The sequence below is a fragment of the Veillonella sp. 27098_8_77 genome (assembly GCF_041431535.1).
Classification (GTDB): Bacteria; Bacillota; Negativicutes; order Veillonellales; family Veillonellaceae; genus Veillonella.
The window spans coordinates 57,672-115,342 of record NZ_JAPVXW010000006.1; the positions used below are offsets into that span (position 1 = coordinate 57,672).

Annotated in this window: 49 protein-coding genes, 1 tRNA gene, 2 other RNA genes and 1 other annotated feature (1 of these 53 only partly in view); of the genes, 51 read left to right on the plus strand and 1 reads right to left on the minus strand. The window is 39.4% G+C overall.

Annotation, left to right across the window (positions count from 1 at the left end; translation table 11 throughout):
* The 41 genes from hisS to O3617_RS05310 form a co-directional block, all read left to right on the plus strand.
* Positions 1-1,088: the 3' portion of a histidine--tRNA ligase gene (gene hisS, locus O3617_RS05110; RefSeq protein WP_371449025.1), read on the plus strand. Its footprint begins 184 nt before the window's first position; 1,088 of the gene's 1,272 nt are visible here — the last part of the coding sequence; the start codon falls outside the window, past its left edge; it ends in the stop codon at positions 1,086-1,088.
* 8 nt (positions 1,089-1,096) lie between these two features.
* On the plus strand, positions 1,097-2,899 hold the full coding sequence (gene aspS / locus O3617_RS05115) for an aspartate--tRNA ligase (RefSeq protein ID WP_371449027.1): 1,803 nt from the start codon (positions 1,097-1,099) through the stop codon (positions 2,897-2,899).
* 100 nt (positions 2,900-2,999) lie between these two features.
* Positions 3,000-3,172, plus strand: a non-coding RNA gene (gene ssrS / locus O3617_RS05120) — 6S RNA.
* Between the two features lie 29 nt (positions 3,173-3,201).
* The gene (locus O3617_RS05125; RefSeq protein ID WP_371449028.1) at positions 3,202-4,506 is read left to right on the plus strand and encodes a replication-associated recombination protein A; all 1,305 of its coding nucleotides are present in this window, start codon (positions 3,202-3,204) and stop codon (positions 4,504-4,506) included.
* A gap of 76 nt (positions 4,507-4,582) precedes the next feature.
* Complete coding sequence (locus O3617_RS05130) at positions 4,583-7,276, plus strand: DNA translocase FtsK 4TM domain-containing protein (RefSeq protein ID WP_371449030.1); 2,694 nt, start codon at positions 4,583-4,585, stop codon at positions 7,274-7,276.
* A 13-nt stretch (positions 7,277-7,289) separates the two neighbouring features.
* Positions 7,290-7,742, plus strand: coding sequence for a helix-turn-helix domain-containing protein (locus O3617_RS05135; protein ID WP_371449032.1), 453 nt, complete (start codon positions 7,290-7,292; stop codon positions 7,740-7,742).
* A 34-nt stretch (positions 7,743-7,776) separates the two neighbouring features.
* A complete protein-coding gene (locus O3617_RS05140; RefSeq protein WP_371449034.1) occupies positions 7,777-9,705 on the plus strand; it encodes a YgiQ family radical SAM protein in 1,929 nt (642 codons plus the stop codon).
* Entirely contained in the window at positions 9,702-10,742 is a 1,041-nt protein-coding gene (locus O3617_RS05145) for an ABC transporter substrate-binding protein (protein ID WP_371449036.1), read from the plus strand. The genes O3617_RS05140 and O3617_RS05145 overlap by 4 nt, the downstream gene beginning before the upstream one ends.
* A gap of 61 nt (positions 10,743-10,803) precedes the next feature.
* Positions 10,804-12,153, plus strand: coding sequence for a 30S ribosomal protein S12 methylthiotransferase RimO (gene rimO, locus O3617_RS05150; RefSeq protein WP_371449038.1), 1,350 nt, complete (start codon positions 10,804-10,806; stop codon positions 12,151-12,153).
* A 56-nt stretch (positions 12,154-12,209) separates the two neighbouring features.
* Positions 12,210-13,460 carry a competence/damage-inducible protein A gene (locus tag O3617_RS05155; RefSeq protein ID WP_371449039.1) on the plus strand — a complete coding sequence of 417 codons (1,251 nt, stop codon included), beginning with the start codon at positions 12,210-12,212 and terminating at the stop codon, positions 13,458-13,460.
* Positions 13,460-14,503: a recombinase RecA gene (gene recA, locus O3617_RS05160; protein WP_371449040.1), complete on the plus strand. Its 1,044-nt coding sequence runs from the start codon at positions 13,460-13,462 to the stop codon at positions 14,501-14,503. Before O3617_RS05155 ends, recA begins: the two co-directional genes overlap by 1 nt.
* Positions 14,504-14,559: 56 nt before the next feature.
* Positions 14,560-15,012, plus strand: coding sequence for a regulatory protein RecX (locus O3617_RS05165; RefSeq protein WP_371449041.1), 453 nt, complete (start codon positions 14,560-14,562; stop codon positions 15,010-15,012).
* Between the two features lie 92 nt (positions 15,013-15,104).
* The gene (rny, locus tag O3617_RS05170) at positions 15,105-16,682 is read left to right on the plus strand and encodes a ribonuclease Y (RefSeq protein WP_371449042.1); all 1,578 of its coding nucleotides are present in this window, start codon (positions 15,105-15,107) and stop codon (positions 16,680-16,682) included.
* Between the two features lie 168 nt (positions 16,683-16,850).
* Positions 16,851-18,608: a DNA primase gene (gene dnaG, locus O3617_RS05175; protein WP_371449043.1), complete on the plus strand. Its 1,758-nt coding sequence runs from the start codon at positions 16,851-16,853 to the stop codon at positions 18,606-18,608.
* Between the two features lie 21 nt (positions 18,609-18,629).
* Positions 18,630-19,799, plus strand: coding sequence for an RNA polymerase sigma factor RpoD (rpoD, locus tag O3617_RS05180; RefSeq protein WP_371449044.1), 1,170 nt, complete (start codon positions 18,630-18,632; stop codon positions 19,797-19,799).
* 108 nt (positions 19,800-19,907) lie between these two features.
* Entirely contained in the window at positions 19,908-20,246 is a 339-nt protein-coding gene (queD, locus tag O3617_RS05185; protein WP_270523569.1) for a 6-carboxytetrahydropterin synthase QueD, read from the plus strand.
* Positions 20,221-20,883 carry a radical SAM protein gene (locus O3617_RS05190; protein ID WP_371449045.1) on the plus strand — a complete coding sequence of 221 codons (663 nt, stop codon included), beginning with the start codon at positions 20,221-20,223 and terminating at the stop codon, positions 20,881-20,883. Before queD ends, O3617_RS05190 begins: the two co-directional genes overlap by 26 nt.
* A 1-nt stretch (position 20,884) precedes the next feature.
* Entirely contained in the window at positions 20,885-21,448 is a 564-nt protein-coding gene (folE, locus tag O3617_RS05195) for a GTP cyclohydrolase I (RefSeq protein ID WP_371449046.1), read from the plus strand.
* Positions 21,449-21,853: 405 nt separating this feature from the next.
* A tRNA-Ile gene (locus tag O3617_RS05200) sits at positions 21,854-21,928 on the plus strand.
* 119 nt (positions 21,929-22,047) lie between these two features.
* Complete coding sequence (locus tag O3617_RS05205) at positions 22,048-22,788, plus strand: tRNA (adenine(22)-N(1))-methyltransferase TrmK (protein ID WP_371449047.1); 741 nt, start codon at positions 22,048-22,050, stop codon at positions 22,786-22,788.
* Positions 22,789-22,809: 21 nt separating this feature from the next.
* On the plus strand, positions 22,810-23,916 hold the full coding sequence (locus tag O3617_RS05210) for a Nif3-like dinuclear metal center hexameric protein (RefSeq protein WP_371449048.1): 1,107 nt from the start codon (positions 22,810-22,812) through the stop codon (positions 23,914-23,916).
* Between the two features lie 65 nt (positions 23,917-23,981).
* An RNA gene (gene rnpB, locus O3617_RS05215) (RNase P RNA component class A) lies at positions 23,982-24,338 on the plus strand.
* Between the two features lie 38 nt (positions 24,339-24,376).
* Positions 24,377-24,715, plus strand: coding sequence for a co-chaperone YbbN (locus O3617_RS05220; RefSeq protein WP_118353705.1), 339 nt, complete (start codon positions 24,377-24,379; stop codon positions 24,713-24,715).
* Between the two features lie 211 nt (positions 24,716-24,926).
* The gene (locus O3617_RS05225) at positions 24,927-26,066 is read left to right on the plus strand and encodes a hydrogenase small subunit (protein WP_301833947.1); all 1,140 of its coding nucleotides are present in this window, start codon (positions 24,927-24,929) and stop codon (positions 26,064-26,066) included.
* Positions 26,066-27,967 carry a nickel-dependent hydrogenase large subunit gene (locus tag O3617_RS05230; RefSeq protein WP_371449049.1) on the plus strand — a complete coding sequence of 634 codons (1,902 nt, stop codon included), beginning with the start codon at positions 26,066-26,068 and terminating at the stop codon, positions 27,965-27,967. The genes O3617_RS05225 and O3617_RS05230 overlap by 1 nt, the downstream gene beginning before the upstream one ends.
* Before the next feature lie 14 nt (positions 27,968-27,981).
* Complete coding sequence (gene cybH, locus O3617_RS05235; RefSeq protein WP_005382643.1) at positions 27,982-28,788, plus strand: Ni/Fe-hydrogenase, b-type cytochrome subunit; 807 nt, start codon at positions 27,982-27,984, stop codon at positions 28,786-28,788.
* On the plus strand, positions 28,781-29,356 hold the full coding sequence (locus tag O3617_RS05240; RefSeq protein WP_302942568.1) for a HyaD/HybD family hydrogenase maturation endopeptidase: 576 nt from the start codon (positions 28,781-28,783) through the stop codon (positions 29,354-29,356). The genes cybH and O3617_RS05240 overlap by 8 nt, the downstream gene beginning before the upstream one ends.
* Before the next feature lie 58 nt (positions 29,357-29,414).
* The gene (locus tag O3617_RS05245) at positions 29,415-29,792 is read left to right on the plus strand and encodes a hydrogenase expression/formation C-terminal domain-containing protein (protein WP_118353709.1); all 378 of its coding nucleotides are present in this window, start codon (positions 29,415-29,417) and stop codon (positions 29,790-29,792) included.
* 245 nt (positions 29,793-30,037) lie between these two features.
* Complete coding sequence (locus O3617_RS05250; RefSeq protein ID WP_371449050.1) at positions 30,038-31,048, plus strand: glycosyltransferase family 2 protein; 1,011 nt, start codon at positions 30,038-30,040, stop codon at positions 31,046-31,048.
* Between the two features lie 83 nt (positions 31,049-31,131).
* Positions 31,132-31,926 carry an NlpC/P60 family protein gene (locus O3617_RS05255; protein WP_016475778.1) on the plus strand — a complete coding sequence of 265 codons (795 nt, stop codon included), beginning with the start codon at positions 31,132-31,134 and terminating at the stop codon, positions 31,924-31,926.
* 238 nt (positions 31,927-32,164) lie between these two features.
* Positions 32,165-34,783 carry an alanine--tRNA ligase gene (gene alaS, locus O3617_RS05260; protein ID WP_371449051.1) on the plus strand — a complete coding sequence of 873 codons (2,619 nt, stop codon included), beginning with the start codon at positions 32,165-32,167 and terminating at the stop codon, positions 34,781-34,783.
* Positions 34,784-34,882: 99 nt separating this feature from the next.
* Positions 34,883-35,143: an IreB family regulatory phosphoprotein gene (locus O3617_RS05265; RefSeq protein ID WP_005376219.1), complete on the plus strand. Its 261-nt coding sequence runs from the start codon at positions 34,883-34,885 to the stop codon at positions 35,141-35,143.
* The gene (gene ruvX / locus O3617_RS05270; protein WP_371449052.1) at positions 35,143-35,565 is read left to right on the plus strand and encodes a Holliday junction resolvase RuvX; all 423 of its coding nucleotides are present in this window, start codon (positions 35,143-35,145) and stop codon (positions 35,563-35,565) included. The genes O3617_RS05265 and ruvX overlap by 1 nt, the downstream gene beginning before the upstream one ends.
* A gap of 65 nt (positions 35,566-35,630) precedes the next feature.
* Complete coding sequence (locus O3617_RS05275) at positions 35,631-35,921, plus strand: DUF1292 domain-containing protein (RefSeq protein ID WP_371449053.1); 291 nt, start codon at positions 35,631-35,633, stop codon at positions 35,919-35,921.
* Positions 35,922-36,113: 192 nt separating this feature from the next.
* Entirely contained in the window at positions 36,114-37,526 is a 1,413-nt protein-coding gene (mltG, locus tag O3617_RS05280) for an endolytic transglycosylase MltG (protein ID WP_371449054.1), read from the plus strand.
* A gap of 99 nt (positions 37,527-37,625) precedes the next feature.
* On the plus strand, positions 37,626-38,231 hold the full coding sequence (locus O3617_RS05285) for an O-methyltransferase (protein ID WP_227068446.1): 606 nt from the start codon (positions 37,626-37,628) through the stop codon (positions 38,229-38,231).
* Positions 38,231-39,472, plus strand: coding sequence for a U32 family peptidase (locus O3617_RS05290; RefSeq protein ID WP_371449055.1), 1,242 nt, complete (start codon positions 38,231-38,233; stop codon positions 39,470-39,472). The genes O3617_RS05285 and O3617_RS05290 overlap by 1 nt, the downstream gene beginning before the upstream one ends.
* A 76-nt stretch (positions 39,473-39,548) precedes the next feature.
* Positions 39,549-39,803: a DUF4911 domain-containing protein gene (locus O3617_RS05295; RefSeq protein WP_371449071.1), complete on the plus strand. Its 255-nt coding sequence runs from the start codon at positions 39,549-39,551 to the stop codon at positions 39,801-39,803.
* A 46-nt stretch (positions 39,804-39,849) separates the two neighbouring features.
* Positions 39,850-40,842, plus strand: a complete 993-nt coding sequence (locus tag O3617_RS05300; RefSeq protein WP_371449056.1) for a hypothetical protein — start codon at positions 39,850-39,852, stop codon at positions 40,840-40,842.
* Between the two features lie 249 nt (positions 40,843-41,091).
* Positions 41,092-41,322, plus strand: a binding site (T-box leader).
* A 73-nt stretch (positions 41,323-41,395) separates the two neighbouring features.
* On the plus strand, positions 41,396-43,306 hold the full coding sequence (thrS, locus tag O3617_RS05305; protein WP_371449057.1) for a threonine--tRNA ligase: 1,911 nt from the start codon (positions 41,396-41,398) through the stop codon (positions 43,304-43,306).
* A 158-nt stretch (positions 43,307-43,464) separates the two neighbouring features.
* Positions 43,465-43,986 carry a MarR family winged helix-turn-helix transcriptional regulator gene (locus O3617_RS05310; protein ID WP_371449058.1) on the plus strand — a complete coding sequence of 174 codons (522 nt, stop codon included), beginning with the start codon at positions 43,465-43,467 and terminating at the stop codon, positions 43,984-43,986.
* Between the two features lie 182 nt (positions 43,987-44,168).
* Here O3617_RS05310 and O3617_RS05315 read toward each other — a convergent pair whose 3' ends face one another.
* Entirely contained in the window at positions 44,169-45,683 is a 1,515-nt protein-coding gene (locus O3617_RS05315) for a DASS family sodium-coupled anion symporter (RefSeq protein WP_371449059.1), read from the minus strand.
* A gap of 402 nt (positions 45,684-46,085) precedes the next feature.
* On the opposite strand from O3617_RS05315, the gene infC reads away from it, so the two are divergent.
* The 10 genes from infC (at position 46,086) to O3617_RS05365 (ending at position 57,211) form a co-directional block, all read left to right on the plus strand.
* Positions 46,086-46,640 carry a translation initiation factor IF-3 gene (gene infC / locus O3617_RS05320; RefSeq protein ID WP_005376236.1) on the plus strand — a complete coding sequence of 185 codons (555 nt, stop codon included), beginning with the start codon at positions 46,086-46,088 and terminating at the stop codon, positions 46,638-46,640.
* A gap of 21 nt (positions 46,641-46,661) precedes the next feature.
* The gene (rpmI, locus tag O3617_RS05325; protein WP_005376016.1) at positions 46,662-46,859 is read left to right on the plus strand and encodes a 50S ribosomal protein L35; all 198 of its coding nucleotides are present in this window, start codon (positions 46,662-46,664) and stop codon (positions 46,857-46,859) included.
* A 46-nt stretch (positions 46,860-46,905) separates the two neighbouring features.
* Complete coding sequence (gene rplT, locus O3617_RS05330; RefSeq protein ID WP_005376311.1) at positions 46,906-47,256, plus strand: 50S ribosomal protein L20; 351 nt, start codon at positions 46,906-46,908, stop codon at positions 47,254-47,256.
* 177 nt (positions 47,257-47,433) lie between these two features.
* Complete coding sequence (locus tag O3617_RS05335; RefSeq protein WP_371449060.1) at positions 47,434-48,075, plus strand: PdaC/SigV domain-containing protein; 642 nt, start codon at positions 47,434-47,436, stop codon at positions 48,073-48,075.
* An 80-nt stretch (positions 48,076-48,155) separates the two neighbouring features.
* Positions 48,156-48,638 carry a hypothetical protein gene (locus O3617_RS05340; protein ID WP_371449061.1) on the plus strand — a complete coding sequence of 161 codons (483 nt, stop codon included), beginning with the start codon at positions 48,156-48,158 and terminating at the stop codon, positions 48,636-48,638.
* A gap of 403 nt (positions 48,639-49,041) precedes the next feature.
* Complete coding sequence (locus O3617_RS05345) at positions 49,042-50,379, plus strand: hypothetical protein (protein ID WP_371449062.1); 1,338 nt, start codon at positions 49,042-49,044, stop codon at positions 50,377-50,379.
* Positions 50,380-50,625: 246 nt separating this feature from the next.
* Positions 50,626-51,465 carry a BRO family protein gene (locus O3617_RS05350; protein ID WP_371449063.1) on the plus strand — a complete coding sequence of 280 codons (840 nt, stop codon included), beginning with the start codon at positions 50,626-50,628 and terminating at the stop codon, positions 51,463-51,465.
* Between the two features lie 13 nt (positions 51,466-51,478).
* Positions 51,479-51,829, plus strand: a complete 351-nt coding sequence (locus O3617_RS05355; RefSeq protein WP_371449064.1) for a hypothetical protein — start codon at positions 51,479-51,481, stop codon at positions 51,827-51,829.
* A 220-nt stretch (positions 51,830-52,049) separates the two neighbouring features.
* On the plus strand, positions 52,050-53,948 hold the full coding sequence (locus O3617_RS05360) for an Eco57I restriction-modification methylase domain-containing protein (protein WP_371449065.1): 1,899 nt from the start codon (positions 52,050-52,052) through the stop codon (positions 53,946-53,948).
* Entirely contained in the window at positions 53,948-57,211 is a 3,264-nt protein-coding gene (locus O3617_RS05365; RefSeq protein ID WP_371449066.1) for a DEAD/DEAH box helicase family protein, read from the plus strand. Before O3617_RS05360 ends, O3617_RS05365 begins: the two co-directional genes overlap by 1 nt.
* The last annotated feature ends 460 nt before the right edge of the window (positions 57,212-57,671 follow it).

The window sequence follows — 57,671 nt, forward strand, 5'->3', positions numbered from 1 at the left end:
CGAAGGAAATGTATACCTTCTCCACTGGCGACGATAAGGAACAAAGCTATACATTGCGCCCTGAAAATACGGCTTCTGCCGTACGGGCATACCTTGAAAATAAGGTGTATGGTAAAGAAAATTTAACAAAATGGTTCTATATGGGTTCCATGTTCCGCCACGATAAACCACAAGCTGGTCGCTATCGTGAATTCCATCAATTTGGTGCAGAAGTACTAGGTTCTCCATCACCTGTAGTAGATAGCGAAGTTATCTGTATGATTGTACAATTGCTAAAGGATTTTGGCCTTAAGGATCTCAATGTAGAAGTAAACTCTGTAGGCTGTCCAAATTGTCGTCCTACATATCGTCAAAAATTGATCGAGTTCTTCGAACCTAAAAAAGATCAACTTTGTGAAGATTGCCAAGAACGATTATACAAAAATCCATTGCGTTTATTGGACTGCAAGAATGAGACGTGTAAAGCATTGTCCGTAGGTGCACCTGAAATTCATGAACATCTATGCGAAGAATGTAATACCCATTTTGAAGAACTTAAAACATTACTTGATGCGGCAGATATCCAATATAATCTAAATCCTCGTTTGGTTCGTGGACTCGATTACTACACAAAAACAGCCTTTGAAGTGCAATACACTCCATTAGGAGCCCAAAGTGCAGTTGCTGGCGGCGGCCGTTATGATGGTCTTGTAGAGGAACTCGATGGTCCTCATACACCAGCTATTGGTTTTGCAATGGGTATGGAACGATTGTTATTGGCTTTAGAAAAACAAAACTTGTTGCCTGAACCGACAATCGAACCAGCAGTATTTGTAGTAGCCCTTGGAGAGGCTGCAAAATTAGAAGCTTTCAAGATTTGTCAAACGTTACGTGGCGCATATATCACTGCGGAAATGGATGGCCAAGGTAAAAGTATGAAGGCTCAATTAAAATATGCTAACAAAATTCATGCAAAATATGTTATCATAGTGGGTGATGATGAATTGGCTAAGCAAGAGGCCATCATTCGTTTTATGGAAACAAGTGAACAAGAAACAGTACCATTAGCGTCTGTTTCTGAACGTATATCTTCTTTGGTGAAAGGATGACAAGTAGAATGGAAACAATGAAAGGCTTACACCGTACGCACGGATGTGGCACTATTTCTGAAGCAGAAGTAGGTAAAGAGGTTGTATTATGTGGTTGGGTTGAACGTCGTCGCGACCACGGCGGTTTGATCTTCTTGGACTTGCGAGATCGCTCTGGCATCGTTCAAGTTGTAGCGTCCCCAGATCATAATGTGGAATCTTTCCACAAGGCTGAAGATGTTCGTAATGAATATGTGCTTTGTGTACGCGGTAAAATTACAAAACGCGATGAAGAAGCAATCAATCCGAACTTGCCTACAGGCGCTTATGAAATGTATTGTGAAGAACTTCGCGTATTGAATTCTGCGAAGACACCTCCATTCTACATTCAAGATAATATCGATGTAGATGAAAACATCCGCTTGAAATATCGTTACCTTGACTTACGTCGTCCAGAAATGCAACGCAACTTGATTTTACGTCATAAGGTAACAAAGGCTATGCGCGATTTCTTCGATAGCCGCGATTTCCTTGAAATCGAAACACCTATGCTTACAAAATCCACACCAGAAGGCGCGCGTGACTATTTAGTACCTTCTCGTGTGAATGCAGGCACATTCTATGCATTGCCTCAATCTCCACAAATTTTCAAACAAATTTTGATGGTAGCAGGCTATGAAAAATATTTCCAAATCGTACGTTGCTTCCGCGATGAAGATTTGCGTGCAGATCGTCAACCAGAATTCACTCAACTTGACTTGGAAATGAGCTTCGTTGACGAAGAAGACATTTACGCATTATTGGAACAAATGGTTGCAGATGTGTTCAAAAAGACATTGGGCAAAGAAATTCCATTGCCGATGCCTCGCATTACATGGGATGAAGCGATGGATAAATATGGTTCTGATAAACCAGATCTTCGCTTTGACATGGCTTTCACAGATGTAACTGAACTCGTAAAAGATACTGAATTCAAAGTATTCCGTTCTGTTATCGACAATGGCGGTATCGTAAAAGGTATCGTAGTACCTGGTGATGCAGGTATTCCTCGTCGTGAACTCGATGATTTGGTAGCATATGTAAATCGCTACGGCGCTAAAGGTTTGGCTTGGGCGTGCTTCAATGAAGACGGTTCCATTAAATCTCAAATCATGAAGTTCTTAGGTGAAGACACAATCCGCAATATCGGTGAAAAAATGGGCGCTAAAGGTGGCGACCTCGTATTGATGATCGCTGATAAACCTGCAACTGTTGCTCGTGCACTTGGTGAATTGCGCCTTGAAATGGCTCGTCGTATGAACATGATTGACGAAGATAAATTGGCTTTCACATGGGTAACAGATTTCCCTATGTTCGAATACAATGAAGATGAAAAACGCTACGTTGCAATGCATCATCCGTTCACAATGCCTCGCCACGAAGATCTTGATAAATTACAATCCAATCCTGGCAGCGTAAAAGCAATCGCTTACGATATGGTATTGAACGGCGTTGAAATCGGTGGCGGTTCATTGCGTATTTATCAATCTGATGTACAAGAAAAAGTATTTAAAGCAATCGGTTTATCCGAAGAAGAAGCTAAATCTAAATTCGGTTTTATGCTTGATGCATTTAAATACGGTGCGCCACCTCATGCAGGTTGTGCATTTGGTCTTGATCGTCTCGTTATGTTGATGGCTAAACGTCAATCCATCCGCGACGTTATCGCATTCCCTAAAACACAATCCGCTTCTGATATCATGAGCCAAGCACCATCTGAAGTAGAACCTAAACAATTAAAAGAATTACACATAAAACCAGATGTAGAGGAAGAAGAACAATCCTTAGTATAATCGCTAGCAAACGTATTATAAAAGGACCGCAAGAATTGCTAAAATTTTAAAAGTCAAGTCTTGTAAATGATAAATCTTTCTGCTACTATTTATGTATAAGATATCCCTGCCATGTGCGTGTGATATCGCAGTTTTGAGCCAACACATTTTCTTCGGGAGTCCGGAACTCTCGTCTGAACGTTACGCCCTCACGGGACAACTGAAGGATGAGGAGGACACCCACCTGCTCTTGCAGGATCAAAACGCGGTACATTACGGCATGGTGGGGCTTTTTTGCATGTAAAAATATGAATGGAGGTAGCATGGATAGTTTATTTGATGCATTACCTACGAATAAATATGAACCACTACCGGTGCGCATGAGACCGACAGAACTTGATCATCTATATGGTCAAGAACAGGCGGTAGGCAAGGGGACATTCCTTCGTGCGATGGTGGAAAAGGATACAATACCATCCATGTTGTTTTACGGGCCTTGTGGGACTGGTAAAACGACATTAGCCGGTATCATTGCTAAGATGAGCAACAGCCATTTTGTCAATTTAAATGCGACAAATGCTGGTATCGGTGAATTGCGAAATATCATAGAGGATGCGAGGAAACGCGTTCGTTCTTTACAACAACGAACCATTTTATTTCTCGATGAAATACATCGCTTTAATAAGAGTCAACAAGATGTACTGTTACCCTGCGTTGAAGATGGTACGATTATTCTTATTGGAGCAACTACAGAAAATCCATTTTTTGAAGTTAATCGACCATTATTATCTAGGTTACGACTTATTACACTAGAGGCCTTAACACCTAAGGCGATTAGTCAAATTTTAAAACGGGCTCTTACGGATAGCGAAGTAGGCTTAGGGGATCGTAATTTACAGGTAAAGGATGAGTTACTTCAGGATATAGGCATTTTTGTTAATGGCGATGGACGCATGGCTCTCAATATTTTAGAGCAAGCTGCGGCCATGGTACACGATGGCGAAGAAATTACCTTAGAAATTCTAGAGAAGGTCGTAGGCCGACGCATTTATACATATGATAAAAAAGGGGATAGTCACTACGATACGATTTCTGCATTTATTAAAAGCATGCGTGGATCCGATGTGCAGGCTACACTCCATTATTTGGCGCGTATGATTGAGGCCGGTGAAGATCCAAATTTTATTGCTCGTCGTATTGTGATTTGTGCGGCCGAGGATGTGGGCTTAGCCGATCCACAAGCATTAATATTGGCTAATGCAGCTGCACAATCTGCTCATATGGTAGGATTTCCAGAGGCGCGCATCATTTTATCTGAAGCAGCATGCTATGTGGCGTTAGCACCTAAGAGTAATTCTGCCTATCTAGGCATTGATGCGGCTATTTCAGATGTGCGACATAAGGATTGTGGGCAAGTGCCTGACCATTTGCGAGATAGCCACTACAGTGGGGCTAGTAAACTAGGACATGGGCTAACCTATAAATATGCTCATAATTATCCAAATGGATACGTTAAACAACAATACCTACCGGATCCTCTCGTTAAGGCTGAGTATTATAAGGGGGTCGATCGTGGGGTAGAGCATAATCTGTTGAAGGATTGGAACGATAGACGCAAAGATAAATAGAATCTTCAATATATGGTATAATATAATGATGATTTGAAATAGATTTTTTATTAAAGTAAGGGGTTTGTATACGATTATGGCAGAAGAGAAAAAAACTTCTACAAGAGGGCGGAAACCTCGCAAAAAACGAGCTACACCGGCACCAAAAAAAGAAGGATTTTCACTGCGTAATGAAGTGAAAGGCATTATTGTCATAGGTGTTGCCATACTGGCATTGCTAGGCTTTTTTGGCTTTGATTTAGGCATTGTAGGCGAAATATTGACGGGAATATTTCGCTATGGATTTGGCTTTGGGGGCATAATTCCGTGCATTGCTGTACTATGGCTTGGATGGCGTTTGTTATACCAAGGTAAATTTATGTCTATTACACGTCGTGGTCTCCTCATAACAGTTTTTTACTTATTAGCTATTACCATGGTTCCACTTTGTCGTGTACCTGTGGGGGATGAATTGGCGACTACGGCGCTTGCAGACCAAGGTGGTGTAGTGGGCGGTTTCTTGGCTTCCTTTATACGAACTATGTTCGGTGAAGTTGGCTCCATTATTGTTGTCGCCGTACTTATGCTTTGCTGTGGTCTCCTTATTACGCGCCTATCTTTGGGCAATGGTTTACGTAAGGCCGCAGATAAAACACAAGTAGGCCTTGATAAAGCAAAAGAAGTAGCTGTTGAAAAGGTAGCGGTTGCTAAAGAGGTTATTGAAGATTGGAATGAACAGCGTAAAGAAGCAGCGCAACGCAAGGCCTATGACCGTGAGAAGGATATGCGATATACAGAGTCAGCACAAAATGCTGTAGAGACGCTAGAAAATCGTGGTGTTCTATCTACCGATGATGAATATGAAGTTGAACCTATTGATACACATGCACCTTCTTCTTGGAAAGAATTGGCTGAGTTAGAGGCTCGTAATAGAGCAGCAGAACGATTAGCACAAATCTCTGAAGAATCTGGTGATGCTGCTGGTAACGGTGAAATTCGTACTGATAGTGTTGATGACGAGCCAAAATCAATGCCTGCATGGCTTCACAATCACGATGAGCATGCTGATGTTGAAGAATTTGATACAGACAATGTTAATGTAGATGAAGATGCTTATAACACTACTGAGTCTGACCCAGAAGAGTATTCCTATCAACCAACAACCATAGGTCCTCTTGAGACTAATCATGCAGCAATCGCCAGTGCAGTACCTGGTACAGGTGCCGCTGCTAGTTCCGTTAGCGCTGGTGCGGGCATGAGTTCTCTGCCATTATCTGTACCATCCTTGGCAAGCACTGCTGAGGATACAGCTCAGGTAGCAGTATCAAAAGATGGTCAAATTCATAGAACCTATGACAAACCATATCACTTCCCAAGCCTTGATATTTTGGCGAAAGGGGAGGTAGGTCAAAATAATAATGACGAGGTTGCATATAATGCGATGCGCCTAGAAGATGTATTATCTAGCTTTGGCATTTCTGCCAAGGTGGTTAATGCTACGCAAGGCCCAACGGTAACGCGTTATGAAATTGAACCAGCCCAAGGCGTCAAGGTAAGTAGAATCGTAAACTTAACAGATGATATTGCTTTGAATCTAGCGGCTCAACATATACGTATGGAGGCGCCAATTCCGGGTAAATCCGCTATTGGTATTGAGGTACCTAATACGAAAACAGAAGCTGTTCATTTGCGTGATGTATTAGATTGCAGTGATTTTAAAGAGGCGCGTGGTGGCATTCCTGTAGGCCTTGGCAAGGATATTGCCGGTAAACCGGTGATTACAGATTTGGCTAAGATGCCACATCTTTTGGTGGCTGGCACGACTGGTTCTGGTAAATCCGTATGTGTGAATACATTAATTTCCAGTATTCTCTTTAGCCGTAAACCAGAAGAGGTTAAGTTGCTTTTGATCGACCCTAAAATGGTTGAATTATCTGTGTATAATGGCATTCCTCATTTGATGGCGCCAGTTGTAACGGATATGAAAAAAGCAGCTGCCGTATTGCGTTGGGCTGTTCGTGAAATGGAAGCTCGTTACAAGGCTTTCGCTGCATCTGGTAAACGGGATATTAAAAGTTATAACGAAGCACATCCTAAGTCGGCTATGCCTCTCATCGTATTGATTATTGATGAGTTAGCTGACTTGATGATGACGGCTCCAGATGATATAGAGGAATCGATTAGTCGTTTGGCTCAGATGGCACGTGCCGCTGGTATTCATATGGTACTAGCTACACAACGTCCATCTGTTAACGTTATTACCGGTTCTATTAAGGCAAACGTGCCAAGCCGTATTTCCTTTGCTGTAGGGTCTCAAATTGACTCTCGTACAATCCTCGATATGGCGGGGGCTGAAAAATTACTAGGTAAAGGGGATATGTTGTTCTCACCAATCGGTGCTAATAAACCTATTCGTGTTCAAGGCGCTTTCATTTCCGATGATGAAGTGGAACATTTGGTAGAATTTGTTAAGCAACAACGAGAACCTGAGTACGATGATACAGTAACTGCTGAAGCAGAAAAAGAATCAGCAGCACAAGATAATGATGAACAAGATATTTATCGTGATGAGTTGTTAGAACGTGCTGTCAACCTTGTTATGGAATCTGGTCAAGCATCCGTTTCGATGTTGCAACGTAGATTCCGTATCGGCTATACCCGTGCTGCACGCCTTGTAGATACAATGGAGGATCTAAAAATTGTAGGTCCTAATATGGGGAGTAAAGCACGAGAAATTTTAATGAGTCCAGAACAGGTGAAAGCTCGATATTTCTCTGATTCTGAAGAATAGAAAGGGATGTACTGTGGCTGAGTTAGGCGAAGAATTACGTCGGGAACGGGTACGTAGAAATCTTACATTTAAGGACATTGAACAAGTACTTCATATTAAAACAACCTATTTAGAGGCCATAGAAGACGGTAATTATGCAGTTATCCCAGGACGCGTATATGCGAAAGGTTTTATCCGTAATTACGGGAATTACCTTGGCCTTGATGGAAATCGATTAGTGAAAGCCTATCAGAACCAAGTAGGTGAAGTAGATACGTTTACCATACGTCCCATTATGCGTCAAAAGAAGCAAGAAACAATCAATTCTGTACAAAGCGAATACGTAGAACATCAGATGGCAAAGCGTCGCATGTCACTCGAAACGAGACAAAAGAAGCGTCAACGGTCCATTGAACAAGAACGTATTATGCTTGCTATTATTGCGGTATTCATGGTGTTATTTTTAATATGGTTATTTTTATTCTAAGATATGTCGTTACATTTAAAGGAAGGTTAGGCTGATGGATTCATTTTTAGTTACAGAACGCGCAGATATGGAAGCGCGCGGATGGGCAGAACTTGACTTTGTGCTCATCAGTGGCGATGCGTATGTAGATCATCCGTCATTTGCGCCTGCCGTAATTGGACGCTATCTAGAATCTAAAGGATATCGTGTTGGCATCATCGCTCAACCCGATTGGAATGATGTTAATGCCTTTAAAAAATTAGGCAAGCCTCGTCTCGCATCTCTTGTTACGGCTGGAAATTTAGATTCTATGCTTAATAAATTTACGGCGGCTAAAAAGATTCGTCGCGAAGATGATTACTCACCGGGAGGTGAAGCGGGGCATCGACCTGATAGAGCTACTTTGGTATACTCTAACCGCATGAAGGAAGCGTATCGTGATGTACCTCTTATCATTGGTGGCATCGAAGCGTCACTACGTCGCTTTGGTCATTATGATTATTGGTCCGATACGGTGCGCCGTTCCATTCTCGTGGATTCTAAAGCGGATGTGCTCATTTATGGTATGGGTGAATTACAAATTATAGAGTTAGCCGAAGCGCTTGATCAAAATAGATTCGTGGAATCCTTGCCAAATATACGTGGTATTTGTTATATGTCAAAGGACATTCCATCTATAGATTGTGTCGCGTGTCCTTCTTTTGAAGAAATCAAGGCAGATAAAATGGCCTTTGCTGATGCATTCCGCATTCAATATGATGAACAAGATCCATTTTATGGACGACCTATTGTACAAAAACATGGGGATCGCTACGTGGTACAAAATGTGCCGGCCTTACCTTTAACGCAGGAACAAATGGATGGAGCCTATAATTTACCGTACACCCGTAAGTGGCATCCTAAATATGATGATAAGGGTGGTGTTCCTGCATTAAGCGAGGTACAGTTTAGTCTCGTTAGCCATCGTGGTTGTTTTGGTAGTTGCTCATTTTGCGCCATTACTAACCATCAAGGTCGGATCATTCAAAATCGCAGTCATCAGTCCTTGATTGATGAAGCAAAGTTGATGATCAATATGGACGGCTTTAAGGGCTATATCCATGATGTAGGTGGTCCAACAGCTAATTTCAGACATTTAGCATGCGATAAACAAGCCGTCTTTGGCGCATGTAAAGGACGTACCTGTGCGGCACCAGAGCCTTGTGAAAATTTGAATACAAACCATGACGATTACGTTGCATTGCTTCGCAAACTACGTAAATTGAAAGGCGTGAAGAAGGTCTTTGTTCGTTCTGGTTTGCGTTATGACTATGTCCTTGCAGATAATAACAAAGCCTTCGTAAAGGAACTTTGCCAATATCATGTAAGTGGTCAATTAAAGGTTGCCCCTGAACATGTATCAAAGCGTGTGACTACCATGATGGGCAAAGCGGGCAAAGAAGAGTTCTTAGCCTTTAAAAAATGGTTTGAAGAGGCTAACCGCGAATTAGGAAAAAAACAATATTTAGTGCCTTATTTTATGAGCTCTCATCCGGGATGTACATTAGAGGATGCCATAGAATTAGCAGAGTTTTTGCGAGATCAGCACATGTACCCTGAACAAGTGCAAGATTTCATACCTACGCCTGGCAGTCTTTCGACATGCATGTATTACACGGGGATTAACCCCTTAGATGGCAAGCCTGTGTACGTAGCAAAAAAAGGTCGCGATAAGGCTAAGCAAAGGGCTTTGATGCAATATAAAAATATTGAAAATTACGATCTTGTCAAAGAAGCATTAATTGAAGCAGGACGTCGAGACTTGATTGGATTTGGACCAGAGTGTTTGATTCCACCACGACCAATCGGTCAAGGCAAAATGCAAAATCAGGGACGTAAAAAATCAGGACAATCGAGAGGTGGTCAATCTCGATATGTTCGAAGTGGTTCTCCATCACAAGTCAATAAGACTAGGGGAGAACGTAAAAGGAGATTTACACGATGAAACGATGGATGGCGTTTAGTGTGCTCATGCTATTTGTTATTGGTATGATGGGCTATGGCGTATACTTTTATCGGGAGGAGCAAATTGAAAAATCAAAGGCTCCTGTGCGTGGTGAAATTACGGTATATACCGATTTACCTAACAATTTAACGACATTATTAGCGGATAGATACTTAGAGGAAAAAAATGTAAAGGTGAACATCATGCCTCTTACAGAGGAACAGATGGAACAACGTGTTTCCTCAAAATTAGCGGATTCATCTGGTGATGTAGTAATTACATCAGAGGATAATCTCGTTATTGGTGCTAGTAAAGATAAGTTTGCTCCCATTGTAAATGAACGCATTGATGAGGTATTGGACCGGTTGAAGGATTCGAATGGATACTGGGTTGGCTTATGGTATGATCCCATTGTATTTGTACAAAACGAATCCTTTTATAAAGGCTTAGGGCAGCATATCACTACATGGGATACATTGCAGAAACCAGGTGATTGGAGCGTAGTGATGACAGATTTCGTAGCATCTCAAAATGCTGCTAATCTGCTATATAATATGGTGGAGTATAAGGGCGAACCAGATGCTCTTGCCTATTTGTTAGCATTGAAACCCCATGTTATGCAACATTCCAAATTTTTGTCTACACCGATACGATTAACGGCTCTTGGAGAATCTGATATCGGAATTGGGAATCTTTCTGATGCACAACAGTACATACGCCATACCTATCCTGTAAAAATGATTTACCCTAGTGATGGCACTTCATTTTATGTGACTGGTGCAGCAGTGCAAAAGGATTCTAAGCATAAAAATGAAAGTATAGAGTTTATTACGTGGTTATTATCTAGCGGAACAGCTAAATATATGATCGATAATAATTTTACCTATATTTTTGCTAATCCGGAGGTTCCTGAACCGGTGGATGCATTAGGCCGTTCCGTTGTGTTATGGCCCGTTAATGGAGGCTATACTGTAGAGGGTAAAAATGTCTTGTTAAATCACTGGGTTAGCCAAGTGCGTTTTAGAAAAGATAAATAAAAGAAAATTGATATATATTTATTTACTATAGTTGCATTCTATATATAAGAAAGGATTTAGAATGGCCAAATTATTGGGATATATTAGCCTAGGTTGTGCTAAAAATTTAGTAGATACAGAGGTTATGCTTGGACTATTGAAGGATGATGGATATACCATTACCGATAATTTAGAAGAAGCAGACCTGATTATCATCAATACATGCACATTTATAGAGAAAGCAAAAGAAGAATCTATCAATACTATTCTTGAGGCGGCTCAATATAAGGAATTAGGGCGTTGTAAGGGGTTAATCGTAGCTGGTTGTTTGAGTCAACAATATCAAGATGAACTATTTAAGGAAATTCCTGAAATTGATGCGCTTATTGGGACTGGTGCATGGGACCAAGTTATGGTCGCTGTTGATGCTATTGAGCATGGTAATCGCAGCTGCATCATGGAAAATATTACAAATATTTATGATGAACGTATGCCTCGCATTCAAACGACACCTCGATATAGTGCATATGTAAAGATTGCAGAAGGCTGTAACAATGGATGTACATTCTGTATTATCCCAAAGGTGCGTGGAGCTTTCAGAAGTCGTTCCATCGAATCCATTAAGGCTGAGGTTGAACGTTTAGCTGCATCGGGTGTTAAGGAAATTGTTCTTATTGCTCAGGATACGACAAGCTATGGCATTGATTTAAATGATGGCAAACCATTACTTACTAAATTGCTAAAAGAATTAACTAAGGTAGAGGGTATTGAATGGATTCGCATGCTTTATTTGTATCCAACATTCTTTAGCGATGAATTGCTTGATATTATCGTTAATGAACCTAAACTTTGCAAATATGTTGATATACCATTACAACATGTAAATAATGATATTTTGAAGCAGATGAATCGCCGTGATTCTCGTGAAGATATTGAACGATTATTAAAGAAAATTCGTAATGCACCAACTCATGTAACATTGCGTACATCAATTATTGTGGGATTCCCAGGTGAAACGGATGAACAATTCCAAGAACTCTGTGAATTTGTAAAGGATATTAAATTTGATAATATGGGTGTATTTACCTATTCTCAAGAGGATGGAACCATTGCGGGAGCCCGAGAAGATCAAGTACCAGAAGAGGTTAAAGAAGAACGCTATCATACCTTGATGTCTATACAAGCGGCTATTTCTGAAGAAAATAACCGTGATTTAGAGGGTACCATTGATTACGCTATGATTGAAGAATTAGAAGAAGGCGATAATGATACGATTCTTGCAAAAGGTCGGTTGAAATCGCAGGCTCCTGATGTAGATGGGAATATGTACATTGAAGATTGTGGCGATACAGTTAAGCCTGGAGATATTGTGAAGGTGCAAGTAGAGCAAGGGTTTGCTTACGATGTAGTTGCTACTATCGTAGAATCATAATCGTGTATTAGGTAATACCAGTACTGACACATATGAAGTGATGGGAGGTATTTACAATGATTGTAGAATTGGTTTCTACAGGTTCTGAATTGTTACTGGGAGATACGGTGAATACGAATGTCTCCTGGTTAGCTCAGGAGCTTAATAAATTAGGTTATACCGTAGCTTATCAGTCCGTAGTCGGCGATAATCCTGGGCGTATGGCTGAGGTATTTAAAAAGGCCGGTGAACGTGCTGATATTGTCATTAGTACAGGCGGTTTAGGTCCAACCCAAGGGGATATTACACGTCAAGTATTGGCATCATCCTTAAATCGCAGTGTTGTATATAATGACGATGCTATGGCTGAAGTACGACAATTTTTTAAACGCGTAGGCCGAGAAATGCCTGATGCTAGTCGTAGAGAGGCTATGTTGCCTGATGAATCTAGCGTGCTTGCCAATCCTGTTGGTGTCGCACCTGGTGTAGTTACTGTAGATGATGATGTGACATATATTTTACTACCAGGACCACCAGGCGAGATGAAGGGGATGTTTACACAAAGTGTAGTGCCGTATCTTAACAAGCGCTTTGGTTCACAAGGCGTGGTAACATCATATCGGTATGGCGTTTATAATATTCGAGAAATCGACTTAGAAGAACGCGTTATGGACTTGATTAAGCAACAATCGAATCCTACGATTGCCCTATTAATCAAAAAAGGTTATATTGAACTACGTATTACTGCAAAAGCTAGCTCCTTGGAGCAAGCCCATGAATTGTTGCGCCCTTGGGATGAGACAATACACCGTAGACTTGGTACCTTGATAGGTCGAAATTTACAAGTATCTATGGAAGAAACTTTGGGCAATTCATTAAAAGAACACAATGCCACTATTGCTACGGCTGAGTCTTGTACATCTGGCTTGGTTGGTAAATTATTGACCAATGTAAGTGGTAGTAGTGAGTATTATATGGGTGGTATCATATCCTATAGTAATGATGTAAAGCATCGAGTACTCGGTGTTCCACAAGATATGCTCGATACCTATGGCGCTGTGAGCGAGCAAGTGGCTAAGGCGATGGCAGAGGGTACAAAACGCGTATGTAATACTACATATGCAGTATCTACAACCGGTATAGCTGGCCCTGGTGGTGGCACACCAGACAAACCGGTAGGACTCGTTTGGTTTGGCGTAACTGGACCTCAAGGAACCGTTGCTCACAAGGCTAATTTGATTGGTAATCGCGAAGATATCCGCCAAAGTGCGGCTGAATTAGCATTATATTATGTGAATTTATATATTCAAGAAAAAGGGGATAAATAATGGCTGTTGATGGTAGACAAGCAGCGTTAGATAACGCATTAAAACAAATAGAAAAAGATTTTGGTAAAGGTGCTATCATGCGCCTTGGTGAAGCGGCGGACCGTATGAATGTTGAGGTTATTTCCTCCGGTTCTCTTGCTATAGACCTTGCCGTAGGCGTAGGTGGATTTCCTCGTGGCCGTGTCATTGAAATTTACGGCCCTGAATCTTCTGGTAAAACAACTGTTGCTCTTCATGCTGTAGCAGAAGCACAAAAACAAGGTGGCGTCGCTGCATTTATTGATGCGGAACATGCAATGGACCCAATCTATGCACGTAATCTTGGTGTAGATATTAATAATTTGTTAATTTCCCAACCAGACAATGGTGAACAAGCATTGGAGATTACAGAAGCCCTTGTTCGCAGTGGTGCTGTAGATATCGTTGTCGTTGACTCTGTTGCAGCTTTGGTTCCTAAAGCTGAAATCGAAGGGGAAATGGGCGATGCTCACGTAGGCCTTCATGCTCGGTTAATGAGTAAAGCATTGCGTAAATTGACAGGTACAATTAATAAGACAAAGACCGTTGTTATCTTTATTAATCAATTGCGCGAAAAGGTAGGCGTAATGTTTGGTAATCCTGAAACTACGACAGGTGGTCGTGCTTTAAAATTTTATTCCTCTGTACGTCTCGATGTACGTAAGGGTGAATTGATTAAGGTGAACAATGAAAATGTAGGGGCTCGTACAAAGGTTAAGGTTGTAAAAAATAAGGTGGCACCTCCATTTAAAACTGCTGAGTTTGATTTGATGTATGGTCAAGGTATTTCTAGAGAAGGTACACTTATTGATATCGGTACCAATATGGAAATTATCAAAAAATCCGGCGCTTGGTATTCCTATAATGGGGAACGCATGGGTCAAGGTAAAGAAGCAGCAAAACAATACCTATTCGACAATCCTCAAGTAGCTGAAGAAATCGATCGTATCATTCGCGATACTTTGGCAGCTGAACCAGAAACATTTGATGTTGTTGGTGAAGATGCTACACCAAAAGAAGATTAATCGATATAGCATATATAAAAAGGGCTACTGTGTAGCCCTTTTTCATTGAGGTTATTATGATAGATGATATGTTTTCAGAAGAGGAGAAGCAGGCCGCATTAGAACAAGCCTATCGATTCCTTGCACAGCGATTTCTAAGCTCTTATGAGTTGCGCCAAAAGATGAAACGTAAACAAATTCCGGCGGAGCTTATCGATTATGTAGAAGAGCGATTAATTTACTATGATTATATAAATGATGAGCGTTTGGCGAAACAGGTTGTATCCTATTTGATGAGAGAACAGAAATATGGTGCATTTCTCATTAAACAAAAAATGAAACAGAGAGGTCTTGATGTGCCGCGTGATATTGAAAATTATGATGAAATGGCGGCCGCTTTTCGAATTGTAGATAAAAAATATGGTGAATCCATAAGCGATATTCCACGTATAAAAATAATGAATTTCCTAAGAAATAGGGGATTTTCTATGAGCACTATTACTAAGGTTTGTGAGGCTTATCAACCTTGACAGAATAGGCTTTCAAGCATAAAATTAAAATAGTCTTGTAAACATATAATGTATTATAGGCTATTAATTTAATATGTAAAAATCTGGAATCAATGGGCGTATGCCCACATGTGAAGATACAGGAGGTGAGACTGATTTTAGAGTATAGTCTAATTGCAGTAGTAATGGTGCTAATTGGACTAGGTGTAGGCTATTTTTTACGAAAAAATATCGCTGAAGGAAAACTGAATCAAGCTGAGCAAGAGGCTGAGCGCATTATCGCAAATGGTGAGCGCATGGCCGAGTCTAAAAAGAAAGAAGCTTTATTAGAAGCGAAGGAAGAAATTCATAAGCTCCGTTCCGATGTGGAACGAGAAAATAAAGAACGCCGTTCTGAACTACAACGTATGGAACGCCGTATTCTTCAAAAAGAAGAATCTTTGGATAAAAAATTAGACAATATTGAGCACAAAGAGGAAGCTTTACATCGTAAAGAAGCTGACTTAGTTCAAAGCAAAGAAAAAATCGATGCTTTGTATGAAAAGCAAATGGCAGAATTAGAACGTATTTCTGGAATGACCTTTGAAGAAGCTCGGAATATCTTGTTAACAAATGTGGAACAAGAAATCCGTCATGAAACGGCAATTATGGTTAAGGACATGGAACAGCAAGCTAAAGATGAAGCTGAAAAGAAAGCTAAGGAAATTATTTCCGGTGCTATTCAACGTTGTGCAGCTGACCATGTGGCAGAAACGACTGTTTCTGTTGTAGCATTGCCAAATGATGAAATGAAGGGCCGTATTATTGGTCGTGAAGGTCGTAATATTCGTGCTCTAGAAACGTTAACTGGTATCGATTTAATTATCGATGACACACCAGAAGCTGTTATTTTATCGGGCTTTGATCCAATTCGTCGTGAAGTAGCACGCATTGCTTTGGAAAAATTGATTGTCGATGGTCGTATCCACCCTGCTCGTATAGAAGAGATGGTGGCAAAGGCTCGTAAAGAGGTAGACCAAACAATTAAAGAGGCTGGTGAACAAGCAACCTTTGAGGCTGATGTTCACGGCTTACATCCTGAAATTATTAAAATTTTAGGGCGTTTGAAATATCGTACTAGTTACGGTCAAAATGTGTTAAAACATTCTATTGAAGTATCTCATTTAGCAGGTCTTATGGCAGCAGAACTTGGCTGTGATGTGACATTGGCTAAACGAGGTGGCTTAATTCATGATATCGGTAAGGCTCTAGATCGTGAAATCGAAGGTTCCCACGTGGAAATCGGTGTCGATGTGGCCCGTAAGTATCATGAAAGCGCAGCAGTAATCAACTGTATTGGAGCTCATCATGGTGATGAAGAATTCCAATCCGTAGAGGCTGTTCTCGTAGCAGCAGCAGATGCTATCTCTGCAGCCCGTCCAGGTGCTCGTAGAGAAACCTTAGAAAATTACTTAAAACGATTATCTAAATTGGAAGAAATCGCTGAATCTTTCGAAGGCGTTGAAAAGTGCTTTGCTATTCAAGCTGGTCGTGAAATTCGCGTTGTAGTAAAACCGGATAAGATTGATGAAGCTGAGTCTACATTACTTGTTCGGAATATTGTGAAACGCATTGAATCCGAATTAGAATATCCTGGTCAAATCAAGGTTGTTGTCATTCGTGAAACACGCGTTGTTGATTTTGCTAAATAGGCATTATATTAAAAATTGTAGGCTGCAATATTATATTGCAGCCTATCCTTTTTAATTATAGGGTATTTTATTAGAGGATTTTTGAAAGTTTTATCGAATATAGAATTATAGACCCTTTTTTCTATGATTGTATAGTCGATAAAAAGAAAAACAAGAGGAGGTGTTCTGGTGAGTCGATATTTTGAAAACGAATTAATTGAACAGATTAAAGATGCCAATGATATCGTATCCGTTGTATCAGAACATGTTACCTTGAAGAAAAAAGGAAAGAACTATTGGGGGTGCTGTCCATTTCACAATGAAAAGACGCCTTCCTTTAGTGTGGCTCCGGACAAGGGCTTCTATTATTGTTTTGGCTGTCACGCATCGGGGAATGCCATCAAGTTTTTGATGGAACTAGAAGGTATCACCTTTGTAGAAGCCTTAGAACGCCTTGCAAATCGGGCCAATATACCGTTGCCAGAAGCAAAGCTTTCACCACAGGTACGGGCTAGAGAAGAACGACGCAAAAAATTATATGAAGCCTGTGAGTTAGCAGCGAGTTTCTTTCATAATTGTTTGCTTAAAACCTCATTTGGTAAGGCAGGGTTAGAATACTTAAAAAAACGGGGGCTCACAGATGAAACTATAGAAAAGTTCAGACTTGGTTTTGCTCCCGATGGATGGGACCGATTATATAAAGCCTTCAGAGAACGAGGCATTGAAGAATCGATTCTATTAGAACTAAATTTGATCCGTAAAAATGACAAGGGACAAGCCTATGATTTCTTTCGAAATCGCGTTATGTTTCCTATTATGGATGGTAAAGGGCGTGTCGTAGGTTTTGGAGGCCGTGTTATGGACGATAGCACGCCGAAGTATTTGAACTCTCCAGAATGCCAAATCTTTGAAAAGGGAAAAATTCTATTTGCCTTTGATAAGGCTTATAAATCGATACGTGAAGAAAAACAAGCTATCTTAGTGGAAGGCTATATGGATGTGATTTCCGCACATAATAAGGGCGTAACCAATGTAGTGGCTTCACTGGGAACGGCCTATACAAAGGATCATGGTCACATCTTGATGCGTCAAGCAGATGAAATTATATTAGCCTACGATATGGATGGCGCTGGTCGTCAAGCTGCTGCACGGGCTATTGAATTGCTACAGAATACAGATTTTAAGGTTCGTGTATTGGCAATGCCTGATGGAAAAGATCCCGATGATTACGTGCGAAATCACGGTGGAAAGGCATTTAAGGAACTTGTAGAAAAGGCTGTTAAACCGCTGGATTATTTGTTAAGTGAATCTCTTATTAAGCACGATACGAATGATGCAGAAGGTAAACAAGCGGTTATGCAGGATATATTCCCTTTTATTGCGAACATTCATAGCCAAACGGTGCGCGATGATGCGTTAAAGGCATTAGCATTACCATTATGGTTAGATAACAGTACGATATTCCGATATTTTAGAAATTATACCCAAAAGGGGAATATTGAATTAGTAGATGAAACGACGACAAAACCTAAACAGATTATTAGTGGTGATGAAGAATTATTAATGGCTCATGTCATTGAAGATCCAAAGGCTTTGCAAGAGGTAGTACAATATTTACCTCTTGAGGACTTTCAAAATATTCAATATCGGGGTATAATAGAAAAGATATACACCTTATTTACTCAAACAGGTCAATACCAGCCGGAATCTGTGGAGGATGTGTTGACACCTCAAGAGTATGAAATTTTTTCACGGCTTATGATAATCGAGGCAAATGAGGCTGTACCTGTACTTATCCGTAAAATACGGCTACATTCCCTGCGGGAACAATATAAAATGCACTCAATTTTGGCCGATCAATTAAAACGTGCAGGAGATTCGGCATTTATTAGCGAATTACATAAATGTCAGGAAATACAAAATCTAATTAGAGAATGGTCTAAATAGTAATTGATAAAGGAGAGCGCTGTGGCTAAGAAAGAACAAAAAAGTCAAATAGAGGAGATTGTGGCTCAACTTCTTGAAAAAGGCCGTAAAAGCGGTGTGTTGACACAATCAGAGATTTCAGATGCTCTTCACGAGCAAACTGATTTAACAGCAGAACAATTGGATGATATTTATGTTACTTTCAATAAACTAAATATCGAGGTTGTTCCAGATGTAGATGTCGAAGATAAAGACGATGCACTCGAACCAGATGATGATGTTGATGATGATCATGAGGCTGCTGCGTCTGAAAAAAATATCTCCATTGACCTAAGCGTAGATGCTAGTGTTAATATCGACGACCCAGTACGTATGTATTTGAAAGAAATCGGTCGTGTTCCATTGCTTTCAGCCGATGAAGAAATCGTGTTGGCGAAACAAATTGAAGCAGGCGCAGAGGAAGATGCTACAATTAAGGAAATTCATCTTAGTAAGAAAGCTAAGAAGAAATTGGTAGATGCTAACTTGCGCCTTGTTGTAAGTATTGCTAAGCGTTACGTCGGTAGAGGCATGTTGTTCTTGGATTTGATTCAAGAAGGTAATTTGGGCCTTATCAAAGCGGTAGATAAATTCGACTATACAAAAGGTTATAAATTCTCCACCTATGCAACATGGTGGATTCGTCAAGCCATTACGCGGGCTATTGCAGACCAAGCGAGAACAATACGTATTCCAGTTCACATGGTTGAAACTATCAATAAATTGATTCGTATTTCCCGACAATTATTGCAAGACAAAGGCAGAGAGCCAACGCCAGAAGAAATTGCAGAAGGCATGGGTATCACTGCTGAACGTGTTCGTGAAATTCAAAAAATTGCACAAGAGCCAGTATCCTTGGAAACACCAATTGGTGAGGAAGAAGATTCCCATTTGGGCGATTTCATCGAAGACCAAGATGCGGTGGCACCAGATGATGCGGCTAGCTACATCTTGTTGCAAGAACAAATCGAAGACGTTTTCACATGCTTGACAGACCGTGAACAACAAGTATTGATTTTACGTTTTGGCTTGAAAGATGGCAAACCACGTACACTTGAAGAAGTAGGTCAACACTTTAACGTAACTCGTGAACGTATTCGTCAAATCGAAGGTAAGGCGTTAACAAAATTACGTAATCGTGGTAAACGCGATAAAATTAAAGATTTCTTATAAGAATGTCTTAACCATTAGGGTTGCAGTACATATACATGTATTGCAGCCCTTTTGTGCTATAATAAAAGTAATATAATACACTAAGTTTTTAGATATATAGGGGATAACATGTATACCGTTAGCAAACGTTTAGAGGTGAGTGCATCTCATCAATTAAAATTAGATTATCCGAGTAAATGTCAGAATTTACATGGACACAATTGGATTATAACCGTTCATGCGCGTAGCGAAGAATTAGATCATAATGGCATGGTGATTGACTTTACGATTATTAAAGAAAAGATTCATGGCCGTCTTGATCATAAACATATTAATGACGTATTAGGGGATATTAATCCTACTGCAGAAAATATGGCGAAATGGATTGCCGATGAATTAGGTCCAAAATGTTTTAAGGTAGAGGTGCAAGAGTCTGAAGGAAATGTTGCTATCTATGAACGTGATTGAACTATTTTCATCCATTGATGGAGAAGGAAAACGGCAGGGGTTTTTGACAACCTTTTTACGCCTTCATGATTGTAATATTCGCTGTTCCTATTGCGATACATTGTATAGTTATGGCCCTGAAAGTACTTTTGAAAGCATGAGCGTTCAGGCTGTTGCGGATGAGATTGAACAGCTAGGCAATCACCGCATCACCATTACCGGTGGAGAACCGCTTTTGCAGGAATTAGCCGTTATTGAACTTATTGATGAGTTAACAAGACGTAATCATCGATATGATTTCAATATAGAAACGAATGGTACAATCATACCCAGCTTTCACAGAGATAATGTATGGTTTACCTATGATTACAAAACGCCATCATCATTGGCAGAAGATGCTATGAACCTAGATATATTCAAGGTGGCAACATCTGAGGATATCATTAAATTTGTAGTCGGTTCCATTCGTGATTTAGACCGCATGGATGAAATTTTAAAAACATATCCTACAAAGGCACAATTTTTTGTATCTCCTGTATGGGGCAATATCGAAGGAGCTACGATTGTTGATTATATGAAAGCCCACGATTGGCAAAACGTTAGATTCCAACTGCAAATTCATAAATTTATTTGGGACCCTGATGCGAAAGGAGTATAACATGGACACAAAACGAATCGAATCTCTAGTGTATCAATTACTGGAAGCATTGGGAGAAAATCCAGACCGTGAAGGCCTCGTAGAAACACCAAAACGGGTGGCCCAAATGATGGGAGAAATGTTTGAAGGCATCCAATATACGAATGCGGATATTGCGGATATGTTTGGTAAAACCTTTGACGTCGATACAAACCAAATGGTAATTGTAAAGGATATTACATGCTTTTCCCACTGCGAACATCACATGGCCTTGATGTACGATATGAATATTAGCATCGGCTATATTCCGCGTGGCCGTGTCATCGGCTTGTCCAAGATGCCACGCATTGCAGAAATGTGCTGCAAACGATTACAACTACAAGAAAAAATCGGTGAAGACATCGCTGAAGTCATCTCCATTGCTACCAGCACTGACGACGTCATCGTTCACATCACCAGTTCTCATAGCTGTGTCAGCGCCCGTGGCGTAAAATCCGCCAATAGCAAAACCACAACACTTGCCACAAAAGGCGCCTTCGAACAAGAAGACATGATCAACCGATTCCTAACACTAAAAAACGCATAGGGTAATTATCCGGTCTAAGCCCGGAGCCCCGTAGATACTGAAAATTTCTTGCTCATCTAGATGTCGAAGTGTAACGGAAAGGTACCGTCCACAAACGACTTTATTTGTCCGAGCCCGGAGCCCTGTAAATAATGAAAATTCTTAGGTACTCAGTTGTCGAATTGTAACGAAAAGATGCCTTGTCCAAACGACTTTGCCTGTCTAAGCCCGGGGCCCCGTAGATGCTGAAATTTTCTTGCTCACATAGATGTCGAAGTGTAACGGAAAGGTACCGTCCACAAACGACTTTGGCCCTGTCCCGAAGGGACAGACCCGGCCGGTGGAGGCTTGAGGGCGGTACCTTTTCGTGGCAATACGTATCTTGACGTGAGCAAGAATTTTCAGTATAATTTTATACGCAAGCTTGGGCCTATAGCTCAGGGGTAGAGCAACCGGCTCATAACCGGTCGGTCCCTGGTTCGATCCCAGGTGGGCCCACCAAACTTGTATAAATTGAATCAATGAAACCTGCTCCGATGGGGGCAGGTTTTTTGTTATAATATAGATATGTAGAGTAGATAGTATGAAGGTCGATGGACCTGTTAGTATACGAGGTAGTTATGAAAGCAAGACCTATGATGGATCGTTTAGAGGCGGTCTTTGATATCGTTCCTCATGCAGAATCTATTGCAGATATTGGAACGGACCATGGCTATTTAGCGGTTGAGCTCATTGTGAGGGGCAAAGCAAAACGTGTTATTGCAGGTGATGTTCATAAAGGACCATTAGAATCAGCTAAGTCTTACATTAAATCTCGCGGTCTAAGTGATGTTATCGACTGTCGTCTAGGCGATGGATTACAGGTCACTAAAAAGGGCGAATTAAATGGTGCTATTTGCTGTGGTATGGGTGGATTTTTAATGCGAGATATCGTCGAAGAAGGTCCAGAACCACTAGAGTTCTATGTGTTACAACCGCAGAATGGCCAAGCTGAATTGCGCCAATATATGGTGAAAAAAGGATACCGCATTGTAAACGAAATTATCATGAAGGATATGGGCAAAATGTACACTGCATTTTTGGCTTTAAGACGTGATTTAATTGATGCAAAATATAATTGTGCTGCATTGCAGATGACATGTTCAGATGTAGATCCTTATCATAAATTACCGATGACATCGATACTTTGGTCTGTTGGTGCCTTATTAGCTAAAGAAAAACCCGCATTGTGGAATGAATATATAGATTTTTTGATTTACCAACGACAATGTGCGCTAGATGGCATGACAGTGGAACTTTCACATACGGAGAAATATAAACAATTACAACATGAAATAGATGAATTGGCGAGTTTACGCTGATTATCGGTTAGGAGTGATACGATGGTGTTAGCAAAACAAATTATAGAATCGATGGAACAATGGGCTCCACCTCATTATGCTGAGTCATGGGATAATGTGGGACTTATGGTGGGGTCGAAACAACGCGATGTATCTAAAATCATTACGACCCTCGATATTACGCCTGAGGTTGTAGAGTATGCGTTAGCTGAACAGGCTCAAATGATCATTAGCCATCATCCATTTATTTTTAAAGGCTTAAAATCCTTACAGTTAGATAGTCCTCAAGGTAAATTAATCGAGAAACTTATAAAAAATGATATTGTTATATATAGTGCGCACACAAATTTGGATATTACCATTGGTGGGCTTAATGATATGTTGGCCAATCGATTGGGACTAATGAATGTGAGAGGCTTCGTTCCTACCGGTTCTGATGCGGTATATAAAATTACGACCTTTGTGCCTATGGATGCAGCTGATGCAGTCCGTGAAGCGATGGCTCATGCTGGTGCTGGGCGCATTGGCAATTACGAATCTTGTAGCTTTAGCTTTGCTGGGGAAGGTCGATTTAGAGGTAACGATGAATCTCATCCCGTCATTGGCGAAGCTGGATCGTTAACGGTGGTGCCAGAAGTGGCTATCAATGTTATCGTCGATAGTCATCATAAACAAGCTGTTTTAGATGCTATGAAAGAGGCTCACCCTTATGAAGAGGTGGCTTACGAAGTGTTTATGTTACATGAACCTAATGTAGGTCGTACGTTGGGGCGCATCGGCGAATTGCCTGAGACTATGGATTTTGAAAGCTTCCGCGAGCACCTCCAAGAATCTTTGCCATATGCAAATTTACGATTTGGAGGCATTAAAAAAGATTCTATTAAAACAGTTGCCCTTTGCTCTGGTGGCGGTGCAGAGTTTATCAAACATGCGACTAAGGCTGATGCATATGTAACAGGGGATGTAAAATACCATGATGCACAGCTAGCTAAAGAACTAGGTCTACTCGTCGTAGATGCCGGCCATTTTGGTACAGAAGAAATTGTGGCTGATGGTATTCGCGATTATTTACAAGACAAATCTGACAAAGACGGATGGGAAATTACGGTACAATCCTTTGAGAACCAAGCAGATTTCTTCTTTGAATAACAATCTATTTTAATAGTAAATTTCGATATTCTTGCATAGTATATACAGCTATGATAAACTGAATTGAAGCAAGTATGAAAGACGGTTGCGAGTCCGTAGGACTCGAGGAAAGTCCGAGCTCCATAGGGCAGGATGCCAGATAACGTCTGGCGAGGGTGACCTTAGGGAAAGTGCCATAGAAAAGGAAACCGCCACGCAAGTGGTAAGGGTGGAAAGGTGAGGTAAGAGCTCACCAGCAGTCTGGTAACAGGCTGGCTCGGTAAACCCCATCCGGAGCAAGACCGAATAGGGAAGGGGTAACGGTGGTCCCGCCTACCTTCCGGGTTGTGTCGCTCGAGCGTGCAGGCGACTGTACGCCTAGAAAGATAATCGTCACCGTGCAAACGGAACAGAACTCGGCTTAATGATTGCTTGCTTCTTATACAGTTTAAAATATGTAACACATAAAGGAGGCCTTTCGATGGCTATTACTGCTATTACAAGCGTAGAACAATTTGATGAATTAGTATTAGGTTCTAAAGAGCTCGTTATTGTAGATTTTTGGGCTGGCTGGTGCGAACCTTGTACAGTTATGCGTCCAGAAGTAGAAGCGGTAGCAGAAAAATTGGACGGCCGTGTTAAATTCTTCAGCGTAGATGCAGAAGATAAGGCATTGCGTCCTATTCTTTTAAAAGAAGATGTAGAAGGAATTCCTTCCATGGTATTCTTTAAAGATGGCAAACTATTAGATCGTCTTGCAGGCTATAAAAAGGCTGCAGTATTAGAATCTTTGATTAATGAAGTGATTAAACAATTCTAATTGATGAGAACACCTATCTGGATAATATTAGATATTATCTGGCTAGGTGATTTTTTTATCAATTTTTTTGATATATATACATATTGTCATAGTTTTATGTAATTTAAAATGATATAATGAGTTAATCGAGATAATATATCTCTCAATAGTTATAGTTGATTAGGTAATATATACATATTGCTGCAAAGTTGTTGTAAGGAGGCTGTATTCCATGAAAAATCGTGTGAACAGTTTATGGACTCTCTTTCAAGAGAGACGTCTCAGTCGACGTACATTTATGAAATCTTGTGTGGCGTTGACTGCTATTCTAGGTTTGCCACCTACTATGCTTGATACAGTTGTAAAAGCTGCAGAAACAACAGAATTACCTACTGTAATCTGGCTTCATGGTCACGAATGTACTGGTTGTAGCGAATCCTTTATTCGCTCATCTTCACCATTTACATCCGATGTGATCTTGAATATGATTTCTTTGGAGTATGATGATACATTGGCTGCAGCATCTGGAGAACCTTTAGAGGAACACCTTAAAAAAATCATTGCTGAGAAAAATGGTAAATATATCCTCGCTGTTGAAGGTGGGGTTCCATTGGATGAAAATGGTATCTACTGTACAGTAGGGGGTCGTACATTCAAAGAGTCTTTATTAGAAGCTGCCAAAGGTGCTGCTGCTATTATTGAATATGGTTCTTGTGCAGCTTGGGGCGGCATTCAAGCGGCAAAACCAAATCCAACAAATACAGTGTCTGTATCCTCTGTTGTATCCGGAAAGCCTATTATTAAAGTTCCTGGCTGTCCTCCGATTCCAGAGGTTATGACTGGTGTAGTTATGCACTACGCATTATTCGGTCAAATTCCTCCTTTGGATTCTCAAGGTCGTCCTAAACAATTTTATGGCAATCGCATTCACGATACTTGCTACCGTCGTGCATTCTTTGACTCTGGTCTCTTTGTTGAAGAATTTGACGATGATGCATCCAAGGCTGGTTGGTGCTTGTACAAGGTAGGTTGTCGTGGACCTCAAACATATAATTCTTGTGGTAACTTGCGTTGGTGGAATGGTTTATCCTATCCAATTCAATCCGGTCACGGTTGTATTGGCTGCTCTGAAAAGGGCTTCTGGGATAACGATGTATTCTATAAACGTTTACCAGATATTCCATTGGCGAACACCATTACTACAGCTGATACAATCGGTACAGTAGCCGCTGTTGGCGCTACTGCAGCTGTTATCGTACATGGTGCTGCAACTCTTACGCGTAATAAAATTCTTGATATGAAAGAAGAAAAACGTTTAAAAGAACAAGGTTTATGGGATGAAAAGAAACATAATAATGGAGGAGGTCACTAATGAAACGCGTAGTAGTAGATCCGATTTCCCGTATTGAAGGTCATTTACGGGTAGAAATAAAAGTTGATGAAGCAAGTGGTAAGGTAGAGGACGCATTGTCCTCTGGTACTGCTTGGCGTGGCATCGAACTTGTTGCAAAGGACCGCGATCCTCGTGACCTTTGGGCTTTCGTACAACGTATCTGTGGCGTATGTACAACAACACATGCATTGGCAGCGTTACGTGCTGTAGAAGATGCACTTGGCATTTCCATTCCTAAAAATGCAAACTATATTCGTAACATCATGCATAGCTCTTTAGATGTACATGACCATCTCGTGCATTTCTATCATTTACATGCTCTTGACTGGGTTAGCCCTGTAGCAGCACTTAGTGCAGATCCAGCTAAAACAGCTCAATTACAAAATGATGCATTAGCTACTTATAATGTAAGCGGTCTAGCACCAGCTGAAACAGCATCTAAGGATTCTGCATATCCTAAAGAATTCCCTAAAGCTACAACTGCTTACTTTACAGCGGTACAACAAAAGGTAAAGAAAATTGTAGAATCTGGTCAATTAGGTATTTTCTCTGCTCAATGGTGGGATCATCCTGATTACCAATTATTGCCACCAGAAGTTCATTTGATGGCCGTATCTCATTACTTGAATATTTTAGACCGTCAACGTGACGTAGTTATTCCTCACGTTGTATTCGGCGGTAAAAACCCTCATCCACACTATATTGTAGGTGGTATGCCATGTTCTATTTCTATGAATGACATGAATGCACCTATCAATACACAACGTCTTGCTGCTGTAGAACAATCTATTGCATTGGCTAAGGATTTAGTAAGTAATTTCTACTTGCCTGATTTATTAGCTATCGGCAAAATCTACGTTGAAAAAGGTATGATTGATGGCGGCGGTCTTGCAAAAAAACGCGTTATGTCTTATGGTGATTATCCTGATGATACATACACAGGTATTTCTAATGGCGATTACCATAAAAAATGTATCGTTCGCTCTAATGGCGTTGTAGAAAACTTTGCATTAGGTGTAGATAAAGCTACATTTATCCCATTAGAAGGTAAGGATTTCATGGATCCTCAATACCTCAGTGAAGAGGTTGATCACTCCTGGTTCGCATATCCAGATGGCACTAGCACACTTCATCCACTCGATGGTGTGACAGACCCTAAATTTACAGGTCCTAAATCTGGTACAAAAGAAAAATGGGAATACCTTGATGAAGATAAAAAATATTCTTGGATCAAGTCCCCAACTTTCAAGGGCAAAACAGCAGAAGTGGGTCCACTAGCTAAATATATCGTTGTATATACAAAGGTAAAACAAGGTATTATCACTGATCCAACTTGGGCTGAATCCATGATGGTTCGTCAAATCGATACTGTATCTCAAGTATTGGGTGTGCCTGCTCATGTATGGATGACAACAATGGTTGGTCGTACCGCATGTCGTGGCCTTGATGCACAAGTGGCTTCTAATATTAGCCAATACTTCTTTGATAAACTCGTAGCTAACATCAAAAATGGTGATACTACTGTTGCGGATACATCTAAATTTGAGCCAAATAAATGGCCTAAGGATGCTAAGGGTGTTGGCCTTGTAGAGGCACCTCGCGGCGGTTTGGGTCACTGGATCCATATCAAAGATGGTCGTTCTGCAAACTATCAATGTATCGTACCATCTACATGGAATGCATGTCCTAAAACAGCAGCTAACGAACATGGTGCCTACGAAGACTCTATGATTGATACACATGTTAAAATTGCGGATAAACCTCTTGAAATCTTGAAAGTTATCCACTCCTTTGACCCATGTCTCGCATGTGCAACCCATTTATACAATAAAAAAGGCGAAAAAATCGTTTCCGTCAATACAGATGCATTGTGTAAATAAAGGGTGGTGGGCTTATGTTAATACATACTGACAAAAAAGCGTATGTCGTATTTAGTTTATGGCTGCGCATATTCCACTGGACAATGGTGCTTTCCGTAACAGCTTTATTCTGGACAGGCCTTTATATTGGCGATCCAGGGTTTGCAGCTATTACAGGCCATCCGGAACCAACATTTGCCATTGATGGCTGGTTCTCTATGGAAACGATGCGCCGTATCCACTTCATTGCGGGTGTTATTTTGACATTCTCCTTTATATTCCGATTTGCTGGTGCACTTTGGAATCGCGGGGATAGATTATTGCCTAAATTCCGTCAAAAACGGTATTGGTATGGCCTTCGTGAAACAACATTGCACTATTTGATGATTCCACAAAAGCATGAACATCACTGGTTGCGTAACTCCTTGGCGAGAACGGCGTATATGATGGTGTACATCATGTTCTTCTTTGAAATCATTACAGGTTTTTCAATGTATGCTATGATTGATCCTAATGGTATTATAGGAACACTCTTTGCACCGATTATTACGCTATTTGGTGGTGAATATAAAGTTCATATTATCCATCACTATATTGCATGGGGATTCTTATTCTTTACCATTATTCACGTGTACATGGCATTCCGAGAAGATGTTATGGAAGAATCTGGCGAAGTATCCGCTATGGTTTCAGGCATGAAATATTATGCTCATGATCCTATCGATATTGAAGATCTTAATGGTAAACGCCGTCGTGGTGAACGTATCGATAAACCATCTGGTACTACATATCGTCCAAGCAACCCTGACGATCCACGAGAAAAGGAATTACAAGATGACTAATATAACCACTGAAGAACAATTTGGTGGCATAGAATACGCGGGCTCTGAGAGCCCGCGTATTGATTTACATGCCATTTATGATGATTATGAGAACTCTATTGTCGTCCTAGGGGTAGGTAATATTTTGCTTACCGATGAGGGCCTTGGAGTTCATGTTGTAGAAGATTTGAAAGCTAATTATACTTTCACCCCACAGATAAGCTTGATTGATGGCGGAACGATGGGCATGGAATTATTGACCTATATGCGAGGCATGAAGAAAATTCTCTTGATTGATGCTGTTAATGGTGGTGAAGCACCTGGCACAATCTATGAGTTTCCACATCGCGAATTAGAACAGTATTTTACGGACCATATTTCTGTTCATGAAGTAGGCATGCAAGATATATTGCGTATTCGTGCTATCCAAGAAAATCCATTGGAAGATGCTATTGTTATAGGTGTTGAACCGGAGTCCTTAGACGTAGGATTTGAACCTAGCGCGCCTGTACAAAAGGCATTACCTGAGGTAAAGGACCGCGTTCTACGTGTTCTTCGCGATTGGGGCGTACAAATCGAACCTAAATAAATTAATACGTTTATGTATAGATAAGAATAGATTGATAGGATGAGAAAGGAGGGTTACTATGATTGAAAATTACAATAATGTACGTGCCGTACTAAATGAGTTGCGTCAAGCACTAAAGCAATTACGTGAAACTGGTGCAACCTATTCCATATATATTGAGAAGACCGGCCTTGCTGAAGAAGAGCAAGTAGAGGTACTAGAAACTTTGGGACGTGGACATATTACGATTACCTTCAATGAAACAGATCAACCTGTTGAATGGTATGAATCTCAATTTTCTGGCATTTGGGTTGGTACCTATAAAAATGGTCGTGATGACTCAATCCTACATACGGTAGAGGTAGCTCGTTATCCTGAAGTAGTAGGTGCTTTTGATGAAGATATCGTGACAGCAGAAGAAGATCTTACGACATGGATTGATGCTGCGGGACTATAAAACAAATAGTTTAATACCTATATATGATATGCGTAAAAGTGTATAAATATAATATTTTAATAAATGAGATACTTATTAATAAGTGTTTAATATAAAACTTAAATATGAAGAGAATGAACCTCAAAATCCTGAAAAGTAGCATAGTTATGGGAATTATAAGGTTCATTTTCTTTATTGTTAACCTTTTGAATTTGCAAATATTGACTATTTAACGCTAAAATATATAGGTAATCAACGGAGGATATATGTTAGTTTCAATTGTTGTACCTGTATATAATGAAGAAGAAAATATAGCTATTTTTTACAATGCCGTAACAAAAGTTATGACAGGTCTACTATATGAATATGAACTTATCTATGTTGATGATGGATCTACGGACTCGTCTGTTGTGGTTTTGCGCGAAATTGCAAAACTCGATACGCGAGTAAAGGTCGTGTTATTGGCACGGAACTTTGGTCATCAGACTGCATTGACATGTGGCCTTGATTATGCCAAAGGTGATGCGGTAATTACCATGGATGGTGATATGCAACATCCGCCAGCTTTGATTCCAGAACTGATACGTTTGTGGGAGGCTGGTTACGATGTGGTACGTACCATACGCGACTCTACGGAGGATGCCAGCTGGGCAAAATCCTTCACTTCTAAATATTATTATAAACTGATGAATAAAATGGCAGATGTTCCCATCGTAGAAGGGGGATCTGATTTCCGTTTAATGAATCGTAAGTCGCTAGAAACTTTGAAACATTTCCGTGAACACGGACGTTTCTTGCGTGGCATTGTGGGCGCACTTGGCTATCGCCAAGCGGAACTTCACTTTGTTGCGCCGCCTCGTTTTGCAGGGGTTTCGAAATTCAGTGTGCGCAAAATGATTCGCTTTGCCCTTGATGGGGTAACAGCGTTTTCACGCGTACCATTGCGTGCGGCTTTGTATGTAGGTGTCCTATGTGGGGGCTTGAGTTTTCTCTTGATTCTACATTTGCTCTACGTGTACTTAACGGGTCAAGCATTAAACGGGTGGACCACCTTGGGCGTGTCCATATTATTTATCGGTGGTATCCAATTAGTTGGACTTGGTATCATCGGCGAATACGTAGGACGCGTATTCGAAGAGGTAAAACAACGTCCATTATATTGGGTGAAAGCTGCTATAAATTTTGATGGTGAAAATCCAGAAATAGCTTATGAACCATCAAAAGCTGATATATTTATAGCCAATCAAGTACCTGGCCCTGAAGAAGATAAAGACTAGCTGTATTTGTTGGATGCAAATAGAGAGACGGTTAGTATATTTTGAATAAGTAAACTCACTTTGAAGTTTTAGGAAGGAAGAATATGAAGTCAAAATATAGTAAGAGTAAAATTGCGGCATTAACATTAACATTTGTATGTGCTACCACTGCGATGGCAAGTGCTACAACATTACAATATGGTGATAAAGGTAGAAACGTAATTGCTGTACAACAACAATTAATTAAACACGGTTATAATGCAACCGATAAAAATGGTGTGTATGGTAAGGAAACAAAATGGGCTGTACGCCTATTCCAACAAGATCGTGGTTTACCTGTAGATGGTATTATTGGACCAGCAACGTACAATGCGTTGATGGGTGCTCCTCGTACAACTAAGGCAGTATTATCCAATAATGCAGCTACAAAAGCAGTGGCAACAAAATCTGCTTTCACAAATCAAAATGCACAATCTAGACGTCTTGCAGGCCAAAACGTTAAGTTGAATAATTTGAAAAAGGTACAAACGCCAAACAATATTCATGCTATTTTGGCAGAAGCCGATAAATACCGCGGTGTTCCGTATGTATTTGGCGGTACTACACCTAGTGGTTTTGATTGCTCTGGTTATGTTAAATATGTATTTGCAAAACAAGGTATTGCGCTGCCTCGTTTAGCGGATGAACAATACAATGTAGGTGTTGAAGTTTCTCGTGCGAACTTAAAGGCAGGGGATTTGGTGTTCTTTGAAACCTATGAACCAGGTCCATCTCATTCCGGCATTTATATTGGCAATGGTAAATTTATCAGTGCTACATCTAGCCGTGGCGTAGCCGTAGCGGATCTTGATACTGGCTATTGGGGCGAACGCTACATTGGTGCTAAACGCGTTATATAATATATGGTTTCTCCTTGAAGAAACATCGATATATATGAGCCATAAAAAGGGGCTATACGAATTAATTAAGTTTTGTTGATTTGTATAACCTCTTTTTTGCATCTTATTTTATGACAACTAGACGGAATAGAGAGTGCTAATGAAGGTTAATTATATCCAGATATATAGAGGTTATAATAGATTTTCTATGGTTTTTACGTTATAATTAAGAGTAAATTATTTTAGGAGGAATATACACATGAAAGGTAATGAACTGCGTCAAGCATACTTGCAGTTTTTTGAAAGCAAAGGACATTTAAAATTAGATAGTTTTTCTCTTATCCCAGAAAACGATCCGTCTCTATTATTGATCGGGGCAGGTATGGCGCCATTAAAGCCTTTCTTTACAGGTAAATTGGTACCTCCTTGTCATCGTATTACAACAAGCCAAAAATGTATGCGTACAGGGGACCTTGAAAATGTAGGCCGCACAGCACGTCACCATACATTCTTTGAAATGCTTGGTAACTTCTCCTTCGGTGATTACTTCAAAAAAGATGCTATTCACTGGGCATGGGAATTCCTAACAGAAGTTATTAAACTCGACAAAAACAGATTATATGTCACTGTATATCCAGATGACCAAGAAGCATATGATACATGGCACAACGATTGTGGCGTAGAAGAAAGCCACATTACACGCCTTGAAGATAACTTCTGGGAAATCGGTGAAGGTCCATGTGGTCCAGATAGCGAAATCTTCTTCGACCAAGGCCCTGAACATGGTTGTGATGATCCTAACTGTGCACCTGGTTGTGACTGTGACCGTTACCTTGAAATTTGGAACCTCGTGTTTACTCAATTCAATAAAATGCCAGATGGTTCCTATGAACCATTGCAACATAAAAACATCGATACTGGCGCCGGCCTTGAACGATTGGCTTCCGTATTGCAACATTGCAAAACGAACTTTGAAACAGATTTGATTTTCCCAATCATCGAAGCGACTGCAAAACGCGCTGGCGTTAAGTATAACGAAGACCCAAATACAGATGTATCCTTGAAGGTTATCGCTGACCATGCTCGTGCTGTAACTGCGTTGATTTCCGATGGTGTATTACCATCCAATGAAGGCCGCGGTTACGTATTGCGCCGTATCTTGCGCCGCGCTGTTCGTCATGGCCGTTTGCTTGGTATCGACGGTTTATTCTTAACACCACTTATCGATGTAGTTGTAGATATTCTTGGCCCTGGTATCAAATCCATTGCTGAAAAACAAGACTTCGTTAAACGTGTCGTTCAAAACGAAGAAGAACGTTTCAACCAAACCTTGGAACAAGGCCTTGAATTATTGAATTCCTTAATCGATACATTAGCTGCTGAAAAAGCAACTGTCGTTCCTGGTACAGAAGTATTCAAACTATATGACACATATGGATTCCCTTGGGAATTAACAGAAGAAATCGCATCCGAACGTGGTTTCACAATCGACCATGAAGGCTTTGACGCTGCCATGAAAGAACAACGTGAACGCGCTCGTGAAGCTCGCGTAAAAGAAGATGCAAAGGTAGCTACACCAGACATTACGTTCTTAAAAGATGAAGAACTTGTAGAAAATGAAGCGGAAACTGCATCCTCTGTATTGATGCTTGGTAAAGGCTCTGAACGCTTACAAACCGCTGTTGATGGCGATGAAATCACTGTTATCGTACGCACTACACCATTCCATGCAGAAGGAGGCGGTCAATTAGGCGATACAGGCTTCATCGTTGGACCTATGGGTAAGGTAGAGGTTCATAATACAAAACGCTTACCAGAAGGTACTGTATACCACATTGGTACTGTTGTAGAAGGTTCCATCTCCGAAGGCGATGATGTAACACTTGAAGTAGATACAGCTCGTCGTGCAGCGATGGCTCGTAACCATACAGCAACTCACTTATTGCATGCTGCATTAAAACGCGTGCTTGGCGAACATGTTAACCAAGCAGGTTCTTTGGTAACACCAGATTACTTACGTTTCGACTTCACTCATTTCTCCCCTGTAACACAAGAGGAACTTGATCAAATCGAAGCTCTTGTAAATGAAGAAATTCTTAAGGCCACAGATCTTGCTATTGCTGAAATGTCTATGGACGAAGCAAAAGCAAAAGGTGCTATGGCACTCTTTGGCGATAAATATGGCGACGTAGTTCGCGTAGTAGAGGTTCCAGGATTCTCCGTTGAATTATGTGGTGGTTCTCATGTAGGTAATACAGCTTTCATCAGTTCCTTCCGTTTAACATCTGAATCCGGTATCGGTTCTGGTGTACGCCGTATCGAAGCGATTACAGGTCGTGCCGCTCTTGATGCAGCTAAACACGATCGCTTGACTATTGAACGCATTGCTGGTGAATTAAAAACTAAAGCGCCTCAAGTAGAAGAACGTTTGCACCAAGTATTGGCAGAGGCTAAAGAAACAGCTAAAGAATTAGACCAAATTCGTAAAGAAGTTTCTGCTGCAGGTGCTGCTGATATCGTAGCTGGTAAGGTTATGATTGGCGATGTAGCATTTGTTGCTGCGTCTGTGAAAGCATCCTCTATTGATGAATTGCGTGATTTCGCTGATATGGGCCTTGATAAATTAGATGGTTCTGGCGTAGTACTTGTAGGTGCTGTTATGGGCGATGACAAGGTAAACTTTGTATGTAAAGTTTCCAAAGATGTTGTCGGTAAAGGCGTAAAAGCTGGTAATATCGTTAAAGCAGCAGCTCAAGTAGCTGGTGGTAATGGCGGTGGTCGTCCAGATATGGCGCAAGCAGGCGGTAAAGAACCAGCTAAATTGATGGATGCATTAAAAGCAGCTGGCGAAGCTGTTAAGGAAGCTCTTAAGGCATAATACATTCTAGATGTATATCTTGCATATGCTATAATAGAAACATACAATACATATATGTGGGCCACTTAAGTGGCCCATTCATACAAAGGAGGGATACCCATGAAGGTTTCAGATGAAACTATGTTATTCCGTAAAGTAGACGATGAACCGATGACTGCCGAAGAGGTGCTGACTCGCGTTTATAAATCTATTCAAGAAAAAGGATATAATCCTATCAATCAAATCTTAGGTTATCTTATCTCTGGGGATCCAGCGTACATTACAAGCTATAATAATGCACGTAGTGATATTCGCCGTTTAGAACGCGATGATTTAATCGAAGAATTATTAAAAGAATACGCAAAGGCTAAACAACTATAATGAGAATTATGGCATTAGATGTGGGCAGCCGCACCATTGGCATCGCATGTAGTGATGCGCTATTATTGACTGCTCAAGGTATAGAAACGATTCGTCGTACATCCTTAGAAAAAGACTTTAACCGATTGCGTGAATTGATTTCAGAATATGAAGTGCATGAACTCGTAGTGGGCATGCCGAAGCATTTGAACGGCACTAAAGGTGATCGCGCTGAAAAGACGGAAGAATTCGTCGAAAAGATGAAGGTTGTCATCGACTTGCCTGTTACATTTTGGGATGAACGTTTATCTACCGTTATGGCCGAACGTCAACTCATCGCAGCTGATGTGAGTCGTAAAAAACGAAAGGTCGTCATCGATAAAATGGCTGCTGTCGTTATTTTACAAGGCTATTTAGACAGACTACAATTTAGTAAATCTTAATTCGCATAGATATCTAATGTGAATATCATACAGGTTCTTATATACATATAAAGGAGGGAATACCCATGGTTGATCAAAATTACGAAGGTGAAATTTTCTATCTCGAATTTGAAGACGAAGATGGTAACAAACAATATTTCACAGAAGACGTGATCTTAAACTACGAAGGTCAAGAATACGCTGTTCTTGTTCATGTACAAGATGAAGATCATGAAGGTCAAGATGATACATACATGATTTTGGCACGTATCGAAACAAACGATGAAGGCGTAGAAGAATACGTTCCGTTGGATGAAGATGATGAAAACTTTGATGCATTGGTTACTATGTACGAATCAATGGGCGAAGAGGAATAATTCTTAATCTCCAAAGACTCTAGTATAACGGTTGTTATGCTAGAGTCTTTTTTGTCATTATAGACCTGTGTGTAGTAATTGACTCATGGCTATTTGGTATATGGATAATATAAAAGAATAGATACATCGAAAGCCTTTAATATGGTATAATAAGATGATATACAATGGTTTGTAATAGAAAGGAACTCATCCATGAGAAAAGCCTTAAAATATGTTTCCGTAGGTGTTCTTAGCCTTGCTATTTTGGGTGGTGGTGCTTTAGGTGCATCCTATTTTGTACCGAATACCTTTAACGATGACGGAGGATCTCAAGTCCTCGTAATAGGCAAGGATGCAACAGGAACAGAAATTGCCGATATGCTCTATGAACATGGGCTAATTCGGTCTACACAGGTATTTAAATTATGGTTAGCTCTTAGTGGAACCGGTTCAAAATTACAATCTGGTCACTACCAGATTCCTAACAAGGTATCGGTCCATGAATTAATTAACTTATTACAAGAGGGCCATGTTGAGTCCATTAAATTAACGATTCCTGAAGGTTATACAGTAGGGGATATCGCCATTGCTCTTGAAAAAGCTCAAATTATGAAAGCTTCTGATTTCTTGGCAGAGGCAAAGACATTTGTCCCATATCCATATATGAAGGGCACAAAGCCGACTACATATCCTGTAGAGGGTTTCTTATTCCCAAGTACTTATGAAGTTCCCGTTGGGGCTACGCCAAAGGATGTCATTTTAATGATGTCTGAGCAAATGAATCGCTATTTAACACCAGCTGTGAAAAAGCAAATTCAAGCACAACATATGAGTATTCATGACTTTGTAACCTTGGCGTCTATCGTTGAACGGGAATCATTATATGATGCGGACCGTCCAACCATTGCTGGTGTATTTAAGAAACGACTAGCTCATGGTATTCCATTGCAATCTGATGCAACCATTTCTTATGTACTTGGTTATGCAAAGGAAAATGTAACTATCGGTGATACACAACTACAAAGCCCTTATAATACATATGTAAGTAAAGGCTTGCCACCAGGACCGATTGCAAATCCTGGTAAAAAGGCATTAGATGCGGTTCTTCATTCGGAAGATACTGATTATCTATACTTTGTAGCAGATAAAGATGGTCATAACCATTTCTCTAAAACGTATGCTGAACATTTGGCTGAGGTCGAAAAAATTTATGGTGGTGAACAAGCAAGTGCAGGCTCCTCAAATCAAGGTCAAGCCCCTGCATTGGCACAGGCTGGTCCTAACTATGACGTAGCGGCTACATCCGAACCAGATTACAACTACAGCTCTGCTGAGGCTGTAGCAGCAGATTCTCAATATGTAGATGTAGAACCAACGTATACATATACGCCAACTACGGTGCCGGCTGCCACTCAAGTAACGCCTACGCCAGCAACACCGGCGGCATCTGAACAACCGGCTACAACATCTTCGCCGAGCCAAATACCAGAAAGTATGCAACAAGTAATTCCACAGCAATCGGCACCAGTTCAATCGGCGCCAGCAGCGGAGGAACCACGTGTTGTAAGACCTAGTACACCGGTGGCACCATCTACGGGTAATACGCGCGGTGGAGTAGATAGATAATAAAAATACATTGTTGAGTATGTCATATACGCACAGTCATTTGTGCGTATATGATTACTTTCATAGTCAAATATATAGCGGGAATTTATAATACATTTTATGGAATTAAATGAGATATTAAATGAGCAGCGTATTTACGCGATGATTAATAATGTACCAATCCTTCGGGAATCTGAGGTGCATTTATTTGAAGAATTGATTGGATTATACCGGCCCACCTCTGTGTTAGAGGTGGGCACCGCCATTGGTTATTCTACATTACTGATGGCACCTCTTATTGAACGGGGCGGACGGATAACATCTATTGAGCTCGATGAAGTGCGCCACGAAATGGCTAAATATTACATCGGTCAATCGGCGTACAAGGATCAAATTACGTTGATTAAAGGTGATGCGAAGGACGTATTAACGCAAATCAAAGGTGAATATGATCTCGTATTTCTCGATGGCCCTAAGGGGCAGTATCTTAATCAGCTAGAGGTCATATTGCCTCATGTGAAAGAAGGGGGCGTTATCCTCGCCGATAATGTTCTTTTCAGAGGTTATGTGCGTGGCGATAAAGAGGCTCCGCATCGATTCAAAACTATTGTTAAGCGATTACAAGCGTATTTAGCATATGTAGAAAATAAAGAATTATTTAACACCACCATTTACCCAATGGGGGATGGCATGAGTGTAAGTGTGTGGAAAGGACACAACAAATAATGTCAGATCATTTTATGGAATTGCTTTGTCCAGCAGGTAATTTGGACAAGTTAAAAATGGCCATTCGCTATGGTGCGGATGCCGTTTATTGTGCAGGCAAACGATTTGGTTTGCGTGCTGGTAACTCCAATTTTTCCGACGAAGAATTGAAGGAAGCCGTTCAATTTGTACATGAACATGGTAAGAAAATTCACGTTACATGTAATATTATTCCTCATAATGAGGACTTTGAAGGTCTTGAGGACTATTTGAAATTTCTTGAAAGTATCGGTGTCGATGCGATTATCGTAGCTGATATGGGTATTTTTAGCTTGGCTAAACGCGTGGCACCAGGCCTTGAACTTCATGTAAGTACACAAGCATCCACGACGAACTGGCATACTGTGCAAATGTGGAAAGAACTTGGTGCAGCTCGCGTCGTAGCGGCTCGCGAAGTATCTGTAGCAGATCTTAAAGAAATGAAGGAACATGTGGACATCGAAATCGAATCTTTCGTACATGGTTCTATGTGTATTTCTTATTCTGGCCGTTGCCTATTGTCTAACTACATGACAGGCACACGCGACGCCAACCGCGGTCAATGTTCTCAATCTTGCCGTTGGAAATACAGCATTGTAGAGTCCAACCGTCCTGGCGAATATTACCCAATTGAAGAAGATGAACATGGCACATATATCTTTAACTCCAAGGATTTATGTCTCATTCATCGCATTCCTGAATTGTACGAAGCCGGCATCGACAGTCTTAAAATCGAAGGCCGCATGAAATCCGTTCACTATTGTGCAACGGTAGCTAAGGTGTACCGCACGGCTATCGATACATATTTGAAAGAACGTGAAAACTGGTACGTTCGTCCAGAATGGATCGCTGAATTAGAAAAAATTTCTCACCGCCCTTACACGGACGGCTTTGCAAATGGTCGTCCTGATGAAAGCGCACAAAATTACGGCAAATCTACAAATACCCAAACTCATGACTTCATCGGCTTAGTACTTGGCTATAACGATGAAGAAAAATATGTAGACCTTGAACAACGCAACAATTTCAAGGTAGGTGACAAGGTAGAATTCTGCCAACCTAAGGGTGAACTCGTAGAGGCTGTTATTGAAAAAATGACAGACGAAGATGGCAATCCTATCGACGTAGCACCTCATGCGCAAATGAAGGTTCGTTTGTATATGGACACAAAATTGGAACCATATTCCATGATGCGCCGCGAGTGCAAGGTGAAAGCAGAGTAACATGGTGAATACACATACTGATGCTAATGCTACGCATAATGACTTAAAACAGGCAGTGTGTAATGCAGAACCTTTAATGCCATCCCGTTCACTGGCTGGTTTTCATGAACCGCCTGAGTATAGCGGCACAGGAGAAGAAGGGTATTTGTACTTTCACATAGATCCGAAACATACAAATTATGTCAATCGTATCTTAGAGGGCTATGAATACGTAGGCGTTATGACAAGCGTAGATAAAACGGGGCGCTGCATGGTGCGGTGTACACCGGATACGCGTAGTCTAGCCATTGAAATCTTATCGAGCTTACCAGAGGTTACCTTAGAAATATAGTTCAATAACATAGATTAGAGAATTATCCAAATTTAGGAGAATAATAATGAAATGTAATGTATTAAAACGCGCATTTGTTTTTGCAGCACTTGGTGCCTCTATGGCAACAGTTGCTTTTGCGGCGCCAAACGGTCCTGTCATGATTCCACAACCAGGCACTGTTGTTGTGATTAATCATAATCCAGATGTAACATTTGCTGGCAATATTAACTTTGATGTTGAAAGCCAAGAAAACAATAATTTGAAAATTGGTTCTACTGTTGTACCAAATGTATTATATGGTGCTGTATTTAACAAGTCCGGTGCTCCTGATACAATTGTGCCAGCACAAACCTATGTGTTTACAGGTGCTAAAGAAGTACCTGCTGCGTTGACATCTCCTAGCGATGAAGGCAAACCAGGTGCAACTTGGTCTGTGGAAACAATTAAGAAAACTAAATCTGGCGATATTCAAGTAGCTAGCCGCGGTGTGCCTGAAAAACCATTGGGCGTACAAATGGAAATCATTAAAGATACTTTCACAATGGGCGCTATCGACAATAGTAAAACCGTACAAGGCCAAAACAGCAAGGGTACATTGTACATGACCGTGCCTAAGGATTTGAAGCTAAACCCTAGTAACGACATTCCTGCAGACGTGCGTGAAACAATGCCGGCTATGCTTCGTGGCCGCATGGGCGAATCTATGATGGTTAACCTATTGCCACTAAACGATGAAGAAAAACAACAACTTCGCAACAACTCGCACAATGCGAATACCATCGTATTCAACCGTGCTATGGGCATGGCGAGCAGCATTGGTAACTCCGCTAAACAAAGCAAAGTTTACACATACATGAAAGACCATTACCTCAACATGATTATTGTTGCAAAAGACTACGACGATAATGGCGCACGTGGTAGCGGTGTTTTAATGGTATCTAAACAAGATAATTCCGACGACGTAATGTTAATCCTATTCAAGGGTCCAGACATTACAAACTCTAAAATTGAAAAAGTAATTGGATCCATGCTATCTGCGCACTTTGAACGTAAATAGGTAGTTTTTAAAAATACTACAGGCCTGTTCTAATTTGGGGACGCACTAATAGAGTGTGTTTAGAAATAGAACAGGCCTGTACTAATTTGAGGAACATGTTAATAGAGTGTATTTAGAAATAGAACAGGCCTGTACTAATTTAAGGGACGTACTAATAGAGTGTATTTTAGAAATAGAACAGGCCTGTACTAATTTGAGGGATGCATTAATACAGTTGAAATTTTTTAGGACCTATGATAAGATATCTTAGTAAAAGTGATGCAAAGGACATGATTCTCATATCCCTGTGTACCAGAGAGAGGCAGATGCTGGAAATGCCTTACACATATATTTGAGTTACCCCCTTTAAACTGATTTGTCGAACTTAAAGTAGGTAAATACGGCAGCCACCGTTATCGGGCTTAATGAAGTGAATGAACTGTATCCTTGTGATGCGGTGAATTAACTAGGGTGGAACCGCGAATGATCTTCGTCCCTTGTTGGTAGGGATAGAGGGTCTTTTTTTATTACTAAAATTGAGTCTATCCTAGTTAATAAATTGGAGGAAATTAAAATGGCAGATGTAAAAATTATTTTACCTGATGGTAGTGCAAAGGAATACGCTGCTGGCACTACTCTTGGGGAAGCAGTAAAACAATTATCTAATAGCTTGGCTAAAAAAGTGTTAGCTGCAAATGTAGATGGCGAATTAACAGATCTTCGCGAAGAACTTGTTGATGGCAGCAAGGTTGAATTCTTAACATTTGAAGAAGATGGTGGTAAACATACATTGCGCCATACAGCTTCTCATGTTATGGCACAAGCAGTTAAACGCTTATGGCCAGAAGCAAAATTGGCTATCGGTCCTGCTATCGATAAAGGTTTCTACTACGATATCGATATGGAACATACATTAACTCCTGAAGATTTGACAAAAATCGAAAAGGAAATGAGCCGTATTGTAAAAGAAAACTTGCCTATCACTAAATCCGTAATGCCTCGTCAAGAAGCTATCGAGTTCTTCAAATCTAAAAACGAAGATTACAAGGTAGAATTGATCGAAGACCTTCCTGAAGATGCTGTGATTTCTTGCTATACACAAGGCGATTTCACAGATCTATGTGCAGGTCCTCACGTTGCATCTACTGGTAAGGTGAAAGCTTTCAAATTACAAAGCATTGCAGGTGCATACTGGCGCGGCGATGAAAAAAATAAAATGTTGCAACGTATCTATGGTACTGCATTTGAAAAGAAAGAAGAACTTGATGCATACCTTCACATGCTTGAAGAAGCGGCTAAACGCGACCATCGTAAACTTGGTAAAGAACTTGGTTTGTTCGTTATCAAAGAAGAAGGTCCTGGTTTCCCATTCTTCTTGCCAAAAGGCATGGCCCTTCGCAACGAATTGGAAAACTTCTGGCGCGAAGTACATCATGATTTCGAATATGATGAAATTCGCACACCAATCATCTTGAATAAACACTTGTGGGAAACATCTGGTCACTGGGATCATTACCGTGAAAACATGTATACTACAATCATTGATGACGAAGAATATGCAATTAAACCTATGAACTGCCCAGGCGGCATCTTGGTTTACCAAAACGAAATGCATTCCTACCGTGATTTGCCACTTCGTTATGCAGAACTTGGCCTAGTTCACCGTCATGAATTGTCCGGTGCATTACACGGCTTGTTCCGCGTTCGTGCTTTCACACAAGACGATGCTCACGTATTTATGTTGCCTGAACAAATGCAATCCGAATTGATGAAAGTTATCGAATTGTTCGACCGCATCTATAGCCAATTCGGTTTGAAATACCATGTTGAATTGTCTACTAAACCAGACAATGCAATGGGCGATGATGCAATTTGGGAAGCAGCTACAGAAGCATTGCGTAACGCTATCGAAGCAAAAGGCATCGATTATGTTATCAACCCTGGCGACGGCGCGTTCTATGGTCCTAAACTTGACTACCATATCGAAGACTCCTTGGGCCGTACATGGCAATGTGGTACTATCCAATTGGATATGAACTTGCCTGAACGCTTCAACGTAGAATACATCGGTGAAGATGGTCAAAAACATCGTACTATCATGATTCACCGTGCATGCTTCGGCTCCATGGAACGTTTCATCGGTATCTTGACTGAACACTATGCTGGTGCATTCCCAACTTGGATGGCGCCTGTTCAAGTGAAAGTATTACCTATCTCCGAAAAACACGTGGAATACGCTAATCAATTGGCAAAACAAATGCGTCATGACTATGTTCGCGTAGAAGTAGACGACCGCAACGAAAAAATTGGTTACAAAATCCGCCAAGCACAAATGGAAAAAGTTCCTTACATGCTCGTTGTTGGCGATAAAGAAATGGAAGACAATTCCGTTAACGTACGTAAACACGGCGGCGACGAATTGGGTACAGTTCCATTCGACGAATTCTTCAATTCCATTAAAATTGAAATTAAAGAACGCAACTAATTACATAATATAAATAAAAATCCTCTTATATACTGGACAGTTATCTTTAGATTTTATAATCTAATAGTAGCAGTTCATATATAAGGGGATTTTTCTTTCATTATAGTGGCGGGAGAAATTATAATGAACATCTTATTATGATTAGGTGGTGACCCTGTGTGGAGAAGTCAAGTTTAGCTTCAATTTTGCAACGTAAAAAGAATAAAAATCTTACGCTTGCGCATCGTCAATTGTGGGGGATGATTGACCTAGTTTATAAAGATTTTTATGACAAAGAATCTAAAATCTATGATGCTGGCAACGTAACACGTGAAGAATTTTCTATTATTAAACATGTGTATAAGACGAGGCATGTAGTAACTTATACGGAACTCAAAACTTTGTTAAATAATAAACACCTCAGTCCTGTGGGCTGGGTTATAAAACATCTTGAGAAAAAAGGTTTAGTTACCACTGTAAAACATTGGAGTGACCAACGATCTCGCGATGTTATGCTAACAAAGAAAGGAATTCGCACCTACGAACGCATATCATCAACGCATAATAAGGTAATGGGGGCCTTATTTTCTCAAATACCTAAAGAACAACGAGAACAAACAACAAGACTATTAATTCATATACATAATAGAATGGCAAAGAAACCTATAGCTAATTTTATTGATTCGGATTATACCCAATAAAAATAAATAGAACAGGCCTGTACTAATTTTAGGAAGGTGTGTATGTGCATCTCTAGAAAAAGAACAGGCCTGTACTAATTTGAGGGAGGTGTGTATATGCGCCTCTAGAAATAGAACAGGCCTGTTCTATTCTTAGGAAGGTGTATTAACGGTCCTAAGAAAAGATACAGGCCTGTAGTATTTTAGGCTATCCCTATCCAGTGCCAGTATGTAAGTGCAAATACGAGCATCATTACATAGCCGATGATGGTTAAAGGAATACCTGTTGTCATAAATGTTTTTACGTCGAATGTGTCTGTACCGTAAGCCACCATACCTTGTGGTGAGTTTACTGGTAATACTAGACCAAAGCAGATGGCGTATTGCATGATCATGGTTACGCCAATAGGGTTAAGTCCTTCTGCATTATGACCTACAACGATGGAGATAACGATTGGTATCATCGCTGATGAAAGGGCGGTGGCAGAGGCAAATCCTAAGTGGATTACGATGAGGAATGCAGCCATGATGGCAATCAACAAGAATACTGTAGCGGATTCTAGAGAGAATGCGTTAACGAATACTTGAGCAAGCCATGTAGCCGCTTTTGTTTTAAGTAAAACTGTACCGAGACCGATACCAGCACCAAACATAACGATGGAACCCCAGTCGATGTTTGGTTGAGCGAATTTCCAATCCATAATACCAATTTTAGGGAAGAAGAATAGGGCAATCGCTATGATCGTTGTTGTGGTGGTGTCGATGGAATGTAATTTACCACCTGTAGCCCACAATGCAAGTAAACCTATGGAGATGCATAAGAGTTTCTTTTCATCAGTGCTCATAGGTCCGATTTCTTGGCGCATCTTAGCGAGTTGTACATCGCCGCCAACGAGTTCTTTGAACTCTGGTTTAATTAATGCTTGTGTTAAGAAGTAGGCGATAATAACCATGATGATGGAAAATGGAGCAGCTGCTGTGAGCCAGTCAATCCAGCTAACAGATGTATTCATCTGTGTTTGCATGAATCCAACGGCCACAAGGTTTTGGGCGGCTGCGGTTTGAATCATAATGTTCCAGAATGTATCAGCTTGTACAGCACCGACCATGAGAAGGGCCGCAACGCGGCTTTTACGTTCAATACCTAAGTTCTCAACGATGCCGATGATAATCGGAGCAAGGCAAGCGATACGGGCCGTTGCACTTGGCACAAAGAATGCAAGGATGAGGCCTGTAATAATAACGCCTAGGTAAATGCGACTTACCTTGGTGCCGACGCTGGATAAAACGAGCATGGCGATACGTCGATCAAGTCCTGTTTTGCGCATGGCCACGGAGATAAACATGGCGGCCCCAACGAGGATCATAGCAGGTGATGAAAAACCAGAAATGATGAGCTTTAATGCATTGGCGGTACCCATCATTTTAGCAGGCGCCTCAGGATTTGGTGAGAAACCAAGCAATAAAGCGGTGAGGGCCGTAATCATGGTCGCACTGACAGGATAGGATACGGCCGATGTCATCCATAGGATGATGGCAAAGGCGAGAATGCCGATCATGCGATGACCACCTGTGGATAATGTTTCAGGCGTTGGTAATAATAAAATGGCGCCTAAAACAATAAATGCGAGAATAAGTCCGATGTTTTGAACTGTTGTACGACCCTTCGGAGGAGCCGTAGCTTGTTTTGTTGTGTTGGTAGTACTTGTTGTACTCATAATAACACTCCTTTCTGTGATTATCATTATACAGCACTATATATGTAATATTACTACTGTATATAATCATTATGTACATAAAGGGGTATACCTGTCTATGAGGAAATATTCACTAGCTATACTTTTTACCTCGTCATTTATTGTTTAGACTGTATTACTTATTGTTCAGACTGGGGCATTTATTGTTCGGGCTATATCGGCAACGGTTACTGCCTATACAAGATGCATAAACTTTGCTATACTATAGGAGTTGTAATAATAAATGTATAGGAAAATACAAGATTGGTGTTGACTTTCACCAATTAATTTGTTATTATAATTAAGTAATTTATGAAGCAGAGGCCATCCGCCACTCACCTAATACCAAGAAGTATGAGGTCACATATAGAGAACTCTATTCGGATGGTGTATGCCATCCGTTTTTTTATTCTCTTGGAGGTGAAAGCTATTAGCAAGGATACACCACGCATTAATGAAGAAATTCGTGCTCGTGAACTTCGTGTCGTAGGTCCTGAAAACGAACAAATCGGTATCATGTCTGGCCGTGAGGCGTTGGCATTGGCTGAAGAAAAGCATCTTGATCTTGTGGAAATTGCACCTAACGCTAAACCACCAGTAGCTCGCATTATGAACTACGGTAAATATCGTTATGAACAACAAAAACGCGAGAAAGAAGCGAAAAAGAAACAAAAAATCGTAACTTTAAAAGAAGTTAAGTTACGTCCACATATTGAAGACCATGACTTTTACGTAAAAATGAAAAACGCATCCAAATTCTTGGGTGAAGGTAACAAAGTAAAAGTAACCATCATGTTCCGCGGTCGTGAACTTTCTCACCCTGAACTTGGCATGGCAGTGTTGACACGTTTTGCTGAAGAACTCAAAGAAACGGCGTCTATTGAAAAAGCAGCTAAATTAGAAGGTCGTAATATGACCATGATTTTAGTAAGTAAATAGGATATTGGGAGGATTATAATTATGCCAAAAATTAAAACTCGTCGCGCAGCGGCTAAACGTTTCGCAGTAACTGGTACTGGTGAATTCAAGCGTGCAAAAGCTTTCAAAAGCCACATTCTTGAGAAAAAATCTCCAGCTCGTAAACGTAATTTACGTAAAGCTACATTGGTTGCTAAATCTGACTACAAACGCGTAGTTAAATGCTTACCATACGCTTAATCGCTAACTATTAGATTGATATATCGTAATTTAGGAGGAATATACAATGGCAAGAGTGAAAAAGGGCGTTACAGCTCATGCACGTCATAAAAAGATTTTGAAATTAGCTAAAGGTTACCGCGGTACTCGTTCTCGTTTGTTCAAAAAAGCTAACGAAACAGTAATGAAAGCGTTGTACTACGCTCGTCGTGACCGTCGTGCGAAAAAACGCGAATTCCGTCAATTGTGGATTGCTCGTATCAATGCAGCAGCTCGCATCAATGGCACAACTTACAGCCGTTTCATCGCTGGTTTGACTAAAGCAGGCGTTGAAGTTAACCGTAAAATGTTGGCTGACTTGGCAGTTAACGATGCAGCAGCATTCGCTAAACTTGTTGAAGTAGCTAAAAACGCTTAATAGCATACCATAACGAATTAAGGACTCTCTTTAGAGGGTCCTTTTTTGTATGTTTTTTGGTAAAAGCCCCCTTTAGTACCACTACCTCAAAACAATAAAAAGGAGATTTCCTAGTGCATGGCGAAATACTCAGTATAGATATTTCGTTAACAAATCTCATGTATAGGAGGGATTAGTATGAACGTATTAAAGAAAGCTCTAGTTTTAGGGGCCGTAGGGGCTATGTTAGCCGTACCGGGCTATGCAAAGGTTGTAACCGGTAGCCAATCAGATGCTAACTTAGATCTAAAATATCCATTAGTTTATACAGATCATGCTTATGCGCAACAGGCCATTAATACAGACATTGCAAACTATGTGCTAGAAGCAAAGGATATGTATTATAACCAACATATTTACCAAGTTGCTCAAAGCTATAAGGTTACCTATGAGGATAGCCAAGTCGTGTCCATTCTATTGACGACATATAATTACTATGCAGGTGCCGTTCATGGTATGTATTATACGAGAGGCCTTGTATATAATAAGATAACAGGTCAACGGATTCCTTTATACAACTATGTAAAAATCGCTAATGCAGAACAGTTGGACAGAGGATTGCGGTCTTATGTATTAGATTACTACACCGGTTCCCATACAAAGAGCCATATCCCACAAGGTTGGAGTGTAACATATGTAACCGATAACTACTGCTTACGCGGTAAGGGTAACATTGATCTAGTTTACCAACCATATGAATTAGGACCTTATTCTAATGGCACTACCTATATTGGATTTACACCGCAATCTATTGAATACTTTAACCGCATGAACTCGTAATAAAGGTGGCGTTATAGTTGTATATAACATTATTAATGATACCCATCGGGCTGTTCTTACTGGTGATTAGCCTTCGGTATATGGTGAAAATTTTTACTATCTCGGCCATACATGATATGCCCTATAGAACGGATAAAGGTGTTTTTACCATTGAAACAGCTGGTCGCTACGGTGTATGGCTTAATGGTAATCGCTTTAAAAAGTCTCCCTTAGGGATGTTTGGATTGCAGCTTATTAACTGTGAAACGGAAAAGGAAGTCCTATTAAGAACTAGCTATATACCCGCTAGCGTAACTAAAGTAATCGACGTACGACTCGAGCTTTATACATTTCATGCTAAGCCGGGGACATATCAGATCGTATTTAACGATAACCCTAGTCCGATGGCTAAGATATTTGGTACCATTAGTCGATTTTTGATGGGTGGAAATGATGATTATAGCTCCTATTCCATCAGAATATATCCACATCAATCTATGATCTACTCATTCCTTAGCATATGGGGATTTATATTTGGAGTTATAGCCGTACTGTGGGGGATAGCGGGACTAGTTATACATTGAAAAAATACATAAAGCCTATAGTACATATTTTTGTACTATAGGCTTCTGTCGTATCTAATATATTATCTTCTGTATCCGCCGCATCCTCTTGTATTAGAATTTGGACTGCAATAGTTTTGGCTGTTATTGTTGCATGGTGCATAGTTAGCATTGTTATTGCAGTTGTATTGCGTACTTGTATTGCAATTGTACTGAGAATTATTGCATACATAATCGTAAGCAAATCCTGTGGACACTACAGCAGTCACGGCTAAAGCAGTCATGATGAGTATACGTTTAGTAAATTTCATAGTAATCACCTCCTAGTTTCTATACTTACATTATACTACTATAAGTCAAACGAAATATGATATTCTATACATATATACTATTTGAGAGAATTTATGTGAAAGGAAGAGTTTGTATGATGAAACGTGTATTGATGGCTACGCTCTGTTTAAGTTGTGTTGCCTTTAGTAGTAACGCAATTGATATTAATATACCTGGTGCAGATCCGACGGTATCAAAGGATGCATATCAGAATTATCGCAAGACTGATGCGGATGCGCAACAGATGGAACGGGATGTTGAAAAGGATATAAAAACATATATGCCCAAACAAGTGGTAGGTAATGGCGAATTTGATTTAAATGATATCATTTATTCAAATCGTGAGTTGAACCATGCATTAGATTTTTCTTCATCAATATTTATTTTGAAAGAGGATGGGGCCAATGTAAAATTCACCATGCCTTACTCGAGTCGATATGGGAATACTGAAAAGATTGCAGATGGTACACCTGCTTTCAGAAATGCAATGATTATGAGCCCTGATGGTATGATGGCTTATGAATTACGTCATCAACCAACAGGCAATAATTGGGAAGATAGTAAGATTCCTTATAGCAAATTGACTGTTGATGATATGAAAGCTATCGCAGAGAAAACAGCTGGCGTATTTCGTGGTGATGACCATTCATTATATGCTGGTAAATTTACGTATCCTACGGTTGAAAAAGCGACATGGGATGTCACGTATGCTAAGGATGCACCAATGGTGGGGAGCCTTAATTTTACGATGAAGAATACACCGATGATTTCGTATCATGTAGGTTATAATTTTATGCCTAGAAAACAGTTTAGCGTGTTAAAAGCTCAAGGTGTTGATAAGGCTAAAGACATGATAATGTCTCCGTTGGTAAACTATGTATTACCATCCATTGAACCAGCGAAGGATATACTTTCAAAAAGCAAAGCATTAACAATTAATGATTTTACATTCTTAACGCTAAAAACAAGTAAAATGATACGGGAAGATAAGAATGATTCGTACATGTATGTATACGATAGCGATCAGTATAGAGAAGGTATCATGGTGATGCCAGTTGAGGCTGAAGATATACAACATCCAGAAAAAATTTTCCCGAAAGCTGTACGCAGTATTATTCTAACTGACAAGTATTCGATGCACCAACCAATCCAATTTGCTACCGTATGGAATGATGCTATGCCATCCGTATATATGCAAATTAAGCGCCCTAAAACAACGATATATATGTTAATATCCCATGATAAACAATATGTCTATAATCACTTTATTATGATCTATAATACAAGCTCTTTAGTTGAAAAAGATTTGCGAGATATTGTGCAATATGTAGACACTAATAACAATAAGGACTACTATAACACATTCCAAAGTGGGCTTGGGGCTAAGATGCCAAAAGACATGGCGACGGTTGATATTAAGAATACGAAATAATAGATAATGTAAGGAATTTAAAAATACCTTGTGAAGTAACTCTCACCATAGGTTAGATTTTTTCATGTAACTATAGGCTCTCTATTGTGAGGTATATACCTTGTGATAGAGGGCTTTTTGTGTGTGATAAAAGTTAAAAAAGAGCTCTATTTTCTAGAAAATATCTTTTTTTCTTATGCTAAAAGGCGTATACTATAGATAATAATATAGAACATATATTTGCGTTTAAAGAGAGGAGGAAGATGTATGAGTGATGATGTAAAGATGTTTGAAGGTAGTCAAATTCGTTCTGTGTGGGATAATGAAAGGGAAGAGTGGTATTTTAGTATAGTGGATGTTGTAGGGGTTTTATCTGAAAGTAAAAATCCAACTGATTATTTAAGAAAAATGAAGAAGAGGGATGAAATATTAGCATCCTACCTTGGGACAAATTGTCCCAAGGTAGGAATGGTATCGACGAATGGTAAGATTCGAAAAGTATTAGCAGGAAACTTAAAGGATATTTTCCGTATTATACAATCCATTCCTTCGCCTAAGGCAGAACCTTTTAAAATGTGGTTAGCAGAGGTTGGTAAAGAACGTATTGATGAAATCATTGATCCGGAACTCACGATTGATAGGGCTTTAGAATCATATGCTCGTAAGGGCTATAGCCGAGAATGGATTAATCAACGATTACAGGCCATTCAGGTTCGTAAAGAATTAACCGATACTTGGCAAGATCATGGTGTTAAAGCTGGTAATGAATATGCTATCCTAACGAATGAAATCTCTAAAGCTTGGTCTGGAATGACGACTAGAGAATATAAGGACTTTAAGGGGCTAAAAAAAGAAAATCTAAGAGATAATATGTCTACTACAGAACTTATCTTAAATATGTTAGCCGAAACGGCTACAAAGGATATTGCGGAGGCAACTAATCCTCAAGGATTAGACGAGAATAAACAAGTTGCTCAAGATGGTGGTTCTATTGCTGGTGATGCACGTAAATCGATTGAAGCTAGAACTGGTAAGCCTGTTATTACCTCTAAAAATGCTATTGATTTAGGACGACTAATTAGTGATGTGGTGAAATATGATAGATGAACGACTTGAACGGATGAAACGAAAACGTAATTGTAGAGTACATTTTGATGCAGATTCTTTTCAGATATCTGATTGTATTGTAGCACCAGTTCATGACATACCTGATGTAATACATGAAAATCAGGAGTTTGATTTTTATGTTGAGTCTACTTATGATGTATATCTGCTTCGCATTATACATAGTCATGATTGTGTTGTAAGTATTTATCCTGCAAAAGTGGATGGTATCATATATATCGTGTGTTCTATACCTGTTTCTAAAGATAGTATCAAAGAAAATATTCAAAAGATTTTACATGCGTTGGAGATATATGGTTTTCCGAAACTGAAGAATCCAAAAAGTAGTATTACATTTAATATATAGTGATGAAATAGGTCGTAAAGAAAATAATACCACATCAGATAGGGATTTTTTGCCCTGTATGATGTGGTATTTTGTATATAATATATATGTCACTTTATATTATTGGGTATTATTACGAATTTTGTGCGTTATTATTCTATAAAGCAAAGCGTACTTTAAAATTTGGATGAATAATTATATAATGATTACAAATGTAACTTTAATTCGAAATGAGGCTTATATGCAATTATTAACAGTGGATATTAGTGAAGAAGGGATTGCTAATGATTCTGGAACGCTGTTGACAATTTTACTAAAAGATAGGACTACAAACAAAAATATTTTATGGGCTTCTCCTTCTTATGAAGGTATGGGGAAGCCTTTTTGTGCTGACCAACCTATTAAAAAGAATTTAATTATAGGCCCTTATGATTCGATTATTCAACCACGTGTTGAAAAGAATAAACGTAATCAAGAGCTACGTACTCGTAAACGGGGGGAAGTGTTTACTCCACCATGGCTTGTTGACAAGCAAGTATCTATTGTATTGGATGAAATAGAAGATATTTCTTTTGAAAGCTTCATTGCTTCACGTTGGTTAGAGCTTGCTTGCGGTGAAGGTCCATATATTGTAACCCGATATAACTCTATTACTGGTGATATTATTCCTGTGGAAAAGCGTGTTGGCTTTTTAGATCGTAAACTACAACGGATAGCTAAAGAAGTAAATTCTGAACAAGAGTTTATTAAATTATCTAAAATAGCTTATGAATCAAGCTATGGTTATGAATTACAAGGTGATTCATTACTATTAGCTCGTGAAAACTTATTATTATCTTTTTGTGAATACTATGATTACAAATTTGGTAAATTACCGACAATGAAGGTAATTAAACAAATAGCAACTATTATTTCTTATAATATATTCCAAATGAATGGGTTAACTAAGCAAACCCCATATTCAGATGATTCAAAGGGCAATATTCAACTTAATCTATTTGATGATGTAAATAATCAAGAGAAACAAGGGGATATGTTTACAGTTGTCAAAGACTGGGAAAATAAAGTGTTAGTATCTATGGACTCAATTTCTAAGGGAGATGAAATGATGAAGTTTGATATAGTAATTGGAAACCCGCCTTATCAGGAGGAAACTGAAGGTACAAGTGATAAACCTATTTACAACTATATGATGGATGCAGCAGAAGAGATTGCTGATAAAGTATGCTTAATTACACCTGCAAGGTTTTTATTTAATGCGGGTAAAACACCTAAAGCTTGGAATCGAAAAAAGCTTAATGACCCTCATTTTAAAGTAAATTATTATGAGCAAGATTCTTCTAAGATTTTTTCTAATACAGACATTAAAGGTGGCGTTGCTATAACATATAGAGATAGTAATAAAGATTTTGGTGCAATAGGTACTTTTACGGCTTTTAGTGAGCTAAATAGTATTTATCAAAAGGTATATAAATCAAATGACTTTATGACCTTTAGCGCATTAGTTGTTGCTCCTGAAAGCTATAAATTAACCGATAAATTACATCAAGATTATCCTAGTGCCGAATCACAATTAAGTAAGGGGCATAAATATGATGTGACGACGAATATATTTGATAAATTACCTCAAATTTTTAAAATAGAACTATCAGATGATGAGTTGAAAACAGATTATATTAAAATTATTGGCCGTGAGAATAACTTGCGTAGTGAAAAATGGGTTCGTAAAGATTACATTAATGGGCCGGATAATTTATATGGGTATAAAGTTATTTTACCGAAGTCTAATGGATCAGGAGCTATAGGAGAAGTACTTTCTACACCCCTAATCGGGGAACCCCTAATCGGGCATACTCAAACATTTATTTCTGTTGGTAATTTTTCAACATACGAAGAGTCAGTTGCTTGTTTAAAATATATAAAGACTAAATTTGCTAGAACCATGTTAGGTATTTTAAAAATTACTCAACATAATCCTAAAGCAACTTGGACTTTTGTTCCTAATCAAGACTTTAAACCTAACTCAGATATTGATTGGTCTCAGTCTATTGAAAACATAGACCAACAATTGTACAAAAAATATAATCTTTCACAAGATGAAATAGATTTCATCGAATCTAAAGTGAGGGCTATGGACTAATGGGGACAGAGATAAAAACAGGGAAGGTTGTAGAACCTAAAATCTATGCATATACTACACCACAAGTTACCACTAATGATGGATGGATTAAGATTGGGTATACGGAACGGGATGTGGAGACTCGAATTCGTGAGCAAACCCATACAGCAGCTATTCAAACAGAAATATTATGGAATCATTTAGCCGAATATGTAGATGGACCAGAAAAAGGTCTAAATTTTAAAGACCATGACTTTCACGGTTTCCTGAAATTTTATGATATAGAACGTAGACCGAAAACAGAGTGGTTTTATTTCAATGGTACGCCGGAGAAATCAGAAGGTTTATTTAACAAGTTTATTCATCATGATGTATCAGGTTATCAACCAGGAAAAAGTAATGAATACACATTACGTCGGGAGCAAGACGAAGCTGTTACGAAAACAGAGGCTTATTTCACTAGTCATGAAAATAGTGAATTCTTATGGAATGCAAAACCTCGGTTTGGTAAAACATTATCAGCCTATGATTTAGTTAAACGATTAGGTATAACAAATGTTTTAGTGCTTACCAATCGTCCAGCTGTTGCTAATTCCTGGTATGACGATTTTGATCAATTTATTGCGGGAAATACAGAATATAAATTTGTTAGCAGTACCGATTCTTTAAAAGATAGACCATCTATGAGTCGAGAACAATTTATTGAATATCTTAGTGAACATGATGAGGCAAAACAAATTGCTTTCATCAGCTTACAAGATTTAAAAGGGTCTAAATATTTTGGTGGCGAATACGATAAATTAAAATGGGTGGCCGATTTACATTGGGATTTAGTTATCATAGATGAAGCTCACGAAGCGGTGGATACACGTAAATCCGATTTTGCATTTAGCAATATACATAGACGTTGGACCCTTCATTTGTCAGGTACACCATTTAAATCAATCGCCAAAGGTCAATTTAGTGATGAACAGATTTATAATTGGTCATATGCAGATGAACAACAAGCCAAGAAAAATTGGGATAGCACGTGTGAAAGTGAGAACCCATACGAAGCATTACCTCAATTGAATATGTTTACCTATCAAATGTCTAAGATGGTTTTAGATGTCATTAATGATGGTGTAACTGTTGATGGTGAAAACTATGATTATGCATTTGATTTGAATGAGTTCTTTGCTACTAATGAGAGTGGTGAATTTGTTCATAAAGAAGCAGTTGTTGCGTGGCTTGATACTTTAACACATAATGAAAAATATCCATTCTCTACAAAAGATCTACGTAATGAATTAAAGCATACATTCTGGATTTTAGATCGTGTAAATTCAGCGAAGGCGCTTAAGAAGTTACTAGAAAATCATTCTACTTTTGAAAATTATGGAATTGTATTAGCTGCAGGTTCAGGTAATGCTTATGAACATAATAGTGATGAGGGAACTGAGAATCTTCGTTCTCTAGCGGCTGTTCGTAAAGCTATAGCAGATCATGAGAAAACAATTACGCTTTCAGTAGGACAATTAACAACAGGTGTAACCGTACCTGAATGGACTGGCGTTATTATGCTATGTAATATGAAGTCACCGGCTCAGTATATGCAGGCTGCTTTTAGGGCACAAAATCCATATTCGTGGACAGAAAAAGGTAAACACTATAGAAAAGAACGGGCTTATGTATTTGATTTTGCACCAGAACGTACACTTATTATTTATGATAAGTTTGCTAATGATTTATCTATGGCAACTGCTAATGGACATGGTACGACTGATGAAAGAAAAGAGAATATCGGTGAATTATTAAACTTCTTCCCTGTTATAGCTGAGGACTCATCAGGTCGAATGGTAGAGATTGATGCGGCTCAGGTAATGACGATTCCTAAGCAAATTAAAGCCCAAGAAGTTGTTAAACGCGGTTTCATGTCTAATCTTCTATTTGATAATATTGCTGGTATTTTTAGAGCAACTCAAACTGTTTTAGATATTCTAAGTGAATTGCCTGAAGCATCTCAAGGCAAAGTTGTTGTGGGAAACGATGACATAGATATTGTTGATGTAGATTTAGACGATGATGATAATCCAATTGTTCCAGACGAAATCGTTATTAATAAACAAGAGGCTTTATTTGGAGATAAATTACGAAGTTCAATTGCAAATATTGAAAATACAATACGTAATGAAGATTTAAAACCGACATTGGAGGATATGCTAGCTCGTGTGACTGCACCTGTTATTACACCAATTGTTCAGGAAATGCAAGAAACCTATGGTCTTAAAAATCGAGCAGCACAACGAATTGAGAAAGATATTAAAGATGCCATTATGACGGTAGCCGAAGAAAATGATAAGGCACAAAATGTTGCTATTGCACATAAAGAAGCTGAATATAAAGAAAAAATTGAAGCTGCTAAATCAGAAGAGGAAAAGCTAGCTATTGAAACTGAACGAGAAGATGCAATTAGTGCTGTGAAAGTAGAATATAAAGATAAATTTACGAAAGATATTAGTACAACATTACAGGAATTGCCAAAACAGATTATTAAACAGCAGGAAGTAGAAGCTCTACAAAACCGAATGAATAGTGATGAAGAAAAAATCCGTGGCCATCTACGTGGCTTTGCTAGAACAATTCCAAGTTTCCTTATGGCATATGGTGATGAGCAGCTTACATTAGACAATTTTGATACCTATGTAGATGGAGATGTTTTCCATGAAGTTACTGGAATCACATTAGATCAATTTAGATATCTACGTGATGGTGGAGATGACTTTAATGGTCATTTATTTGATGCACCGACATTTAATGAGGCTATTCTTGAATTCTTACGTAAAAAAGCAGAACTTGCCAATTACTTTGAAGATAATAAAGAAGATATCTTTGATTACATTCCGCCACAACAAACAAATCAAATCTTTACACCTAAAAAAGTAGTAAAACGAATGGTTGATGAATTGGAAAAAGAAAATCCTAATATTTTTGCTGATTCAACGAAAACCTATATAGATCTCTATATGAAATCTGGATTGTATATTGCTGAATTGGTTAAACGTTTATACAACAATGAATCTATGAAACAACAATTTCCAGATGATAAAGACCGTTTGAAACATATTCTTGAAAATCAAGTTTATGGTTTTGCTCCATCTGCTATTATCTATCGGATTGCTACAAACTTTATCTTTGGTCCAATTAGTGATGATGTAAGTAGAAAGAATTTTGTGCAAGAAGATACAATACCTTATGCTAAAGAGGAAAGAATACAGGATTTAGTAAAAGAATGGTTTGTTTAGTAATTAGTAATATAAAATTATGATAGATATTATTGAGGTACAAATATCATGGAGATATTACTTGAATATTTAAGGCGTTATGATATATGGAATAATTTATTTCCAGGAATGATTTTTATATATAGTTATAATATATTTTGGAACGTATATGATTGGAATCAGATACCAATTGTTTACATCTTTTTTATGGCATATTTTATTGGAATGATAATAAGTAGAATTGGATCTATATTTATTGAGCCGCTACTAAAAAAAATAAAATTTATAAAATTTATTGATTATAGATTTTATTTAACTGCTATTGAATGCGATAAGACTATCATTGAATTAAATACAGTTAATAATGTATATCGTACAATTTCTACAGGATTAATAATCTTTTTTTTAGTATTTATACAGAAAGAAATAAATGATATATGTATGTTGATTAATAGTGAAATTGCTATTTACAATCTATTTT

Coding starts and splice junctions, on each gene's coding strand:
- recA (WP_371449040.1), top strand. CDS start 13,460: ATGGCTGTTGATGGTAGACAAGCAGCGTTAGATAACGCATTAAAACAA.
- ruvX (WP_371449052.1), top strand. CDS start 35,143: ATGAGAATTATGGCATTAGATGTGGGCAGCCGCACCATTGGCATCGCA.
- O3617_RS05240 (WP_302942568.1), top strand. CDS start 28,781: ATGACTAATATAACCACTGAAGAACAATTTGGTGGCATAGAATACGCG.
- O3617_RS05365 (WP_371449066.1), top strand. CDS start 53,948: ATGGGGACAGAGATAAAAACAGGGAAGGTTGTAGAACCTAAAATCTAT.
- O3617_RS05285 (WP_227068446.1), top strand. CDS start 37,626: ATGGAATTAAATGAGATATTAAATGAGCAGCGTATTTACGCGATGATT.
- queD (WP_270523569.1), top strand. CDS start 19,908: ATGTATACCGTTAGCAAACGTTTAGAGGTGAGTGCATCTCATCAATTA.
- O3617_RS05340 (WP_371449061.1), top strand. CDS start 48,156: ATGGTGAAAATTTTTACTATCTCGGCCATACATGATATGCCCTATAGA.
- O3617_RS05335 (WP_371449060.1), top strand. CDS start 47,434: ATGAACGTATTAAAGAAAGCTCTAGTTTTAGGGGCCGTAGGGGCTATG.
- O3617_RS05190 (WP_371449045.1), top strand. CDS start 20,221: ATGTTGCTATCTATGAACGTGATTGAACTATTTTCATCCATTGATGGA.
- O3617_RS05205 (WP_371449047.1), top strand. CDS start 22,048: ATGAAAGCAAGACCTATGATGGATCGTTTAGAGGCGGTCTTTGATATC.
- rplT (WP_005376311.1), top strand. CDS start 46,906: ATGGCAAGAGTGAAAAAGGGCGTTACAGCTCATGCACGTCATAAAAAG.
- O3617_RS05290 (WP_371449055.1), top strand. CDS start 38,231: ATGTCAGATCATTTTATGGAATTGCTTTGTCCAGCAGGTAATTTGGAC.
- O3617_RS05125 (WP_371449028.1), top strand. CDS start 3,202: ATGGATAGTTTATTTGATGCATTACCTACGAATAAATATGAACCACTA.
- rny (WP_371449042.1), top strand. CDS start 15,105: ATGGGCGTATGCCCACATGTGAAGATACAGGAGGTGAGACTGATTTTA.
- O3617_RS05145 (WP_371449036.1), top strand. CDS start 9,702: ATGAAACGATGGATGGCGTTTAGTGTGCTCATGCTATTTGTTATTGGT.
- O3617_RS05255 (WP_016475778.1), top strand. CDS start 31,132: ATGAAGTCAAAATATAGTAAGAGTAAAATTGCGGCATTAACATTAACA.
- O3617_RS05140 (WP_371449034.1), top strand. CDS start 7,777: ATGGATTCATTTTTAGTTACAGAACGCGCAGATATGGAAGCGCGCGGA.
- O3617_RS05165 (WP_371449041.1), top strand. CDS start 14,560: ATGATAGATGATATGTTTTCAGAAGAGGAGAAGCAGGCCGCATTAGAA.
- O3617_RS05300 (WP_371449056.1), top strand. CDS start 39,850: ATGAAATGTAATGTATTAAAACGCGCATTTGTTTTTGCAGCACTTGGT.
- O3617_RS05355 (WP_371449064.1), top strand. CDS start 51,479: ATGAAACGAAAACGTAATTGTAGAGTACATTTTGATGCAGATTCTTTT.
- O3617_RS05230 (WP_371449049.1), top strand. CDS start 26,066: ATGAAACGCGTAGTAGTAGATCCGATTTCCCGTATTGAAGGTCATTTA.
- O3617_RS05210 (WP_371449048.1), top strand. CDS start 22,810: ATGGTGTTAGCAAAACAAATTATAGAATCGATGGAACAATGGGCTCCA.
- infC (WP_005376236.1), top strand. CDS start 46,086: ATGGTGTATGCCATCCGTTTTTTTATTCTCTTGGAGGTGAAAGCTATT.
- O3617_RS05265 (WP_005376219.1), top strand. CDS start 34,883: ATGAAGGTTTCAGATGAAACTATGTTATTCCGTAAAGTAGACGATGAA.
- O3617_RS05155 (WP_371449039.1), top strand. CDS start 12,210: ATGATTGTAGAATTGGTTTCTACAGGTTCTGAATTGTTACTGGGAGAT.
- O3617_RS05275 (WP_371449053.1), top strand. CDS start 35,631: ATGGTTGATCAAAATTACGAAGGTGAAATTTTCTATCTCGAATTTGAA.
- O3617_RS05350 (WP_371449063.1), top strand. CDS start 50,626: ATGAGTGATGATGTAAAGATGTTTGAAGGTAGTCAAATTCGTTCTGTG.
- O3617_RS05130 (WP_371449030.1), top strand. CDS start 4,583: ATGGCAGAAGAGAAAAAAACTTCTACAAGAGGGCGGAAACCTCGCAAA.
- cybH (WP_005382643.1), top strand. CDS start 27,982: ATGTTAATACATACTGACAAAAAAGCGTATGTCGTATTTAGTTTATGG.
- O3617_RS05250 (WP_371449050.1), top strand. CDS start 30,038: ATGTTAGTTTCAATTGTTGTACCTGTATATAATGAAGAAGAAAATATA.
- rpmI (WP_005376016.1), top strand. CDS start 46,662: ATGCCAAAAATTAAAACTCGTCGCGCAGCGGCTAAACGTTTCGCAGTA.
- O3617_RS05345 (WP_371449062.1), top strand. CDS start 49,042: ATGATGAAACGTGTATTGATGGCTACGCTCTGTTTAAGTTGTGTTGCC.
- O3617_RS05295 (WP_371449071.1), top strand. CDS start 39,549: ATGCCATCCCGTTCACTGGCTGGTTTTCATGAACCGCCTGAGTATAGC.
- rimO (WP_371449038.1), top strand. CDS start 10,804: ATGGCCAAATTATTGGGATATATTAGCCTAGGTTGTGCTAAAAATTTA.
- O3617_RS05245 (WP_118353709.1), top strand. CDS start 29,415: ATGATTGAAAATTACAATAATGTACGTGCCGTACTAAATGAGTTGCGT.
- folE (WP_371449046.1), top strand. CDS start 20,885: ATGGACACAAAACGAATCGAATCTCTAGTGTATCAATTACTGGAAGCA.
- alaS (WP_371449051.1), top strand. CDS start 32,165: ATGAAAGGTAATGAACTGCGTCAAGCATACTTGCAGTTTTTTGAAAGC.
- O3617_RS05225 (WP_301833947.1), top strand. CDS start 24,927: ATGAAAAATCGTGTGAACAGTTTATGGACTCTCTTTCAAGAGAGACGT.
- thrS (WP_371449057.1), top strand. CDS start 41,396: ATGGCAGATGTAAAAATTATTTTACCTGATGGTAGTGCAAAGGAATAC.
- aspS (WP_371449027.1), top strand. CDS start 1,097: ATGGAAACAATGAAAGGCTTACACCGTACGCACGGATGTGGCACTATT.
- O3617_RS05220 (WP_118353705.1), top strand. CDS start 24,377: ATGGCTATTACTGCTATTACAAGCGTAGAACAATTTGATGAATTAGTA.
- O3617_RS05315 (WP_371449059.1), bottom strand. CDS start 45,683: ATGAGTACAACAAGTACTACCAACACAACAAAACAAGCTACGGCTCCT.
- mltG (WP_371449054.1), top strand. CDS start 36,114: ATGAGAAAAGCCTTAAAATATGTTTCCGTAGGTGTTCTTAGCCTTGCT.
- O3617_RS05360 (WP_371449065.1), top strand. CDS start 52,050: ATGCAATTATTAACAGTGGATATTAGTGAAGAAGGGATTGCTAATGAT.